This window comes from Hymenobacter montanus (assembly GCF_014699115.1).
Lineage (GTDB): Bacteria > Bacteroidota > Bacteroidia > Cytophagales > Hymenobacteraceae > Hymenobacter > Hymenobacter montanus.
The window spans coordinates 1-57,671 of the sequence record NZ_JACXAD010000031.1 but is presented as its reverse complement, the minus strand read 5'-3'; the positions used below and the strand labels follow the sequence as shown (position 1 = coordinate 57,671).

The 57,671-nt window shown below is 56.8% G+C and carries 51 protein-coding genes (1 of these 51 running past the window's edge); 15 read left to right on the top strand and 36 right to left on the bottom strand.

Annotated features, from left to right (window positions below; translation table 11 throughout):
- Positions 1-405: the 3' portion of a hypothetical protein gene (locus IC235_RS20390; protein WP_191007058.1), read on the top strand. It extends 159 nt beyond the left edge of the window; 405 of the gene's 564 nt are visible here — the last part of the coding sequence; its start codon lies beyond the left edge, outside the window; the stop codon is at positions 403-405.
- 375 nt (positions 406-780) lie between these two features.
- Here IC235_RS20390 and atpG read toward each other — a convergent pair whose 3' ends face one another.
- The 8 genes from atpG to IC235_RS20350 all read right to left on the bottom strand — a co-directional run bounded on the left by atpG (position 781) and on the right by IC235_RS20350 (position 6,939).
- Positions 781-1,665, bottom strand: a complete 885-nt coding sequence (gene atpG, locus IC235_RS20385; protein WP_191007057.1) for an ATP synthase F1 subunit gamma — start codon at positions 1,663-1,665, stop codon at positions 781-783.
- 181 nt (positions 1,666-1,846) lie between these two features.
- A complete protein-coding gene (gene atpA, locus IC235_RS20380; protein WP_191007056.1) occupies positions 1,847-3,427 on the bottom strand; it encodes a F0F1 ATP synthase subunit alpha in 1,581 nt (526 codons plus the stop codon).
- 151 nt (positions 3,428-3,578) lie between these two features.
- Positions 3,579-4,139 (bottom strand): ATP synthase F1 subunit delta, encoded by a 561-nt coding sequence (gene atpH, locus IC235_RS20375; RefSeq protein ID WP_191007055.1) that lies wholly within the window; start codon positions 4,137-4,139, stop codon positions 3,579-3,581.
- A 99-nt stretch (positions 4,140-4,238) separates the two neighbouring features.
- Complete coding sequence (locus IC235_RS20370; protein WP_191007054.1) at positions 4,239-4,733, bottom strand: F0F1 ATP synthase subunit B; 495 nt, start codon at positions 4,731-4,733, stop codon at positions 4,239-4,241.
- 95 nt (positions 4,734-4,828) lie between these two features.
- A complete protein-coding gene (gene atpE / locus IC235_RS20365; RefSeq protein WP_191007053.1) occupies positions 4,829-5,101 on the bottom strand; it encodes an ATP synthase F0 subunit C in 273 nt (90 codons plus the stop codon).
- Between the two features lie 87 nt (positions 5,102-5,188).
- Complete coding sequence (gene atpB / locus IC235_RS20360; RefSeq protein WP_191007052.1) at positions 5,189-6,262, bottom strand: F0F1 ATP synthase subunit A; 1,074 nt, start codon at positions 6,260-6,262, stop codon at positions 5,189-5,191.
- A 47-nt stretch (positions 6,263-6,309) separates the two neighbouring features.
- Positions 6,310-6,705, bottom strand: a complete 396-nt coding sequence (locus IC235_RS20355; protein WP_191007051.1) for a hypothetical protein — start codon at positions 6,703-6,705, stop codon at positions 6,310-6,312.
- 6 nt (positions 6,706-6,711) lie between these two features.
- Positions 6,712-6,939, bottom strand: coding sequence for an AtpZ/AtpI family protein (locus IC235_RS20350; RefSeq protein ID WP_191007050.1), 228 nt, complete (start codon positions 6,937-6,939; stop codon positions 6,712-6,714).
- 221 nt (positions 6,940-7,160) lie between these two features.
- Here IC235_RS20350 and porW point away from each other — a divergent pair, with 221 nt between their 5' ends.
- From porW to uvrC, 3 genes are all read left to right on the top strand, one after another.
- A complete protein-coding gene (porW, locus tag IC235_RS20345) occupies positions 7,161-10,244 on the top strand; it encodes a type IX secretion system periplasmic lipoprotein PorW/SprE (protein ID WP_191007049.1) in 3,084 nt (1,027 codons plus the stop codon).
- 210 nt (positions 10,245-10,454) lie between these two features.
- Positions 10,455-12,707, top strand: coding sequence for a penicillin-binding protein 1A (locus IC235_RS20340; RefSeq protein ID WP_191007064.1), 2,253 nt, complete (start codon positions 10,455-10,457; stop codon positions 12,705-12,707).
- Positions 12,708-13,054: 347 nt separating this feature from the next.
- On the top strand, positions 13,055-14,884 hold the full coding sequence (gene uvrC, locus IC235_RS20335; protein ID WP_191007048.1) for an excinuclease ABC subunit UvrC: 1,830 nt from the start codon (positions 13,055-13,057) through the stop codon (positions 14,882-14,884).
- Between the two features lie 83 nt (positions 14,885-14,967).
- On the opposite strand, the gene porN is transcribed toward uvrC, so the two are convergent.
- From porN to lipB, 10 genes are all read right to left on the bottom strand, one after another.
- Entirely contained in the window at positions 14,968-15,942 is a 975-nt protein-coding gene (gene porN, locus IC235_RS20330) for a type IX secretion system ring subunit PorN/GldN (RefSeq protein ID WP_191007047.1), read from the bottom strand.
- A gap of 58 nt (positions 15,943-16,000) precedes the next feature.
- Positions 16,001-17,581, bottom strand: a complete 1,581-nt coding sequence (gene porM / locus IC235_RS20325) for a type IX secretion system motor protein PorM/GldM (RefSeq protein WP_191007046.1) — start codon at positions 17,579-17,581, stop codon at positions 16,001-16,003.
- A 50-nt stretch (positions 17,582-17,631) separates the two neighbouring features.
- Positions 17,632-18,402, bottom strand: a complete 771-nt coding sequence (porL, locus tag IC235_RS20320) for a type IX secretion system motor protein PorL/GldL (protein WP_191007045.1) — start codon at positions 18,400-18,402, stop codon at positions 17,632-17,634.
- 129 nt (positions 18,403-18,531) lie between these two features.
- Positions 18,532-19,551 (bottom strand): T9SS ring complex lipoprotein PorK/GldK, encoded by a 1,020-nt coding sequence (gene porK / locus IC235_RS20315; RefSeq protein WP_191007044.1) that lies wholly within the window; start codon positions 19,549-19,551, stop codon positions 18,532-18,534.
- A 252-nt stretch (positions 19,552-19,803) separates the two neighbouring features.
- Complete coding sequence (locus tag IC235_RS20310) at positions 19,804-20,799, bottom strand: PorP/SprF family type IX secretion system membrane protein (protein WP_191007043.1); 996 nt, start codon at positions 20,797-20,799, stop codon at positions 19,804-19,806.
- 142 nt (positions 20,800-20,941) lie between these two features.
- Positions 20,942-21,772 (bottom strand): uroporphyrinogen-III synthase, encoded by an 831-nt coding sequence (locus IC235_RS20305; RefSeq protein ID WP_191007042.1) that lies wholly within the window; start codon positions 21,770-21,772, stop codon positions 20,942-20,944.
- Positions 21,773-21,850: 78 nt separating this feature from the next.
- Positions 21,851-23,041, bottom strand: coding sequence for a DUF4271 domain-containing protein (locus IC235_RS20300; RefSeq protein WP_191007041.1), 1,191 nt, complete (start codon positions 23,039-23,041; stop codon positions 21,851-21,853).
- Between the two features lie 10 nt (positions 23,042-23,051).
- A complete protein-coding gene (locus tag IC235_RS20295) occupies positions 23,052-24,149 on the bottom strand; it encodes an MraY family glycosyltransferase (RefSeq protein ID WP_191007040.1) in 1,098 nt (365 codons plus the stop codon).
- 66 nt (positions 24,150-24,215) lie between these two features.
- A complete protein-coding gene (locus IC235_RS20290) occupies positions 24,216-24,632 on the bottom strand; it encodes a hypothetical protein (RefSeq protein ID WP_191007039.1) in 417 nt (138 codons plus the stop codon).
- A 65-nt stretch (positions 24,633-24,697) separates the two neighbouring features.
- Positions 24,698-25,444, bottom strand: a complete 747-nt coding sequence (gene lipB / locus IC235_RS20285; RefSeq protein ID WP_191007063.1) for a lipoyl(octanoyl) transferase LipB — start codon at positions 25,442-25,444, stop codon at positions 24,698-24,700.
- Between the two features lie 260 nt (positions 25,445-25,704).
- Here lipB and IC235_RS20280 point away from each other — a divergent pair, with 260 nt between their 5' ends.
- On the top strand, positions 25,705-26,064 hold the full coding sequence (locus tag IC235_RS20280) for a YraN family protein (RefSeq protein ID WP_191007038.1): 360 nt from the start codon (positions 25,705-25,707) through the stop codon (positions 26,062-26,064).
- 59 nt (positions 26,065-26,123) lie between these two features.
- Here the strand turns inward: IC235_RS20280 and IC235_RS20275 are convergent, their stop codons facing one another.
- Positions 26,124-27,158 carry a toxin-antitoxin system YwqK family antitoxin gene (locus IC235_RS20275; RefSeq protein WP_191007037.1) on the bottom strand — a complete coding sequence of 345 codons (1,035 nt, stop codon included), beginning with the start codon at positions 27,156-27,158 and terminating at the stop codon, positions 26,124-26,126.
- 143 nt (positions 27,159-27,301) lie between these two features.
- A complete protein-coding gene (locus tag IC235_RS20270; RefSeq protein ID WP_191007036.1) occupies positions 27,302-28,135 on the bottom strand; it encodes a cyanophycinase in 834 nt (277 codons plus the stop codon).
- A gap of 175 nt (positions 28,136-28,310) precedes the next feature.
- Here IC235_RS20270 and mgtE point away from each other — a divergent pair, with 175 nt between their 5' ends.
- Complete coding sequence (mgtE, locus tag IC235_RS20265) at positions 28,311-29,687, top strand: magnesium transporter (protein ID WP_191007035.1); 1,377 nt, start codon at positions 28,311-28,313, stop codon at positions 29,685-29,687.
- A gap of 370 nt (positions 29,688-30,057) precedes the next feature.
- Here the strand turns inward: mgtE and arfB are convergent, their stop codons facing one another.
- The 4 genes from arfB to IC235_RS20245 all read right to left on the bottom strand — a co-directional run bounded on the left by arfB (position 30,058) and on the right by IC235_RS20245 (position 34,565).
- Positions 30,058-30,462 carry an alternative ribosome rescue aminoacyl-tRNA hydrolase ArfB gene (arfB, locus tag IC235_RS20260; protein ID WP_191007034.1) on the bottom strand — a complete coding sequence of 135 codons (405 nt, stop codon included), beginning with the start codon at positions 30,460-30,462 and terminating at the stop codon, positions 30,058-30,060.
- A 700-nt stretch (positions 30,463-31,162) separates the two neighbouring features.
- Entirely contained in the window at positions 31,163-32,110 is a 948-nt protein-coding gene (locus IC235_RS20255; protein WP_191007033.1) for a 3-oxoacyl-ACP synthase III family protein, read from the bottom strand.
- 491 nt (positions 32,111-32,601) lie between these two features.
- Positions 32,602-34,002 carry a carbohydrate porin gene (locus IC235_RS20250; protein WP_223847448.1) on the bottom strand — a complete coding sequence of 467 codons (1,401 nt, stop codon included), beginning with the start codon at positions 34,000-34,002 and terminating at the stop codon, positions 32,602-32,604.
- A gap of 158 nt (positions 34,003-34,160) precedes the next feature.
- A complete protein-coding gene (locus tag IC235_RS20245) occupies positions 34,161-34,565 on the bottom strand; it encodes a winged helix-turn-helix transcriptional regulator (RefSeq protein WP_191007032.1) in 405 nt (134 codons plus the stop codon).
- Between the two features lie 144 nt (positions 34,566-34,709).
- Here IC235_RS20245 and IC235_RS20240 point away from each other — a divergent pair, with 144 nt between their 5' ends.
- The 3 genes from IC235_RS20240 to IC235_RS22305 all read left to right on the top strand — a co-directional run bounded on the left by IC235_RS20240 (position 34,710) and on the right by IC235_RS22305 (position 36,968).
- Positions 34,710-35,630 carry an NmrA family NAD(P)-binding protein gene (locus tag IC235_RS20240; RefSeq protein WP_191007031.1) on the top strand — a complete coding sequence of 307 codons (921 nt, stop codon included), beginning with the start codon at positions 34,710-34,712 and terminating at the stop codon, positions 35,628-35,630.
- Positions 35,631-35,972: 342 nt separating this feature from the next.
- Positions 35,973-36,755 carry an alpha/beta fold hydrolase gene (locus IC235_RS20235; RefSeq protein WP_191007030.1) on the top strand — a complete coding sequence of 261 codons (783 nt, stop codon included), beginning with the start codon at positions 35,973-35,975 and terminating at the stop codon, positions 36,753-36,755.
- A gap of 72 nt (positions 36,756-36,827) precedes the next feature.
- Positions 36,828-36,968 carry a hypothetical protein gene (locus tag IC235_RS22305; protein ID WP_223847447.1) on the top strand — a complete coding sequence of 47 codons (141 nt, stop codon included), beginning with the start codon at positions 36,828-36,830 and terminating at the stop codon, positions 36,966-36,968.
- A gap of 574 nt (positions 36,969-37,542) precedes the next feature.
- Here the strand turns inward: IC235_RS22305 and IC235_RS20230 are convergent.
- The 3 genes from IC235_RS20230 to IC235_RS20220 all read right to left on the bottom strand — a co-directional run bounded on the left by IC235_RS20230 (position 37,543) and on the right by IC235_RS20220 (position 40,950).
- Positions 37,543-39,654, bottom strand: coding sequence for a DEAD/DEAH box helicase (locus IC235_RS20230; RefSeq protein ID WP_191007029.1), 2,112 nt, complete (start codon positions 39,652-39,654; stop codon positions 37,543-37,545).
- Positions 39,651-40,502, bottom strand: a complete 852-nt coding sequence (locus IC235_RS20225) for a HamA C-terminal domain-containing protein (protein ID WP_191007028.1) — start codon at positions 40,500-40,502, stop codon at positions 39,651-39,653. Before IC235_RS20225 ends, IC235_RS20230 begins: the two co-directional genes overlap by 4 nt.
- A gap of 157 nt (positions 40,503-40,659) precedes the next feature.
- Positions 40,660-40,950: a helix-turn-helix domain-containing protein gene (locus IC235_RS20220; protein WP_223847446.1), complete on the bottom strand. Its 291-nt coding sequence runs from the start codon at positions 40,948-40,950 to the stop codon at positions 40,660-40,662.
- 521 nt (positions 40,951-41,471) lie between these two features.
- Here IC235_RS20220 and IC235_RS20215 point away from each other — a divergent pair.
- The 6 genes from IC235_RS20215 to IC235_RS20190 all read left to right on the top strand — a co-directional run bounded on the left by IC235_RS20215 (position 41,472) and on the right by IC235_RS20190 (position 45,192).
- Positions 41,472-42,065, top strand: a complete 594-nt coding sequence (locus IC235_RS20215; protein WP_191007026.1) for a Crp/Fnr family transcriptional regulator — start codon at positions 41,472-41,474, stop codon at positions 42,063-42,065.
- Positions 42,066-42,271: 206 nt separating this feature from the next.
- Entirely contained in the window at positions 42,272-42,625 is a 354-nt protein-coding gene (locus IC235_RS20210) for a nuclear transport factor 2 family protein (protein WP_191007025.1), read from the top strand.
- 103 nt (positions 42,626-42,728) lie between these two features.
- Entirely contained in the window at positions 42,729-42,872 is a 144-nt protein-coding gene (locus IC235_RS20205) for a hypothetical protein (RefSeq protein ID WP_191007024.1), read from the top strand.
- Positions 42,873-43,188: 316 nt separating this feature from the next.
- On the top strand, positions 43,189-43,653 hold the full coding sequence (locus tag IC235_RS20200; protein ID WP_191007023.1) for a DoxX family protein: 465 nt from the start codon (positions 43,189-43,191) through the stop codon (positions 43,651-43,653).
- A gap of 336 nt (positions 43,654-43,989) precedes the next feature.
- Entirely contained in the window at positions 43,990-44,700 is a 711-nt protein-coding gene (locus IC235_RS20195) for an SAM-dependent methyltransferase (RefSeq protein ID WP_191007022.1), read from the top strand.
- A 264-nt stretch (positions 44,701-44,964) separates the two neighbouring features.
- Positions 44,965-45,192 carry a hypothetical protein gene (locus IC235_RS20190; protein WP_191007021.1) on the top strand — a complete coding sequence of 76 codons (228 nt, stop codon included), beginning with the start codon at positions 44,965-44,967 and terminating at the stop codon, positions 45,190-45,192.
- A 540-nt stretch (positions 45,193-45,732) separates the two neighbouring features.
- On the opposite strand, the gene IC235_RS20185 is transcribed toward IC235_RS20190, so the two are convergent.
- The 9 genes from IC235_RS20185 to IC235_RS20145 form a co-directional block, all read right to left on the bottom strand.
- Positions 45,733-47,052 carry an ammonium transporter gene (locus IC235_RS20185; protein WP_191007020.1) on the bottom strand — a complete coding sequence of 440 codons (1,320 nt, stop codon included), beginning with the start codon at positions 47,050-47,052 and terminating at the stop codon, positions 45,733-45,735.
- 124 nt (positions 47,053-47,176) lie between these two features.
- Entirely contained in the window at positions 47,177-48,487 is a 1,311-nt protein-coding gene (locus IC235_RS20180; RefSeq protein WP_191007019.1) for a sensor histidine kinase, read from the bottom strand.
- Between the two features lie 117 nt (positions 48,488-48,604).
- Positions 48,605-49,987: a sigma-54-dependent transcriptional regulator gene (locus IC235_RS20175; RefSeq protein ID WP_191007018.1), complete on the bottom strand. Its 1,383-nt coding sequence runs from the start codon at positions 49,985-49,987 to the stop codon at positions 48,605-48,607.
- Positions 49,988-50,190: 203 nt separating this feature from the next.
- Complete coding sequence (locus tag IC235_RS20170; protein WP_191007017.1) at positions 50,191-50,898, bottom strand: head GIN domain-containing protein; 708 nt, start codon at positions 50,896-50,898, stop codon at positions 50,191-50,193.
- A gap of 192 nt (positions 50,899-51,090) precedes the next feature.
- Positions 51,091-52,290 carry an ABC transporter permease gene (locus IC235_RS20165; RefSeq protein ID WP_191007016.1) on the bottom strand — a complete coding sequence of 400 codons (1,200 nt, stop codon included), beginning with the start codon at positions 52,288-52,290 and terminating at the stop codon, positions 51,091-51,093.
- Positions 52,291-52,413: 123 nt separating this feature from the next.
- Positions 52,414-53,673, bottom strand: a complete 1,260-nt coding sequence (locus IC235_RS20160) for an ABC transporter permease (RefSeq protein WP_191007015.1) — start codon at positions 53,671-53,673, stop codon at positions 52,414-52,416.
- A gap of 92 nt (positions 53,674-53,765) precedes the next feature.
- Positions 53,766-54,506, bottom strand: a complete 741-nt coding sequence (locus IC235_RS20155) for an ABC transporter ATP-binding protein (RefSeq protein ID WP_191007014.1) — start codon at positions 54,504-54,506, stop codon at positions 53,766-53,768.
- A 45-nt stretch (positions 54,507-54,551) separates the two neighbouring features.
- Complete coding sequence (locus IC235_RS20150; protein ID WP_191007013.1) at positions 54,552-56,009, bottom strand: TolC family protein; 1,458 nt, start codon at positions 56,007-56,009, stop codon at positions 54,552-54,554.
- Positions 56,010-56,020: 11 nt separating this feature from the next.
- Entirely contained in the window at positions 56,021-57,268 is a 1,248-nt protein-coding gene (locus tag IC235_RS20145; RefSeq protein ID WP_191007012.1) for an efflux RND transporter periplasmic adaptor subunit, read from the bottom strand.
- Between the last annotated feature and the right edge of the window lie 403 nt (positions 57,269-57,671).

Here is a 57,671-nt window from a genome sequence, read left to right as displayed (position 1 = left end):
ACGTTTGCGAGCAAATCATACTGCAAAATATCGGACGTTCTAAAGCCCAGGACGGGACAAGAAATCTACTCGGCTTTATTTGGCGACCCGCAGCACGACTGTGTAAAGGTTATCAACCAGCAAGATCAGGATGTACCCATCATTGATTACGCAATCTGGCTGGAGTTTGAAACATGTCCGGAAGAGCTCCAACGAATTCTATCGCTCCACCACTTCACTTCTAAAAAGGCAGCGACCCAAGGCTGGAATACGCAAGGGCCTTTTACTGATGCAAATTGGTTTAAACCCGAAGCTTTGGGTGACACCGTTTTAGTTTTCGAATACTTAAAAGCTAACGGTAACGGACAAACCATTTATGCCGGACTTGACAGCACCAAAGCCTACTGCATCGACGTGCGGGACTAGTGTCTCTCACTAAAAACTCCCTTCCAAACGCCTGACTACTCATTAAGAGCCTGAGCACGAGCCCAACTAACAACAGAAAACAGGGCAGCGGCAGTGCCAGTTGGTGCCCTATGCATTAACGTAGCCAAGCTAAATAAGGGAATACATACAGTAAGTAGTAGCGACCTCAGCTGAGCGGGAGTACCATTGCGCGTGTACCAGGCCCGCATGCCCCCTTGTTCCACAGAATCCGTTTCCCGCCCGAATGGCCCTCCTGCACGACGAACCCCTCACGCATAGGGTGTTTACCCTTGCCCCTACTCTCCATCGTGTACAATGCACAAAAAAGCCCGCCTCCTGCGGAGACGGGCTCTCTCAGTACTTACGCTTACTTGCTTAGCCAGCGGCCAGCGCTTCGGCACCACCCACAATCTCGAGAATCTCGGTCGTGATGGCTGCCTGACGCGTCCGGTTATAGGTCAGCTTGAGGGCTTTGAGCAATTCACCGGCGTTGTCGGTGGCTTTGTCCATGGCCGTCATGCGAGCGCCGTGCTCCGAAGCATTGCTTTCCAGCACCGCTTTGTAGAGCTGAATCTTGATGGACTGCGGAATCAGCGTCTGCACGATTTCCTCCTTGTTCGGCTCAAACAGATAGTCTACGTTCGCTGTGGGCGTTGCTGATACGGGCGCCGCCGCAGGCACCAGCGGCAACAGTTGCTCGGTGCGGATAATCTGGGTGGCCACGTTGCGGAACTCGTTGTACACCATCACGACCTCGTCGTAGGTGCCATTACGGAAGCCCTCCATGGCGACCTCCGCCGCTTCGCGCACTGTTTCGAACGACAGCTTGGCAAAGACGTGGGTGAAGTTGCCCACCAGGTTGCCGCGCCGCCCGTAGTAGTCGTGCGCCTTCTTGCCAATGGCCAGAAACGAGATGCTAGCCGCCGGCAAGTTCGCGTAACGCTCCGCAATAGCGGCATTTACCCCCTTAAATACGTTCGAGTTGAACGCTCCCGCCAAGCCGCGGTCCGACGTGACGGCAATGACCAACACCCGGCGCACCTCTCGGGCCACCCCGTAATCGCTCACGATGTCGGTGTCGGCCGTGCGCGTCAGGTTCGCCAAAATGGTGTTCAGGCGCTGGGCGTAGGGCCGCATCCGGATAATGTTGTCCTGGGCACGGCGCAGCTTGGCCGCCGCCACCATTTTCATGGCTTTGGTAATCTGCTGGGTACTCGTCACCGACTGAATGCGGCTGCGGACTTCTTTTAAGCTTGCCATATTGTTGAATTAAAAATTAAGAATTAAGAATTAAAAATCAAGAGCTGTTGGTCCTCCACGGCACCAGCAATTCTTCATTTTTAATTCTTAATTTTTAATTATCTAAAAATGAGGAATTAAAGCCTGCCCGCCTCCTGCGGCATCAACCATTTTTAATTCTTCATTTTTAATTTTTAACTGCCTACGAAGCGTAGTTCGCCGCCACATCCTTCGCTACCTCACGAATGGCTTTGGTGGCGGTATCCTCCAGCTTGCCGGCCTTCAGGGCCTTCAGCACGTCCGGATAACGCGAGTTCATCACTTGGCCAAACTCCTTCTCAAACTCCCGCACGCGGTTCACCGGCACGGAGTCGAGCAGGCCGTTGGTCGCGGCGTAGATGATGGCCACTTGGTCTTCCACCTTCACGGGCGAGAACTGGGGCTGCTTCAAGATCTCCAGGTTGCGACGGCCGCGCTCAATGGTCAGCTTGGTCGAGGCATCGAGGTCGGAGCCGAACTTGGCAAACGCTTCCAGCTCGCGGAACTGAGCCTGGTCCAGCTTCAGCGTACCAGCCACTTTCTTCATCGACTTGATCTGGGCGTTACCACCCACGCGACTCACCGAGATACCTACGTTGATAGCGGGCCGCACGCCGGAGTTGAACAAGTTCGTTTCCAGGAAGATCTGGCCGTCGGTGATGGAGATTACGTTGGTCGGGATGTAGGCCGATACGTCACCAGCCTGGGTCTCGATCAAGGGCAAGGCAGTAAGCGAGCCGCCCCCTCTCACCAAGTGCTTGATGCTGTCGGGCAGGTCGTTCATGTTCCGGGCGATTTCGTCGGAAGCGTTGATTTTGGCGGCCCGCTCCAGCAAGCGGCTGTGCAGGTAAAACACGTCGCCGGGGTAAGCCTCGCGGCCGGGCGGGCGGCGGAGCAGCAACGATACCTCGCGGTACGCAACAGCCTGCTTCGACAAGTCGTCGTACACTACCAGGGCCGGGCGGCCCGTGTCGCGGAAGAACTCCCCGATAGCCGCCCCCGTGAAGGGCGCGTAGAATTGCAGCGGCGCGGGGTCGGCGGCCGGAGCGGCCACCACTACGGTGTAGTCCATGGCCCCACCCTTGGTCAGCGCGTTCACTACCTGGGCGATAGTCGAAGCCTTCTGGCCGATGGCGACGTAAATGCAGAATACCGGCTCGCCGCGGTCGTAGAACTCCCGCTGGTTGAGGATAGTATCGATGGCCACGGCCGACTTCCCGGTCTGGCGGTCACCAATAATCAGCTCGCGCTGGCCCCGGCCAATCGGAATCATCGCGTCAATCGACTTGATCCCGGTCTGCATGGGCTCCGTTACCGGCTGCCGGAAAATAACCCCGGGGGCCTTGCGCTCCAGCGGCATTTCGTACAGCTCCCCGGTAATCGGGCCCCGGCCATCGATGGGCTGGCCGAGCGTGTTTACCACGCGGCCCACAATGCCTTCGCCGACTTTAATGGAGGCAATTTTGTTGGTGCGGCGCACGGTAGCGCCTTCCTGAATGCCCGAGTAGTCGCCGAGAAGTACGGCCCCTACGTTGTCTTCTTCGAGGTTGAGCACGAGCCCTTGCAGGCCGGTCTCAAACTCAATCAGCTCGCCCGCCTGGGCTTTGCTCAAGCCGTAGATGCGGGCCACGCCGTCGCCGACTTGCAGCACGGTGCCGACTTCTTCCAGTTCGGCTTCGGACTTGAAATTGGACAGTTGCTGCCGCAGGATTGCGGAGACTTCGTCCGGACGTACTTCTGCCATGGTTTTAGGTGATGAAGAGATGAGGTGATGGCGTGATGAGGGTAGTAAGTAGCGGAGTGCAGGGGTTGTTGGCCGCGGGCGGGCACGGAAGGCCGACCTCGCCCAATAGCCTCATTACCTCGTCATCCCATTGCCTCATCACCGAAAATCATCACATTTTTTGTTGATAAGTAGAGTCTTGCAAAGAGATGCGCATCTTCCGAAGGCTGGTGCGCACGGAGTCATCAATCTGCTGGTCGCCCACCCGCAGCACGAAGCCCCCGATGAGGTCAGGGTTCACTTTTTCGGTGAGCTTGACGTGGGTCAGGCCGGTTTGCTGCTTGACGAGCTTTTCCATCTCGGCCCGCGAGGCGGGAGTCAGCGGCGTGGCCGAAGTAACTTCGGCCATCTGAATGCCCTGCATCGCGTTGTACTGCACCTGGAACTCAGTGCCCATGCTTTCCAGCGCCGCCTCCCGGTTTTTACTCGTGAGGATGGTAAAGAAGCGCATGGTCATGTCCGACACCTTGCCTTTGAAAATGGCATTCAGGATGGCCAGCTTTTTATCGTGCTTCACAATCGGGTTGCGCAGCAACAGCCGCAGCTCGCGGCTTTCGGCCATGGTCTTGCTGAGCAAGTCCATGTCCTCCTTCACGCTTTCCAGCGTGCCCATTTCTTGGCCCAAGTCGAGGAGCGACTTGGCGTAGCGGGCCGCTACTCGTTGGTCAGCCATATGGTTTTTAGTTGTTAGTTGTCGGTTGTTAGTAGTCAGGCCGGTTGGCTGTAGCCGCTTGCACGAGCTAACAACTGACCACTAACAACGAACAACTAGTTAGTTGAGCTTAACGTCTTTCAAATACGAGTCCACCAGCTGCGTTTGGGCGGCGGGGTCGGCCAGCTCGCGGCGCAGGATGCGCTCGGCGATGTCGAGCGAGAGCTGAGCGGCGGTGTTTTTCACCTCAGCCAGCGCCGCGTTTTTCTCTTGTTGGATGGCTTCGCGGGCTTGCAGGATGATGCGGTTGGCTTCTTCCGTAGCGCGGGCCTTTTCGGCCTCGCGGTGCTGGTTGGCCATGGTGGTGGCTTCCTGCATCATGCGGTCCCGCTCCTGGCGGGCGTCAGCGAGCAGCTTTTCGTTGCCGGCCTTCAGTTGCTGCATCTCCAGCTTAGCCTGGTCGGCCATGCGCAGGGCGCTCTCGATGCTGTCCTCCCGCTCCCGCAGCCCAGCCATGATGGGCTTCCAGGCAAACTTGGTCAGGATGAAGAGAAGCAGTAAAAATAAGACCGTCTGCCAGAACAGCAGGCCCAGTTGGGGGGTGATTAAATCCATGTCTTCAGTAGGTTAGCGGAGAAAAGAAAAGCAGCCCGCGCCGCGCCGCGAGGGGCGGACGCGCCAGCGGGCTGCCGAACTTGTAGCGGCTACTTCTACAGTTTGAAGCTCACCAGCAGGCAGACAACCACCGCGAACAGCGCCAGACCTTCGATAAGAGCGGCGGCAATCAGCATTACCGTCTGAATTTTACCCGAAGCATCGGGCTGACGGCCAATGGCGTCCATGGCGCTACCACCAATACGGCCGATACCAACCCCCGCGCCCAGGGCAACGAGGCCAGCACCAATACAGGCACCCATTACAGCGAGGTTATTACCGTTTCCGGCGACAGCGGCAACAGCCTGCAAGAACAAAGAGAGAAGCATAAATTTGGAAAAAGGAAAAAAGAAATTGAAAATCAGCTAATCGCGACTGGGGGGAGGGGCGCCGCGGGTTCGCAGGAAAAGCGCGGATTAGTGGGTAACGTGAGTCGTTTCCGAACCGTCGTCGTAGCCCATCTGGTAGTCGGCATCGTGATGGTCCTCCACGGCGCCGCCGATGTACATGGCCGACAGCAAGGTGAAGATGTACGCCTGCAGCAAGGCGACCAGCAGCTCCAGCATGCTGATGAACAAACCGAACCCGAGCGACAGCGGGCTTACCGCTATCGACTTGAATAGGAAGATCAGGCTGATAAAGCTTAGAATGATGATGTGCCCGGCCGTGATGTTGGCGAAGAGTCGCACCATCAGGGAGATGGGCTTGATGAAGATGCCCACGATTTCGACCGGTACGATAATGGGCAGCAACCACAGCGGCACGCCCGGCGGCCGGAAGATGTGGGCCCAGTAGTACTTGTTCGAGCTAAACAGCGTGATGAGCAGCGTGGCCACGGCCAGCATGAACGTAACCGTGATGTTGCCGCTCAGGTTAGCCGCGCCGGGCGTCAGGCCCAGCAGGTTGTTGAACCAGATGAAAAAGAAGATGGTGAGCAAGTACGGCATGTAGCGCTCGTACTTGGGGCCGATGCTCTTCTTGGCGACTTCGTCGCGAATGAACACCACCACCGGCTCTAAGAATGACTGGGCTCCTTTGGGAGCACTGCCCTGGCGGGTACGGTAGCCCTTGGCCACGGCCCGGAACACCAGAATCAGAATCAGGCAGCTCAGCATGAGCGAGGCCACGTTCTTGGTAATGGAGAAGTCATAGACTTTGCTGCCATCTTCGGCTACCAGGTGGCCTTCTTCGATCTTCAGGCCGTTGTAGGTGCCATCGGCCGAGTGGTGAAACTGGCTCGAGGAGAACACCGACAGGCCTTTGCCGGGCTGGTAGGCGATGATGGGCAAGGGCAGCGTGAGGTGCGTACCGGTGTGCTCGTTGCCCAGCGTGGCGAAGTGCCATTCGTGCTCATCGGCCACGTGCTCCATAATCACTTTACCGGGGTCGAAATTTTCCGACTGGGTGGCTTCGGCAGCACTCGTTTCGTGCTGAACTGCAAATGAAGGCAGTGTGAAGAAAAAACAGAGGGCGAGCAGTAAATGCTTCATTAAGGCGAACTTAGGGGCGGCGGCGGCGGAAGGAGCCGGCGGGCCGATTACCCTGATTTTGAAAACGGGCGCAAGTTACTAAGGATAGCCCAGATTTCAAATCCGGCATATAAAAAGTACAGGAGGAAGAAGGTAATCAGCAGGCTCATCGTGCCGGTATCGCGCACCCCGCCAGCCCGGTATAAATAGAGGCCCAGCACCAGCAAGGACCCTAAAAAACGGACGACTACCCCCCCGAAATACGCCGCGATAAAATAGTCTTTCTTCACTGCCGTAACGCGGGCCGTGAGGTAGTAGGTGCCACCCGTGAGTACCGCCAGCAGCAGCAGCACGCAGCTGGCGTAGGGATGAACCACCGGCGGCCCAAACTGGAGCTTTAACAGGTAGATAAGGGCGGCCAGGCCCAACGTTAGCAAGGCCAGATGCAACAGAAAACGAGCCATACGGAGCTACTTCGTCAACGAGCGGATTACGTGGTATAATGCCACAAACAGGCCCAGCAGCATCAGCCCGACCGTGTACCACGGCGTTTTATTGTGGAAATGAGCGTCGAGCCAGGTGCCCACCCAGGTGCTGAGGCCGATGATGGCCAGCATCGTGAAGGCAATGCCGGAATACTTGGCCAGGTTGCTGGCTTGGTCGGCGGGCGTTTCGGGCTTCGGGGGAGCGGGAGGCATAGCTGAGGAGACAAAGAAACGCAACAAGGCTGGCAAGGTACTGGGCAAAAAGCGGGTAAGCGCGCCAGCCGAGCCCGGGAACGTGTCGAGCGAAATGAAAAAACGTAATTTTACGGTTCTGACTACGTTAACCACCAGCCAACGGCTACCCGAACGAACATTTCAGGTTGCCGCCGGCGTTGCACGGGCGGCCCAGGTCACCTTCACTTTCTGCTTTGACTTTGACACAACATCTGCTGATATACCGCTGGCCCGCCCTTTTTGTCGTCCTGCTCGGGCTGGGAGCAGCCGGGTGCGCGTCGGACAAAAACCTGGTTGCGCACGCGTTCAACAACGTGGCCGCCCGGGACAATGCCTACTTCCTGGCGCGCGAGAAGCTGCACGCCGTCGAGGACAAGCTCTACGCCACCCGCGTGAACGACTACAATCAGCCCTTGCCGCTGTTTCCGACGCTGGACAGTACTTCGGTGCGGGCCAACCGGGCCGACTTAAACGATATTATTAAGAAGGCGTCGATGCCGATTCAGCACCGGCCGGGCTCCGACTGGACCGACGATGCCTACATTCTGGTGGGCTGGTCCCGGTTCTACCAGATGCAGTTCGACGACGCGGCGCTCACGTTTAAGTACGTCAACTCCACCAGCAAGGACCCCAATGCCAAGCACGAGGCCTTGATCGGGCTGATGCGCACTTTCGTGGCCCGCGGCGAATTTGAGAGCGCCAAGGCCGTATCGGATTTGCTGGACAAGGAAGCCGGCCGGCCCGAAGATGCCCGCCAGCTGTTTCTGACCCGGGCCGATTATTACATCCGCACCGACGAGCCGGCCAAGGCCATTCCCCAGCTGGAAAAGGCTATTCCGCTGATTAAACTGAAGAATGAGCGCTCCCGCACCCGCTTTGTGCTGGCGCAGCTGTATCAGGATGCCGGCGAAAACAAGAAGGCCTACGAGCAGCTCGACCAGATCCTGGCTCGCAACCCGCCGTACGAGCTGGATTTCCAGGCCAAGCTGATGCTGGGGCAGGTGTCGGACCTGAGCCCGAAAGACCGGCTGCGGCTGAACAAAACCTTCGCGGACCTGCTGAAAGACCCCAAGAACAAGGACTACCGCGACAAGATCTACTACGAGATGGCGCGGCTGAACTACCGCGAAAAGAACTACCCCGAAGCCTTGAAGCTGCTGCGGCAGTCCATTAAGGCTACTACGAGCAACCAGCTGCAGAAGAGCTATACGTACCTGCTGGCCGGCCGCATCTACTACGAAAACCTGCAGAAGTACCGCCTCGCGGCCGCCTACTACGACAGCACCGTGCAGACCATGGCGAAGGAAGCCAAGACCTACGCCGCCATTAAGGAGCGCAGCGACATTCTGAAGGAGTTTGCCAAGCAGTACACCATCATCGAAACGCAGGACAGCCTGCAGGCCCTGGCCAAGCTCAGCCCCAACGTGTTGGACCAGCAGCTGAACTTGTACGCCGACGCCGAAATTGCCGCCAAGCGGAAAGAGGCTGCTCGCGTGGCAGCGACGCAGAAAGCTTCCGAAAAAGCGGCTGAACTCGCTCAGCGGCAGGCCAACAGTGCCCCGAGCTTCCAGGTCGGAGCAGCCCCGCTCACCGACCTGACGGCTTTTGACCCCACCGCCCCAGCCACGGGGGCCAAGTGGTATTTCGATAACCCGGCAGCCCTGGGAACAGCCCGGGCCGACTTCCGCCGTCGCTGGGGCAACCGGCCCCTGCAGGACAACTGGCGGACCAACAGCCAGGCCACCAGCTCACCCCAATCCCCGGCCAACGGAGGCACGCCTGCGGCTACCGCGGGCAACGGCCCCAACCAGGCGAATAGCAGCCGCGCCGACTCGGTGGCGGCGGTCGATCCCGAGGCCGAAAAACGAGCCTTGGTGGCTCAGTACCGCAGCAAGCTGCCCTTCACTCCGGAGCAGCTTAAAGAATCGGATGCGCAGATAGAAGCGGCCCTCTACGAGTTAGCCGGCATCTACAAAGAGCAGCTGAAGGAACGCGAAAAAGGCTTTGAAACCTACGAGAAGCAGGTAGCCCGGTATGCGCGGGGCAACCACGCACCCGACGCTTATTACTTGCTGTATCTCTACTACAAGGACAAGCCTGACGCCGCTAAAATGGCGCAGTATGCCGCGGCCCTGCAGCGCGAGTTTCCAAACGCTATCTACACCAAGCTCATTGCCGATCCGCAGTACCGCGAGCACCAGCTGGCCCTGCACAACGCGGTTGCCAGCCGCGTAGACTCGGCTTTCACCTATTACAAAGACCAGCGCTTTACCAAGGCTTCGGGCGTACTGGCCCGTACCGAGAAGCTATACCCCAAAAGCGATTTGAGTGACCGGGTGGCTTACTTAAAAATGCTGCTCGTCATCCGCACCCAGCCGCCGCTCACCGCCCGCTCGTCAGTCGAAGCATTCTGTAAGGAGTATCCCGACAGTCCGCTGGTACCCCAGGCCCTGACCCTGGCCGCGACCTACAAGAAGCAGGGGGCTGGGCAAATCGCCGGGGCGCTGGCCACCACGGAGAAGCCCGTCGTGTCGATTTTCAGGCCGGGCGAAGTAGAAAACCGGATGCGTATCTACTACCGCGGCAACGAAACGCCCGCCAAAGCCCTGAACACCGCGCCGGCCACCCCGGACGCTCCGAAAGGGCCTGCTACCCAAAAGAACAAGCCAGAGTCATTACCCGTAAATGAGGCTACCGCTTTAGCTGGGGCTGCCAGCACGGCGCCACAGGCCCGCCCGGTGCCAGAGCTTACGACCAAGCCCGGAGCTGGCGCACCGGGAACACCGGCCTCTGCTGCTCCCAAACCATCCGCGGGAACCGCCCCGGCCGCAACAAGTCCGGGTACCAGTCCGCCCGCAACAAATCCCGGCACCGGCCCGGCTGCTTCGCCGCCAACGGCTCCGGCGGCCCCAACCACTGCTTATCTCACGCAGTTGAGCGGCTCGCACGCGGTGGTGCTCATGTTCCCCAATACGGCCCCCGCCAAGCCTGAGCTGGTTACGCAGTTGGCGGCCTATAACAACCGCTTCTTCCGCACCAACAACCTGCAAGTGGAATCGGCGCCCTTTGGTGCCGACCAGAATCTGCTGGTGATCGGAACCATGGCGGGAGCCAAAATAGCCCAGAGCTATGCCATCAAGCTGCGGGGTCCGCAGTCGCCACTGGCCCGCCTGCGCGGGGCCGGCTACCAAGTCCTGGTCATCAGCACCGAAAACCTGGGGCTGTTAAAAACGACTGGAGATCTGGCCGGGTATTTGAGCTTTTATCAGCGCGTGTACAAATAGAGTTGCCGTTTCCACGCTCCCCGATCGCTAACGAGCCGATCGGAGCCACCCACCCGAAACCCGAAAGCCTCCGGCCCACGCTGGGGGCTTTATTTTTACGGAATCATTTCGCAGTCATTCGTTATGCCTACCTCTTCCCCTGCGCGCCGCCCCCGGCCGACGCCTCCCATCCCAGCCCGCAATGGGCGGTTTACGGCTTTCGTCCGCACCATGTGGCTGCTGTTTATCGTGGGCGTCGTCGGCCTGGGCCTGTTTGCGCTGGCCGTGAGCAGCAACTTTCTGAACTTGTTCGGGCGTATGCCCAACCTGAAAACGCTGGAGAATCCGCGCTCGGAGCTGGCCTCGGAAGTATACTCGGCCGATGGGGTGCTGCTGGGTAAGTATTTCCGCGAAAACCGGACGCCGGTCGAGTTTAAAGACCTGCCCCAAAACTTAATTGATGCCCTTATTGCGACCGAAGACGTGCGCTTCGAACAACACTCGGGCATCGACATGAAGAGCATCTCGCGGGCCATGGTGGGCGTGCTTACGTTCAACCGCAACGGGGGCGGCTCCACCCTCACCCAGCAGGTCGCCAAAGTGCTGTTCCGCACCCGCGACGACCTCAACGACGGTTCGCTCAATGGTACGGGCAAGCTGGGCATGCTCATCACCAAAACCAAAGAATGGATTCTGGCCATTCGCCTGGAGCGGAACTACACCAAGCGCGAAATCCTGCGCATGTACCTCAACACGGTCGAGTACGGCTCGAACTCTTTCGGTATCAATACGGCGGCCAAGACGTTCTTCAACAAAGCCCCTAAAGAGCTAAGCACGCCCGAAGCCGCTACGCTTGTGGGCATCGTGAATGCGCCGGGCCGGTTCAGCCCCGTTAACTATCCGCAGCGCTCGAAGCGGCGCCGCAACTGGGTGCTGCGCCAGATGGCGAAGTCGAATTACATTACCGAGGCCGAGCTGGCGGCGGACACGGCCAAGCCCATCGTACTCCGCTACTCCGTGGAAAACCCGAACAAGGGCCTGGCGCCCTACTTCCGGGCCGAGGTAGCCAAGTCGCTGCTGGCCTGGGCCCGGGAAACCGACCATGACCTGTACGCCGATGGCCTGAAAATTTACACCACCATCGATTCGCGCATGCAGGAGTACGCCGAGAAGTCGGTGGCCGAACACCTGGCTTTGCAGCAGAAGTGGTTCACCGCCCACTGGAAGGGCCAGCTGCCCTGGCGCGACGAAAACGGCAAGGTCATTCCCGACTTTTTGAACATCGCCATGCGCCGCACGCAACGCTACAAGTCGCTGATGGCCATGTATGATGGCAACCGCGACTCGGTGAATTACTACCTGCGCAAAAAGTATAAGATGCCGGTGTTTACGTGGCAGGGCGAAAAGGAAATGTTGATGTCGCCGCTCGACTCGCTGGCCTACTACAAACGCTACCTGCAAGCCGGGTTCATGGCCATGAACCCCCTGAATGGCCAGATTAAGGCGTGGGTAGGCGGGCCCAACTATAAGTTCTTTAAGTTCGACCACGTGCGCCAGGGCAAGCGTCAGCCGGGCTCGACCTTTAAGCCCATTGTGTACACGGCGGCCATCGACCAAGGCTACTCACCATGCTTTCCCCGGCCCGACATCGCCACCACCTTCCCCGGAGTGGCGGGCCGCGCTCCCTACACGCCCCGTAACTTCGAGGGTGGGTTTTCGGGCCGCGTGTTCACCCTGCGGCAGGCCCTGGCCCGGTCCATGAATTCCATCACGGCCTGGCTGGTCATGAAGCTCACGCCCGAAACCATCGTTACCTACGCCAAACGTCTGGGCATCACTTCCCCAATCGACCCCGTGCCCGCAATTGGGTTTGGCGCCTCCGACTGCAGCATTTACGAGCTGTGCGGGGCCTACGGCACCTTCGTCAATAAGGGCATCTGGACTTCCCCCATCATGGTTACCCGCATCGAGGACAAGAATGGCAACGTGCTGCGCGAGTTCGTGCCCCACACCCGGGAAGTCCTCAGCGAGGAAACCGCTTACCTCATGACCTACATGCTGCAAGCCAGCACCACTGAGCCGGGGGGTACCAGCACGATTCTGCACACGGGCTTCAAGTTTCCTTATGAGATAGGGGCCAAAACCGGCACTACCTCCAACTACTCCGATGCCTGGTTCATGGGCATTACTCCCGACCTGGTGTGCGGCATGTGGGTGGGCGGCGAAGACCGCAGCATTCACTTCCGCAGCGGCACCTACGGCCAGGGCGCCCGCCTGGCCCTGCCGCTTTACGGTCTATTTATGCAGAAGGTGTACAAGGATAAGAGCATTGGTATCAGCACAGCCCCCTTCCCCAAGCCCGCGGCTCCGCTCAGCATCGAAATCGACTGCTCGAAGTACTACGGCGGCCAGCGCGACACCATCCCCGACAGCCAGAAACTGGATAGCCGCGAACCCACCGATTTAGATGAAGAGGATATCTAGGGGCACTCCCAGATTGGTGGCCTCACGGGACCCCTCCGGGGCCGGCCCCAGTTCGCTTTATGCGCGAAGCCGGGGGAGAGGGGGCGCCAGCCGAGGGATGCAGTGGTACAGCAACTGCAGGGCTAGGGTAAATTTCCAGGTACCTGCAGGGAGTTGATTCGACCAGCTCTCGTTAGGATATTTGGTGCTCAACCCTTTTTGAAAAATGACCGGCGACTTTTGCTGGTCATTTTTTGTTGCTCATCGGGCGGCACCGCTGGCTCTGCGCCTTCGGGCCCTCCGATTACTTCCGAACCACTCGCCTACATTGGCGTAACCACGGTTACCCTAGCCAAAAACAGTGCTCTATGGCAGCCAAAGACTATTTACAAGCCCAGATCAGTGCCCTGCCTCACAAGCCCGGCGTGTATAAGTATTTCGACGATGAGGGCATCATTTACGTGGGCAAGGCTATCGACCTGCGCAAGCGGGTGAGTAGTTACTTCACCAAGCAGGACCACAATAAGAAAACCCAGCAACTGGTCAAGAACATCAAGCGCATCGAATTCACCATTGTGGACTCTGAATCCGATGCCTTTTTGCTGGAAAACAACCTGATTAAGCAGCACCAGCCCAAGTACAACATTTTGCTCAAGGACGGCAAAACGTACCCTTACCTTTGCCTGACCAACGAGCGGTTCCCCCGCCTCATCCCTACCCGTAATAAGGTTAACGACGGCTCGCGCTACTACGGCCCCTACGCCAATGGCACGGCCCTGAACGTCCTGCTGGAGCTCATCCGGGCCCTGTATCCGCTGCGCACCTGCAATTTCAACCTGAGCCCGCAAAACGTGGCGGCGGGCAAGTTTAAGGTTTGCCTGGAGTACCACCTCGGCAACTGCAAGGGGCCCTGCGAAAACCACGAGGACGAAGCCACCTATAACGGCTACATCCAGCAAATTCGGAACATCCTCAACGGCGACCTGCGCGTGCCTAAGCAGTACTTCCGCGACCAGATGTCGGCTGCGGCCCAGCAAATGCAGTACGAGCTGGCGCACCAGTTCAAGGTTAAGCTCGATAAGCTGGAAGCCTTCCAGGCCAAGAGCACCATCGTCAACGCCGCTCTGACCAACATCGACGTTTTCGCCATTGCCAGCAACGAGAAGTCCGGCTTCATCACCTACCTGAAGGTGATGAACGGCTCCATCATCCTGACGCAGTCGTTGGAAGTGCAGAAAAAGCTGGACGAAGAAGATGCCGAAATTCTGGCCCCGCTCGTGATGCAGATGCGTCAGGAGTTCGAGAGTGAGTCCCGGGAGATTCTCACCAACGTCGCGCTGGCGCTGCCCTTACCCGGGGTTGCCGTTTCGGTGCCCCAGATCGGCGATAAGCGCAAGCTGCTCGAGCTGGCCCTCAAAAACGTGCTTTACGCCCGCAAGGAGAAGGAAAGCATGAACGATCGCAGCAAGGACCTCAACGAGGTGCGCATCATGGAAACCATTAAGAAGGACCTGCGCCTTACCGAGCTGCCCAAGCACATTGAGTGCTTTGATAACTCGAACTTCCAGGGCGACAACCCCGTGGCGGCCATGGTGTGCTTTCGCAATGCCAAGCCCAGCAAGAAGGACTACCGCCACTATCACATCAAAACCGTGGTGGGCCCCAACGATTTTGACTCCATGTACGAAGTGGTATCGCGCCGCTACCGGCGCCTCGTCGACGAAGGAGCCAGCCTGCCGCAGCTCGTCATTGTCGACGGCGGCAAGGGCCAGCTCAGCATGGCCGTCAAGGCCCTGAAGGACCTCAACCTGTGGGGGCAGATTCCCGTCATTGGCATCGCCAAGCGTCTCGAGGAAATCTACGTTCCCAACGACCCGCTCCCGCTTTACATCGATAAGAAGAGCGAGTCCCTGCGCCTGTTCCAACGCATGCGCGACGAAGTGCACCGCTTCGGCATCACTTTTCACCGCTCCCGCCGCGACGCCGCCACCCTTAAAACCGAACTGACCGATGTCAAGGGACTTGGTCCCATCACGGCCGAGAAGCTGCTGAACAAGTTTAAGTCGGTTAAAAAAATCCGGGAGCTCACCGAAGCCGAGCTAATCGCCGAAGTGGGCAAAGCCAAGGCCAAAGTGCTGCAGAACTATTTTGCCGCCAACGACGCGCCCTCCGCGCCGCAGCTCACCGCCCGGTCTTAAATGCAAAAAGCCCCGACCAGCAAGGTGGTCGGGGCTTTTCATTTTTGTCAACGGGTCCGTCGGAAACCGTTAGCTCCGTGGTCTTAGAAGCTCCACAGGTTGTACTCGTACTCAATCAAATCAGCCGCGGTCTGCTGAGCGGCCAGGATGCCCTGCTGCGCCCCACCGTAGATATCGTCGAGCCGGCTATCGCTGGCGTTCGAAACCTTGGTGATGTAGGAGTTAAACAGCCACAGCTCGAACGCATCGGCCAGGTTCTTATGCTGGGCATCGTTCTCCGCGTTGAACCAGATGGCGTTCTGCGGATTATTGCGGAACACCTTCACCAGCTCGCTGTACTTGAACGTACCAATGGGCTTCTCAATGCCCGAAACGTTGGCGGGCAGCGTCGAAGGTACCAGTAGGGTGATGGATTGAATGTCATGATACATTCTCGAACGCTTCTTGTCGAAAATCATATCCTCCTTCAATTCCATCTCATACAAGTCCTTGTAGCGGTACAGGTTAGCCGGCGGCGGAGGCGGGGGCGGGGGGGCCACGGCCACCGTTTCCATAATCACCTTGCCCTTCTTGTCCTTCATGGGCTTGCCGTTCTTGTCCAGCTTGGGCTTCTTCACCGTTTTAGCGGCCGCCCCCTTTTTTGGAGCGGGGGCTCCCCAACCGTCATCGCTGCCACCCAGATCTTTTTCGCTGAAACCGGCCGCCTTCTCGTCATCGCTGAGCTCCATCTTTTGGTCAGCATATGACATATTGCTGGTCACTTCCTGCGGACTGAAGGTGGAAGTCAAGGAGTCGTTTTTGTACGCCTGCAACTCACCACGCTTCACGGCCTCGAGGATGACGCGGCTGATTTCCTTGCCCTCCGAGAACATGGGCTTGTTCTGCTTTTCGCGCAAGTCCAACTGCCGCCAGATGCTCTTGCGAAACATTTGGTCGGAGGGTGGAATTGGCCGGTGCGAGCCCGAGCTGTTAGCCGTAGTGGCTTGCTCCTGAGCCGAAGCCGTCAGCGACAGCGACCAGCACGCCGCAACAGCAGCCAGGGTGTGAATGGGTTTCATAACGGGCAAAAGCAAATTGACGATAAGATAGTTCGCTAACGCGGCAGGGCCGAAAATATTACAGCAGGGGAATATTGAAGGTCCGGGACACGTTAACCGGCTCCACCACGTTCTGGAAGTTTAACCGCTGCACGTCTTTCACTTCAATGAACAAGCGGTCACCATCACGGTAGGCATTCACCACGTCGCTCAGATCGGCTTGAGGGCCATTTACTGTTTTCGGGGCCATGGCCGGGCGCTTGCCCCGCACCAGGGTCACCTCGTAGCGCGAAACGCGGAAGCGAGCGTCTTCGGGCAGGAAGGTGGCAAAACCAGCGTCGGGAATGGCCTTCAGGGTCAGCGAGCGAATAGCGGTGCCGGGGGTGCCCTGCTTATCGTTAACCGGACGCCCGCTGGCAAATGCTTCAATCGTGGGCTTGGGGATGGGGCGGACCTGGAAGGTCTGGGAGCCAATGGGGTTACCACCGCTGCTCACGCTCAAGGTTACTTCTCTCGAGTTGGGGATGAGGGTTACGTCGCCCACTTTAGCACCTGGCAACGCCGAAGCACCCGAAGCGGAGAAGCTCGGCTTGTACTGAGCCCCTAGCGCCGGCACCGACACATTCAGCTTGTTGCCGCACTTGAAGTACAAGGCTTGTACCGACGCCGACTGGATCTGCATTACCGGTTTGGTGATGGTATAGGGAACCTTCACGGTAAAAGTGGTATCACGGCCGTTCTGGTTGAAGCGGATCGTACCCGTCCAGGAGGCCTTGGCGTTGCCAGAAGCGTCGAACGCGCCGGGCCGAGCGGTGAACTCAACCTTGCCTTTGCCGTCGGGGCCTACCGCGAGCGGGCTGCCGTTCAGCGTCATTCGGGGGCTGATGCTCGAGGCGGAGGCAGTCAGGAACAGCTCCGCCTTGTACTTGGTGCCGGCTGCTACCGTATTCGACTCGGCGCTGGCAAAAGCGCCTATTTTGTCGAAGACGATGGTTTTAGCCCCTACTTTTTCCGCTTGCTTTTGCAGGGCTTCGGCTTCCAGCTTCAGGATCTCCGTCTCCTTTTGCGAGATGGTAGCCAGCGCAGCCACGACGGGCGTGTTCTCGAAGTTAAGCTCGGCGAAGTTCTTAGCTTTCTGCCCTTTCTCAGTTACCCGAGGATCTTCCTTGGCGTCAAGAGCCAAGGGGGTTGCCGATGGAATAAACTGCTTTATGTACTCCGCGTACTCGTTCAGCTTGGGCTTCATCGTGGTGTACGCGATGCCATTCCTCTTACCGCCGAGCATGGTTATGGCTACTTTGTCTTCCCCACTCATGTTTTTGATTTCGGTGGGGGTGTTCTCGGTGGCTTTCAGCAATTGTTCCCGTACGCCGCGCAGATAGGCAATAACGTCTTTCGTATGTTGACGAATTTCCTCACTCTGCTGCAGCACGGCTTTATCACGAGCCTGGTTTTGGTTTTTCACCACGGCTGCCTGAATACCTTTGATGGTGCCGTCCGCCGCAACCGAAGTCTTGTCGTTGACGCTCAGTAAGCTGTCATCAATAAACTTGAACTTCAGCAGAATCGCTGAGTTCACTTGAAGCGCCAAAAGAGCCGTTAGCACGAGGTACATCATGCCAATCATCTTCTGCCGCGGGGTTTCTTTTCCGCCTGCCATTATCTGTTTCCTCTAAAATTAAATGAAGAACTGGATTGCTGCCTAGTCAACTAGGCTTGGGCCGGAGCCCGCATGGCGTTCAGCATGTTGCCGTACACACGGTTGAGCGAGGTCAGGTTACCCGTCAAATCAGCAACCTGCTTCTGGAATTGCTCGGTGTCGCGGCCCGCTTGGGTCAGATTATCCATGGCCTTGCTGAGCGTACCATAGAATTGGTTCATGGACTTGAGGTGCGTGTTGGCATCCTGCAGCTCCATTTCGTACACTGCATTCAGCGCGCCCAGGTTTTTGGTCACGTTCTGAACCTGCATATGGTATTCTTTGGCGTCGGAGGTAGCATTCGACATGGCCGAAATCGCTTCAACCGTGTTGCTGTAAGCTACGTTGATTTTATCGAGCGAATCAGCGGCCGACCGCACCTTCTTGGTGTACTCGTCGGTAACATTGGTGGCTTCGCCGAGCTGCGAGAGCTGGGAGGTAGTAGCACTGAGGCGATTGAGTCCCTGGCCCAAGTTGGTCAGCGCCTCGGGAGTTACGTTGGCATTCTTGAGCATGTCGTCCAGCTTCATGGTCAAGCCTTTGGCCGAGCTATCAGCGGCGGAGCCTTTGCCGGTTGAAGGGTCGTAGCCCTCATTCAATTCCGGGTACACCAACGACCAGTCGTGCTCTTTTGCCGGGGGCTGGAAGGCGCTCAGGAAAAAGATAACGGCTTCCGTGCCCAAGCCTACGATAAGCATTGTGTCGGCACCAGCCCAGTGCTCAATTTTAAATAGTGCACCTACGATAACAACGGCTGCACCGATGCCATAGATCTTGGGCATCAACGTATCATAGAGAAAACTTCCTTTAGCTGCCATGAGAACTTAACTGTTTGAAAGGATTAGAGGTGTTGAAAGAGAAAGAGATGTGTAAATATGGCGTGAGCCGCTGGGGATATTGATGGTTGAATATTAGTTAAGCGAGCTATTCGTTCCCATGCCGATTTGAATCATGGAGCAGCGGAAGCCGATGTATGACCGGGCCGAATCCTGGTATTCGAAGTTGCGCGTCCCGGTTTCCAGGAAGTAAGCGATGTCCTTCCACGAACCACCCCGGACCACTTTGCGCGGCTCGCTGTCGTCGGGGTTAGTGGGGTTCAGGTCCCACACCACTGGCACCGAAGCCTCCATGTAAGCATCGTCGCACCATTCCGACACGTTACCGGCCATATCGTAAAGGCCGAAATCGTTGGGGAAGAAAGAGCCGACTTCCGAGGTGTAAGCAAAGCCGTCCGAAGCATAGTCGCCGCGGCCGGGCTTAAAGTTAGCTAGCATGCACCCTTTGGTGTTGCGCAGATAAGGCCCCCCCCAGGGGTAGGTAGCCAATTCCCGGCCGCCCCGGGCGGCATACTCCCATTCAGCCTCCGAAGGCAGGCGGAAGTTAGGGTCGTTGGCATAACCGGATTCCTCCCGGGCCGCGTTCCGGAACTTCGTGCGCCAGTTGCAGAAATACTTGGCCGCAAACCAGTCTACCCCAACCACCGGGTACTCGTCGAAGGCGGGGTGCGTGTAGTAATACTCCAAAAGCGGGTCGCCCATGTGATAGGTAAAATCACGGACCCAAACAGTGGTATCGGGATAGAGTTCCGTCATCACGTATTCTTCGCCTAGCACATCCAGAGAATCCTGCTTGATGGCGTCCATGAACTGACGGTATTCGTTGTTGGTGATTTCCGTTTCATCCATGTAGAAGCCCGCAATGGTCACTTGCTTATTCATGTTGACCATGGAAGCAGAAATGTCTTGATCGGTCTGGCCCATGTGAAAAGTGCCGCCGGGGCAAGGAACCATGCCCAAAGGCACTTCCTGGGGGTTGTAGATCGGACGGTCGTCCGATCCGACCAATTCACCCTGTGGCCCTTTTCCGAACCCACACCCACCTAAGAATGCTCCGGAAATAGCGAAAAGGGAGATTGCTAGAAGCTTGTTCATGAGAGTTGAAATCTGTCGTTTGAGTGCCGATGCCGCCAAAGTGCATTCAGATGGGCTCGCAAATCTACACTGTTTTAGGATGATGTGCAATAGTTAACTTTTTCCGCACCCGGTTAAACTGCGGGTAAAGCCGCTGAATAGCGCAAATAACTCGGTTAATCTCTTTTTTGGTTTTAGTGGGCTCCTAAAATTTGTCCTAACTCAAGAGCATAAGAGCAATCCAATAAGGGGTATATGGTAATAGCAAAAAAATCAGAAGCTGTAGCGCGGAGTACGAATAGCCGGGCGGATGAGCAGGCCGGGCTTAGGCAAGCGATACGCAAGCATAATCTCGTGCGAGCTGAATGCCCGGGCCTCCTGGTTGAAAGCGATAAAGTCGAACGCGTAACCGACTCGCAACGCATTGTCCTTCGCAAAGCTCAAGCCAAGAAGACCCGAAAAGGATTCCTGATGGCGATAGTTCACTCCGACCCAATATTTATCGTCGATAGTGCCCCGAACACCACCTTCAAAAGAGTAGTTCTTCGAGTTGTTGAATTTGTTGCTACTAGAGAACTCACCGGGCAAAACGCTTTTTACTAGGACCATTGGGGTGACAATAACGGTGGAAGAGGCCTCAATATTGTAGCCAGCCGTCAGATACGCATGATTTTCGTTGATATAGGAGGAGATTCTGGCGCCGTCCTTGTTAGCGAATTGATACCGCGAGCGCGCCAAATTGTTCATGCTAATGCCCGCGTAAAACTTAGGCGACTCATACCAAATGCCGGCACCAGCGTCGAATTTCTGGTCGTTGTCGTTGAGTGGGATGAACGGGTCGGTCATGTCGTTGGCCCGGTACTGCCCCTTGCCCAAGCGGGTGAACGTACCTTGAATGCCGATTCCCAATTTACCCGAGCCCAGCGTGATGTGTTGGGAGTACGACAACGCCGCGTTGGTCATGCGCTGCTCACCCACTTGGTCGTAATACACGGCTAAGCCCACGCCGCCGCTAAGGGGCAGAATTGGCAATGAGACGCTAACCATGCCCGTACGAGGACTGCCGTTGGCATCGCCCTGAGTATTCCCGAGATTGAGATACTGGTACCGGCCAATGAGATTTACTTCGCCCTGGCCCTTAATACCGGCATAAGCAGGGTTCAGGTACATGCCGTTGAAGCCGTAATGCGTGAACTGAGGTTGCTGCTGAGCAAACGCTGAATTTACTGCAGCTGCCAATAGTAAAGTGGTAAAGAGAGTTGCCTTCATAGCCTCGGAATGGGTAACGAGCAGGAATGGGTAGAGATGGAACAGGGAATGGCCTCCAAATGTAGGCTAAAACTATCTTCAAAAATTCAAAAAAAAACGGCGCAAGGAATAGGTTGCGCCGTTTTCACTTCATTTAAATGAGCTAGACGTTGGGCTTTTCGTTTTTAGTGCTGAGCTTTTCCACATCTGGTTGGGAATGCCGACGAATATACGCTTCGATAGCTCCCGTCATTGAGGGGGCGTTTGGCTGAGGGGCTTCGATATCCAGAATCAAGCCGGCATCGACCACTGCTTTCGCAGTAGTGGGCCCAAAGGCTGCAATGCGGGTGCCGTCCTGCACGAAGTCGGGGAAGTTAATGAAGAGCGAGCTAATCCCCGACGGGCTAAAGAAGGCAATGCAATCATACTTTACGTCCGACAAGTCCGACAAGTCGCTTGCTACGGTACGGTAGATTACGGCCTCCGAGAATTTGAGGTTATTAGCGCGCATGAAAACCGGCAGGTCGTCCTTGCGGATGTCTGAGCACGGATACAGGAACTTCTCTCCCTTATGCTTCTTAATAACGTCGAACAAGTCCGCCGCGGTGCGCTCGCCAACAAACAGCTTACGCTTGCGCAACACGATGTACTTCTGTAAGTAATTGGCCGTCTGCTCGGAAATACAGAAATACTTCATTTCTGCGGGCATCTCCAGCTTGGCTTCCTGACAAATGCGGAAAAAGTGGTCAACCGCGTTCCGGCTAGTAAAGATAACGGCCGTATATTCTACTATATTTATCTTTTCGCGCCTGAAGTCCTTATAGGGGACGGGCTGCACCTCGATGAACTCTCGAAAGTCTACCTGGATGCCGTATTTCTCGGCGATAGTAGAATACGGAGAAATGTCATTGGTAGGCTTAGGCTGGGTAACCAGGATACTACTGATACGCTTGGCATGCCGGCCTGTACCCGGCTTATCTGCACTCTCGGCCATACAGGAAAAAAAGAAGGGTAATGCTGGAACAGTAGCAAATAATGTATGAATTAACGCGAGCAGGGCGGCGAAAGCCAGTCAATACGTAAAGACGATGAGCTTAAGTAAAACCAGTAAGGGCAATACTTCAGTAGCACAAAGATACGCAAACAAATGTAGATTCAGGAGGGAAGCGTAGTGGTGCAACGTGCGGGCAACGCGCAGAACGGTACCGATCAGCACAAAGCCGATGGCCGCACTGGCAGCCCAGGCTACTGCACCCGGAAAGCTACCGTTGAGGCTCAGATAGAACAGCAGGACCAAGGGCAGGCCCAGACCCGCCAGCAGGGTAGTGCGCAAAAACTCGCGGTACTGGACGTTGGTGAGGGATTGCAAGCTGAACGTGTACCCGAGAATGCCCACGTATAAGTACTTACCAAAAACAGATAATGTAATAATAACCGTGTATAGTATAACCCTAGCCACGATGGCGGTTTGGGGCACGTTGAAGAAGCGGCGCAACAACGGCAGGTTTTGCAAGTCGGTGTGAACGGCTGTGAGCAACAAGGCAAATGACAGCGCGAACAAAATGACCAGCAGCAGATTGAGTAATGAGAAAGCCGGCTTCGTTAGGAAGGCCTGCTGGTCGCTACCCCGGCCAAACAGCTCCCCAATCTGAAAAATACGGGCCAGGCCAGACTGGTACGTGCTGCGCACGGCCCCGTAGCTGAGGCCCAGCACTAACAGAAAGCCCAGGTAAACGTTTTGCCCCTGGGGCCGCGGCAGCCGGGGTTGCGCTTGACTGATTTGGGCTACTGGCTGACCGACCGCGTTGTTATTGGCGATTACGCCCGAAAACGATGCTAAAGCCGGCGTTCCATCGGGCTGCCACACGGCCAACAAATGAGGGCCGCCCCGCAGCTGCGCGGGTAGGAGCCGCGCCAGGTCGAGCGTATAGGTAGTAGCGGTATGAGCAGTGAAGAGGAGTTGATTATCAAGAAACAGGCTCAAGCCGGGCTGAGCGGCAAAGGACAGCGGGAACGCCTGGCCGTGACGGACCCGCACCCATTGATAGTAAACGTGAGCCGGCTGATGATAGCCGGGCAGGTAAAAAATCAAGCGGTTGCGCGCCGCATCGTGGATGAGCCAATCTTTCGATAAGGCGGTGGGCGAAGCGGCCGGGAGCTGACGGTAGTCGATAGCCCGAGCCCGGTGCGAGCCGGCCACCATCACTACCAGCAAGCTCCACGTGAGCAGCCAGGAAATACGTAGTGAGCTCCGGAGCGCCATAGGTAGTCAGCTAATTGGTCGTTTCGGTCACCAACGCTTTCGACGCCAGCAGCTGACGGCGGGAAATGCGGCTCTGAGACACTCCCAAAAAAATGCTCAGCAGCGCCGAAAAGCCGGCTAAGGCCCCGATAAGCAAGGTATTGCCAATGGCCGCAAACCGAATCACGAACAGCGTAACCAGCAGATTAAGCAAACCCAGCAGGAGTACAGTGCTGATCTGCTGAAAGCCCATGGCCAGGATGCGGTGATGAATGTGATTTTTATCGGGGGAGAACGGGGAGCGGCCCGCCAGCATCCGCACCGAGAAAACGCGCAGGGTATCGAACAAGGGAACGAACAGAATGCCAACGGCTACCGACGGCGACGAAGAAGCAAACGGCTGGCCCACCCGCAGGCCCATCTCGATGAACTGGATGGCCAGCACCGACACAATAAAGCCGCAGACCAGGGAGCCGGTGTCGCCCATGAAAATAGGCGCCCGGTGAAAATTATAACGCAGGAACCCCAGCAGGCCCCCAATGAGGCAAACGGCCACGAAGGCGTAGTTGCCGTAGCCGGGGCCGCCGTACACATAGAAATAGTAGCCAAAAGTGCCGCAGATAATCAGGACGATGGTACCAGCCAGGCCGTCGAGACCATCGATAAGATTGATCGCGTTGGTGATGCCCACGATGACGCCCAAGGTGAAAGCATAGCTAATACCGATGGGCAAGGTGCCAACGCCCAGGATGCCCTGGAAGCTGGTGATGCGAACATCCGCCATAATCATCACGATGCCGGTGGCCAGTAGCTGCCCCACGAATTTCTTGGCCACTGACATCCCCACCAGGTCATCCTTCAAGCCCACGAAAAACAAGATGATGCAGCCCGCCAGCAGCTCTTTCACCCCATTTTGAAGCGGCGCGAAGATGGTGAGGGCCGACATAAAGCCCGCGAATACTGCCACGCCGCCCAGGCGGGGAGTTAACGACTGGTGCACGGTGCGCCCGTTGGGCGTGTCGAGCATATTTTTAAGATGGGCAATGTAGATAATGGACGGCACGGCGAATAAGGAGACCAGCATCGCCCACATCCAGGCCAAGCTTAATGGAATAGCGAAAGAATTCATATGCAATACATAAAGGCCGGTAGAAAGCCCGCTCGAGCAGCGGGGCCAGTGAAAAGAAGGAGGGTTTTAGCCATGTAGTACCCCCATCCGGTTGAGCAGCGCGATGTGGGTGAAGTTGTCGGCGACAATGGAGTCGGGCACGAAAATGAACTTCTTGTCAAATATCTGCGGGCCGCGGTAATAGCTGACCCAGTATTGGTTATTGAGGTGGAACAGCGCCGCTTCGATTGGCTCGACGGGCACGGCGGTGTGAGGGGGAACCTCCTCGAATAAGTAACGCAAGGTGGAAGTGCGAACCTTCTCCCCACCGGGCTGCTCGCCGTAGCCGTTGGCGTTTACAATAACGTTTTGCAGCGGGAAGGCATTGTGATTAAGCAGATATACTTGCCAAACCGGTTGCCCGGCGGGCGTGAGGGCTTCCTCATCGGGGACTACGGCAATGGAAACGCCTTCTACTGGGTCGAAAGAAATGTCTTGCTTCACGGGACCGCAGATTTGATGAGTTTAAACGGGTTGTGAGAAATCAGTGGGAAGGCTAGCAATGGTATTCAAACGAGTTGGGCGCCGAGCAAACGGGCCAAGTGAGACACCAGCCGCTCTTGCACGCCGGCCACCGAAACAGACGCGGGGTCTTCCAACTCTTGTGCCAGGGAAGTTACCGCTTTGTCGCTAATGCCGCAGGGCACAATGTGGCCAAAGTAGGTGAGATCAGGGTTGACATTCAGGGCAAAGCCGTGGAGGGTGACCCAGCGGCTGCATTTCACGCCGAGGGCACAGATCTTTCGCGGGTTGGGCGCATTGGTTTCCCAGTCGAGCCATACGCCCGTGAGACCGGTAATGCGCCCGGCGTTCAGGCCGTATTCGGCCAGCGTGAGGATGACGGCTTCCTCCAGCGTACGTAAGTACCAATGGATGTCGGGCCGAAAGTTGTCGAGGTCGAGAATTGGATAGCCCACCAGCTGGCCCGGCCCGTGGTAGGTGATGTCGCCGCCGCGGTTGATGCGGTGGAAGCTGGCGCCGTGAGCGGCTAAGCCTTCCTCGTTGAGCAGCAGGTGCTCGGGTTTGCCACTTTTGCCTAGGGTATAAGTATGCGGGTGCTCGCAGAGCAACAGGTGGTTGGGCGTAACGGCGGGCGCGGCACCGGTCGTTTCGGCGGCGCGGTTTTGGGTTTTAATGGCGAGGGTGGCCGCCATCAGCTCTTCCTGAAGCTGCCACGTGGGAGCGTACTGAACCAACCCCAGGCGGTGGACGCGCACCGCCCGGGCCGGCAAAGCAGTGCTGGCTCCGGAGGGCATGGCGGCGAGCAGCGGCGGGGAGAACGGTTCTGCGAGGGCGGCCATGAGCGGATGTTTATGACAATTGGACACAAAGGTACTAACCACCGTAAGCTTTAGCGGCCGGCTCCCGCGGCCGGGCGCCGGCTGTGGGGCGGCGGGCCGATATGGTGCACTTTCTGCCGGCCGGTGGCTTCTGGTATGAAAACCAGCGCTTAGCTTGCCGGCTCTTATCGAGTAAATTCACCTCCTGGCGGTCCTAGCCGCTGGCATTGTACTGTATGGCTCACGCTCCTCACGAACTTGGCCAAGCGGGCGAAACGGCGGCGGCCGACTACTTCCGAAGCCAAGGCTACGAGATACTGGCCCGGGGTTACCGCCACGGGCGGGCCGAAGTAGATTTGGTGTTGCGGCGCGCGGCTGAGCTACTGGTTTTCGTGGAAGTCAAGACCCGCTCCTCCGGCCAGTACGGGCCACCGGAGACGTTTGTCTCGGTCCGAAAGAAGGAGCTGTTTCGCCGGGCGGCAACGCATTTACAGGAGGAAATAGACTGGACCGGTGATATCCGGTTCGACATCGTCGCCCTCACTCTATTGCGGCAGGGGTTTCGAATCGAGCACTTTGAAGATGCGTTTTTTTAACCTGGGCGGGAGAAACCTACAGCCATTGCCTCGCTTCGCTTACCCAGAGGCAGGCGCTGCTATTTAGCCCGCTTCGGGGTCGCTTTCGGGGCGGCGCGGGGCACGGGCCGGTGTTGGCCCGGCCGGTCTACGGCTTCGGCCTGGCCGCGCTTATCGATGTTCTTTTCCTTGTCGTAGATGATGGTAGCGTTGCGGTTGTACTCGCGGATGAGCTCAGGTTCGGTTACCTCCGGGTCGTAGCCCGATTCGCCGTACTGGTACTCGTAGCGGCGGCGGCCTCGGAAGCCCCAGTACTTGGTCCAGACCCCTACCCGGCGGCCGTTTTCGAACTGACCCCGCCAATCAGGCTGCCCATTGATGAGAAACTTGGCGTAATCGCCTTCGAGCTTGCCATTCACGTAAGGAACCACTTCGTTGATGAGGCTACGGTCTTCGCCGTAGTAGCTCACGTTGGCGTCGCGCGGGAAGCCCATCTCGTAGTGGGTTTTGGCGAGCAGCACGCCATTTTTATCGAACCGCTCCCAGCGCAGGTGGCGGGTGCCGAGGTAGTAGTACCCCGTTTCGAGCACCTTGTTGTTTTGGAGCTTCTTATAAGGGCCGTGCAGGACTTTGAGCGTGGGAACATCGTCTTCCAATGCGGCCATTTTCAGCACTTTGCGCTTCTTGGTGTCGTAGTAATAATGGGCCGGGGCGTAGGCATTGAGCGTTTTGGGGTCTTTCAAGAAGTAGAAGACCTCAATGATCTGGTTGCGCCCTTTCGGACCGGACTTGGCAAAGGCGCGCTTGATTCTCTCCCCCAGAAAAACGTTCTTCTTTTTCTTCTTGGTCTTGCGCTGGGCGTCCTTTTCAGCGTTCTTGGCGAGGCGCTCCTGCTCTTTGGTGAGCACGACTTTGCGGGCGGTACTGAGCGAAGGCTTGCCGTTAACCGAGTCGCGAGTGAGGACGAGGGTGTCAGCCAGCCCGGTAAGGGGCTGGTCGGGGTTGCTGTTGAAGGATATCGTTTTGCGGGTACACCCCCACGCCAGCAGCGTGAACAGCACCAACGCAAGGCCCAAAGAACGCAGCGGCCGCAGCCCCAGACGGAAAATACGCATGAATAGCACGGAATTATTTCGCGGCATCAACGCAAAGGTATACCGGTTTGGTGCCCTCCCGCTCAGGCAACAAGCTGAAGCGCTGGTAAGCGAGCCGTTTCGGCGGCTCCCGCTCGGCCGCAAGGCCTTGTTTTCGCACCCGGTTATTTCATCACTTCACTGTTTACCTTCCGGCTAGCTACGTCGAGCTGCTGGCCCGGCACCAGCAGATGTAGCTGCAAACCATGGCCGCTAATGAACTGCCCCTCGCTGGTGTTCGGCAAACTGTTGTGGGTGGCCTGCGCCGCATCCACCACCACCACTACTCCGTCGCCGAACACCTCGGCCGTCTGGTTGGGACGAATGACGAGGCCCGTTTCCTCGCTTAGCCCGATGCCGAGCAGCCGGGGCTGGGCCAGCACCGCGTGTAACAGGCGCGGGTAGCGGGCCCGCTCGGCAAAATGCTGGTCGAGCAGCACTCCTCGCAACAGGCCCAGGCCGGGCTGCACTTCGATGCGGCCGCCGAGTAAGCTGCGCCAGCCATAGCCATCCACCAGCATAAACTCCGCCATAGCTGCGGCTCCGGCGCTGGTACCGGCCACAATGAAGTTGGCCTCGTGCTGGTACTTGTCTTTGAGCACGGCTAAAAACTCGGTATTCCGCAAGAAGTCGGTGATGCGCTCCTGGTCGCCACCGCTCAGGAAGACGAGCGTGGCGTTGCGCAGACGGGCCAGCGTGGCGGGGTCGTCGGCGGGGTGAGTTTCATCTACCCGCAGGTGCCGGACGTTCGGGCAATTCAACTGGTGCAAGGAGTGGGCATAGGCGGCGGCGGTGCGGGCGGGCTGGCGGCGAGTTGCCGTAGTGAGCACCTCAATGCTCGCCGATTGGTCGAGCAGCAAACCAGCCAGCAAGGTCAGCATGGGGTCGTCGTCGCCGCCCCCCAGTAGCACGAGGGTACCGCGGGGCGCGATAGTGGAAGAGGCAGCAGCAACGGGCATCGGCACGGAATAGAGGTGTAAGAGGAAAAGCTGGACCGCGGCGCGGCCGGGGCCCCGCTGGTCCTAACGGGAATTTTTGGCCCGAAGCTATGCTTTCGTTCTACTTTTGTGTTACGGTTACCCATTCTGTCCTTCAACCTGCTTGCCTAGCGAAGCACCCTCCGCCCCTCTTTTCATGCCGCCGCAGACCCTGGAAACCATCACGTCCCTGATTCAGGAGGGGGAATTTTTCAAGCTAAAGCAGGTGCTCCGCGACTTTCAGCCGTCGGAGCTGGTAGCCCTTATTGAGGAAGAGGAGGAGCGGGAGCAGCTCATTATTTTTCGGCTGCTACCGCTGAAGCTGGCTACGGAGGTGTTCGAATACCTCGACCTGGAAGTACAGCGGCACTTTCTCGCCAACCTGGCCCAGGATAAGATGGCCGACATCCTCAACGAGATGTCGCCGGACGACCGGACCACCCTGCTGGAGTTTCTGCCCGCCAACTTCGTGGCCGAGCTCGTGCAAAGCCTTTCCGAGGAAGAGCGCAAGGTAACCTTGCAGCTGCTGGGCTACCCCGAGTACTCGGTCGGCCGCCTGATGACGCCGGACTACATTGCCATCCGCGAGAACTGGACGGTGCAACAGGTGCTCGACTACATTCGCCAACACGGGGGGCAGTCCGAAACGCTGAGCATGCTCTACGTCACCGACACACACGGCGTGCTGATTGACGACATCCGCATCCGCGAGTTTCTGCTGGCAGCCCCTACCGCCCGGGTGCGCGACCTCATGGACCGCCGCTTCGTGCAGCTTAATGCCGACCAGGACCAGGAAGATGCCATCGACGTGTTCCGGCGCAACGACCGCAATGCCCTGCCCGTGGTCAGCGACCAGGGCATTCTGCTCGGCATCGTGACCATCGACGACATCCTGAGCATTCGCGAGCAGGAAGACACCGAGGACATGCAGAAGCTCGGGGGCTCCGAAGCCCTCGACGAGCCGTACCTGGCCACGCCCCTCCTGCGCATGGTGCAGAAGCGTGCCGGCTGGCTGGTGGTGCTGTTTTTGGGCGAGCTGCTCACGGCTTCGGCCATGCAGTTTTTTGAGGGAGAGCTGCAAAAGGCCATCGTGTTGGTGCAGTTCATCCCGCTCATCATCAGCTCGGGCGGCAACTCGGGCTCGCAGGCCACCTCACTCATCATTCGGGCCATGGCGCTGGGCGAATTCACGCTCAGCGAATGGTGGCGGGTGCTGCGGCGCGAGCTGCTGTCGGGACTGGCCCTGGGCGTCATTCTGGGGATTGTCGGTTTCGCGCGCATCGCCGTGTGGCAAACCATCACGCCCATTTATGGCCCGCACTGGCTGATGGTAGCTCTTACGGTAGGCATTGCGCTGGTGGGCATCGTGCTGTGGGGCTCGTTGGCCGGCTCCATGCTGCCACTGCTGCTCAAGAAGCTGGGCCTGGACCCGGCTACCTCCTCCGCCCCTTTCGTGGCCACGCTCGTGGACGTGACCGGGCTGATTATCTATTTCACGGTGGCGCTGGTGATGCTGCACGGCACGCTGCTGTAGCCTACTAGCTGTCAGGAGGCGCTGAGGAGGTAAAGCAAGTGGTGGAATGTTTCGCTTCTTGCCACTCCATAGAACATGCGCTGCACGTAGATGGGCGTCACCTGCTGTACCTACTTAACGATGTAAACAAGGCCACCGACGCGCGGGCTCGGGTCATCAAATGGGTAGGTCAACCTGATCCTGGACGTGCTGACAACCTGCTGGATGCATGGGCTGCCTCCGTCATTAAGCACTACTCAGCTGATGTCGTGCTCCTCGGCAGCTTGGGAAGCAGTCCCTTGGAAATAATGAGTTTAGCTATGACCCGTTGCACACACTACTGCAAAAGACTTCAGCGCGCCAAAAACATAAACTACTCTTACCTTCGCGCCTATTCCAGCTTGCGGCGGCTGGCCTTCTTCTCACCCTGGATTTTCTTGCTTTCCAAGCGTTTGCGTACGGCGGCTTTGCTAGGCTTGGTAGCCTTACGGGGTTTGGGCCGACGCAGGCTCTTTTGCAAGAGCTCGTAGAAGCGGGCGAGCGCAATTTCCTTGTTGCGCACCTGGCTCCGGTCGGTTTGGGACGTTACCAGGAGCAGTCCTTCGGCGGTAAGCCGATTACCCAGCTTCTCCAGAATCAGGACCTTCTGGCTGTCGGTCAGCACTTGGGATTCGCGTAACGGAAAGCGCAGCTCTACGCGGGATTCAACCTTGTTCACGCTCTGTCCGCCGGGCCCACTGGCGCGGCTGGTCTGGAAGGTAATTTCGGGCAGGAAAGCGGCGACGGGGGCGAGCATGGGAAGCTCCAGCCAGTAGCTGGAGAGTGGTGGTATGGTAAAAAATCCTCTATCCTGATCTTGATCAACGATCTATTCGTTCCTTCTATTTCTGTTTAAGTTACTTGCTGTTCATTATTCGTTATTTCTCTCCCGTCTTTCGATTTACACATGTTTATCATAAAATATATTATCATGAAAACCATAAAACACCAACTAGTTATTTGAAATTTTAGAGGAAATGGTTCCTGATTGATTAAATCAGGGTATTTATAATAGCGGAGGCCCTCATCTATACTTTTTACTTTTACTATGTAGTTCATCCTGATTACAGTGTAAATCAATAATATTGTTTGCGCGACAACAATAAATAAGCGTTGATATACATTTTTTAAATGATTATCTACTATTATGACTGCTAGAATAAGAGTCGATAATGTTAATAAAAGATATTTATAAGAATTAGCTTCTCCTCCCCATAGCAGATTATCAGTATCTATAAACCCAAAACACTCTTTCTGAAGGATCAGTAATAGAATTAGTAATGCTATAAGAAATATATGTGCGAGCAATTTCTTCATTCCGCCTGATCAGAAGATTGCTTCAAAGCATTTACATATTGAGCATTCCCCACCTTTATACTCCGGCAATTTATCCGAACTTTTTAATCGGTAGGATGAAGCAAACGGCGCGGGCCGCGCTCGGATTATGAAGGTTGCCGCTACTTCTCCAATAGCATAGCTCCGTAGGAGTACCCGCCGCCAAAAACCGTGATAATCACCTTGTCGCCGCCCCGAAGCTTGTGCCAAACCTCGGCCAGGCCGATGGCCGCGCCGGCGCAGCCGGTGTTGCCGAGCCGCTCAATGTTGCTCACGGCCCGGGCCGGGTCGATGCCGAGCTGCTTGGTTACATTTTTAGAGATGCGCAGATTGGCCTGGTGCGGGATGAGGTACGTGAGCTCGGGGGCCGGGATGCGGTGCTTGTCGAGCAGCGTTTGGGTTACCCGGGCCATATAGATGCAGGCCTGTTGAAACACGTCGCGGCCAAAGGGCATCACAATGCCTCGCTCTACTGGCTTGAGGGTCACCGATTCGTCGGCCTTGCTTACCGGGGCGGCGCCGCCGGTGATGACCTCGGCAATACGCAGGTCGTCGGGGGTAAGGCGCTCCTTGGAGATGAGCAGGGCCGCGGCCCCGTCGCCCCACAGGTGGCCGGCCATGGTGTCTTCCTCGTTGTTATAGGCCGTGTTGTGTTCGCTCACCACCACTACGGCGTGAGTGGCCTTGCCCATGGCGAAATAGCCTTCCACGATTTCTACCGCATTCAGAAGCGACGAGCAGGCCGAGGAGATGGAGACCGTTGGGATTTCATTTACCCCTAAGTCGCGCTGGACGGCGTGGGCCGCCGTAAAAATAGTGTCGTGGGGCGTGTAAGTGCCCACCACAATAAGATCGACCTGCTCCGGGGCGAAGGCGGGCGTGGCGGCCAGCGCGGCGCGGCTGGCGGCCACGGCCATGGTATTGGTATTTTCGCCAGGAGCGGCTTTGCGACGCTCCTGAATGCCGGTTCGCTCAATTATCCACTCACTGGCCAAGCCATTAAGGCGGGTGAAGTGAGCATTGGTAACAACTGCTTCCGGAAGGTAAGCAGCCACATGGTGAAGATACACAGGGTGTTGTTGGGTGGGAGATTCTAGCCTGCCTTTTAGCGGAACAAAGGTACGGCCCCCAGCCCGCGGCGGTCAGACCCGTGCGATGTTATGCCCGAATTTTACACCATCGCTGTTCACACGGCGGAGCCCAAAGCAGCGGCCCCGTCCAGCGATAAGTCGGGCAAGCTCCAACAAGAAATGGGAAAGGCTCGTGGAAGCTACCCACGGGTGGGCTCGCCTTACACCACCGTCTGGATAGCTAGCGACCATCGGCTAATGAGGCAACCAAGGCCGCTAAAATTAGCCAACCTGTGGAATTACGCCGGCCCTATTTCACTCCTCGCCAGCAGATAGCTCGGTAAGGGGCGCGCCGGAATGAGCCCAGGCGTAAAATATCAGAGGCAGCAAAACGAGCGGCAATTAAAGTTAAGTAGCGAAAACACAGCACATAACCCATTGTCTTCAATAGTCTTACGCGCATCCAGGAACACGCCGTCGGCCGCCCTAGCCTAGAACTCGACGTGCAGGCGCACTGCCACCACGTGCACTGGTCCACTACGGTCGCGGTTGTATGCCGGGTTGACCACAAGCTGGTAATCGGGGCTGATGGCCGCGTGATATTTCGGCAGACCGATGCTGTAATACACCTCGCCGATGCGTTCGGGGCCATAGTAGTTGAGCGCACCATCGCCCACGATGAACCCATAGCCACCGGCTGCTAAGTAAGCGCGATGCTCGGGGCTGATGCCGTTCACGACCACGGCCGCGCCGAAGCGGTCGTCGGGCCGTTGCCAGCGGGCCCCGGTGCTCACCGCCCCCAGGCAAGCACTACGGTCTATTTCGGTGAAGGCCCAGGTTTCATTTTTGCCGTCGTTGTAGCTAATGCGGGCGAATAGGGTTACCTCCTTGGTGACTTCCTGCTCCGCGTTCAGCGCAAAGCCGACTTTGGTGTGGCCATCGCGGTGCACGCTGGTCACATCGGGCCGCTCGCCGGAGCCCTGGCCCACCGCCACGGCCGTGCGGTAGGAACCCATGGCCGCAACGTTGCGGAAGCCCAATGCCCGCACCGTACCCTGGTGGCCGCCCAGGTTATAGACCTTGGTGAACTCCAGCGTTTCGGCGTGCGCCGTGCCGTAGTGCCAGTCCAGCACCGGGCCGTTCGCCAGGGTGGGCACCAGGGTGGAAGCGAAGCGCAGGGCAAAACTCGGGGTTACGTATTCGAGCACGCCGCCCACGGTGTAGCCGCGGGTATTAGCCGCGTAGTCCCAGGCCCCGGCGCTCATCAGGCTCCAGTTCAGAAACTGGGTGCGCGGGTCGTGCGAGCAACTGTTTTGGTCGAAGAAATCGGCGACACTGAACTTGCCTAAATTCACGGCGAGATAGTGCGTGGGGCGCGGACCAGCCAACTGGTTAAGGTCATCCTCCTCGGCCTCGGTGTCGGGGCCGAGGGCAAAGGTTTGCCGCAGGTACAGCCGCGCCAGGTACAGGCTCGGGGCGGGGTCGCCGATGCGGAAGGTTTCGCCATTAACGAAGCCCGCAATGCCCCGGGCCCCGCTCAAGCCGCTCCCGCCGGCCACCTCGGGGTTGAAGTAAAGAGCCCCTCCTTGCCACAGCCGCCGGCCGATAAACAACGTCGACGTGAACGAGAGCTTGGCCGATTCGCGGTCGGCGAGGCTATAATCGCCCGAATAGGACGTGTTCAGGTCATTATGCCACTGATTAACGAGGGTTTGCTGGAAGTGCAGGCTCCAGTTGGGGGCAGGCGCCAGGGGGCCATTAGGCAGACGCATGGGTTCCTGAGCGGGCGCGGCGTTGGGGGGCGTGGCAGGAGTGGCAGTACCGGACGGCACCACCTGGGCCAGGACAGCCCCGGGCAATGCCGACAGGAGTAGCAGTAGGGTTAAGCGCAAAACAAAGATGAAGATTTAGTGAGGTTTATAACCAGTAAATAAAATTCTTACTGCCGTTTTCAATGCGTCGGCAAAGGAAAGCAGTAAATATTTTGCTGAGCGACAAGCCAGGCAAAGGCAGCCCCGGGCGCAGACTCAGGCTCGGCAGCTTCCGGCTTTTAATTCATCGGCTCGGCTCTCGCGGGTGAGGGGCCCCCTTCGCGGCATAAATACTGAATGCCCCAGCCCAGCAGCTCGGTGAATACCGAGCGCACTCGCTGCCCTTGTTCGGTGAGGCTGTAGTCGACGCGTGGCGGCACCACTTGGTGAATGGTGCGGGCCACGATGCCGTCGGTCTCCAATTCGCGCAGTTCTTGAATGAGCATCTTCTCAGTGATTTCGGGCATCAGGCGACGCAGTTCGCCGTAACGGCGGGGCTCGTCGAGGAGATAAGACAGAATCAGCAGCTTCCACTTGCCACCCAGCACGTTGAGGGTGGTGCGCACGGGGCAAACCAAGTCGCGCTTGGCGCGAATGGCGGTCCAATGAGCTTCGGCTTGCTGCTGTTTGGTGAGCTTAGCCATAAATTTATGAGCTTGATTGTTAACAATTCTACCCTTAGAGTAAGTACCCTACTTTTTAGTTGGTACTTGCTAAAAGCGAAAGTAAGCATCAACCTTTGCCGAGCCGGAGAGCAACTCCGCTTCCGCTCAACTTCTCGATTTTATATGTCCAAGAAAATCACCGTGCTCGGCGCCACTGGCAATATCGGTACCGCCCTCACTCACCGCTTGCTGGAACAAGGCCACCAGGTTACGGCCGTGGCCCGACCCAGCGCTCGCCTGGAGGCCTTGCAAGCGGCCGGTGCCGCTATCAAAGCCGGCAATGCACACGACGTAGCATTCCTCACCGAGGCCCTGCGCGGGGCCGATGCGGCTTTTTTAATGATTCCGCCCAACCTAGCCGCGCCCGATGCGCTGGCTCATATGCACCAAATTGGCGAAGCTACGGCCACGGCGGTGCGCGCTGCCGGCCTGCCCGCCGCCGTGCACCTGAGCAGCATTGGGGCTGATGAACCAGCCGGCACCGGCCCAGTAGTGGGCCTGTACCACCAGGAGGCGCGCCTCAACGCCATTGAGGGCTTGGCCGTAACGCACCTGCGCCCGGCCTACTTCATGGAAAATCTGCTGGCCAACATCGGCCTGATTCAGCACCTGGGCATTGTTGGTTCGGCCATGCGGCCCGACCTGCGCTTTCCCATGGTTGCCACCCGCGACATTGCGGCCCGGGCCGCTGAGCTGCTGGCCGGCAGCCTCGAAAACCGCCGCGTCGAGTACTTGCTCGGTCCCCAAAACTACTCGCAGCAAGACGCCGCCACCGCCATCGGCACCGCCATTGGCCGGCCCGAGTTGTCCTACGTACAGTTTTCGTACGACGACGCCAAGCAGGGCATGCGGCAGGTCGGGTTGAGCGAAAGCATGGCTAACCTGTACGACGAGATGACCCGCAACATCAACGAGGAAAAGGTAATGGTGGCCGCCCCGCGCGACGCTCGTAGCACCACGCCCACCACGCTGCAAGAATTTGCTCAAACGGTGTTTGCCCCGGCATTCAAAGCGGCTACGGCCGGCGCGCCCGCCACGGCCTAAGCCAGCAGTAAGTCAGGTTCTTGACTAGTGTCAAGTCGTAAAAATGAGGTAACCAGCTCTTATTGCAGTTCTCACCTAGGAGGAAGGAATTAAAAATTAAAAATGAAGAATTAAAAATTGACCAGCCGATTTTTAATTCTTCATTTTTAATTTTTAATTCCTAAAAAACCGCCCCCTGACTGGAGAACCGCTCTCAAATGCCGGGCGCAGGCAAGCCATTTGGTTGAGCGGCTCGGCCGGACGGGCCAGCCTCGCGCGACGGGAATAGGGTAACTGCCGAACAGATTTTGCGTTTCCAAAGCCTCCCCGCTCAGCCGGGGAGGCTTTCGCTATTTTTGCCTCATGCCTTTGCTTCATCACCTCGACCAAGGTCAGGGCGCGCCCCTGGTTATCCTCCACGGCCTGTTTGGCACCCTCGACAATTGGCAGACCCTGGCCCGACGCTGGGCTACCGAAGCCGGCCTGCGCGTGGTGAGCGTCGATTTGCGCAACCATGGCCGCTCGTTCCATAGCCCCGAGCACTCCTATTCCCTCATGGTGGAAGACGTACTGGCGCTGTTCAACCACCTGCAGTTAGGTAGCGACCTCACCCTACTCGGCCACAGCATGGGAGGCAAAGTAGCCATGCGGTTGGCCCTGGACTATCCCGAACAGCTGGCCCGGCTCATTGTCATCGACGTTGCCCCGCGCTTTTCCGACATGCACCACCAGGACAGCATCCTGGCTGGCCTGCACGCCGTGAACCTTGCCACCATTAGCAACCGGCAGGAAGCCGATGCGGCGCTGGCGCCGCACGTGCCGACTTTGGGCACCCGGCAGTTTTTACTGAAGAATCTTTATCGCAGGGAAGACAACTCCTTTGCCTGGCGCATCAACCTTGACGTGCTGGCCGCGCAATTGCCGGCCATTGGCGAGGCGATAGAGAGCCCCGTCCCCTTTGTCAAGCCGGCCCTGTTCATCCGGGGTGGCAAATCGGACTACATATCGACGGAAGATAAGCTGTACGGCATCCCATCCCTGTTTCCCAACTCAGAAGTGGCCACGGTGCCGGACGCCGGCCACTGGGTGCACGCCGAGCAGCCGGAGGTGGTATTTCAGTTGGTGCAGGCCTTTACGCAACAGTAGCTTGCCGCATTGGCCTAATCATAGTTCTAAGGCCATACTCAATCCACTATCAACACCCAGGTGGCACAGCGGTTGCCCGTTCTCTTTGAATCGGCGGCCGCTGACACCAAGGTGCAGGCTACCCACAAGAACCAGGCAGTCCTGGGTATTGCCGAACTGAAGCTCGTGCAGGAAATTTCGCAGCCGCCCAGGCACCAGGAAGCGTTATCCTAAAGCGCACCACATACAAAACGCTATTATACCAGTTTTTAAAGACTGGTAATAGAGAAACGGCAGCGACACTACGGTACTTCCGAAACAGTAATACGCCACCCAAAAACGATAACTGGGATGATATAACTACCCGCTATGCTCAGCAATTCCGAGGCATTCCAACGGCTGAAAGTAAAGAGCGTATAGCACAAATCCATTCGTACACAAAACCAACTATTAAGTATGATTTACCCTACGAAACGAAATCAATCCAAATATCAAACCAATAAGCCGTTACACGCTAAAATAGTATAAGGAAGCTGCTTTTGCTGCGAATTACAACAAAGGACGTAAGGTGCCTAACTATTATCTGTTCCGAAAAGCCCTGTTACTGTACCCCACCCCCTCCGCCCCTGATGGGATGGCTCCCCTTAGGTCCAGCAGTCTCACTGTGTATCCGACCTCAGATGTATGACCAAGCAACCAGACAAAAAAACGTGGGCACCACAGCCGTAAAATTTTTACAAAACTTTTTTAGGGAGGGGGAGCATTTATAATCAAAAGCCAGTTCCATCAATATTAAGACATGAGCTTATTAAAGATACCTTTTTGCATCAGTTATAATCTCTAATTCAAAATCAGTTAATTCATACTTGCTTTCATCAAAGTCTTTCAAATTTGCTAATACATCGTCCAGGTTACCATTTGGCTTTAGCCCACCCTGGATTTTTTGTGCTAACTGAAAGGGGATTCCATATTCGTCAAGTGCTACTAAAGTAGGGTCAGCAAAGAGGCACTCTAACTGACTTGCAAAAGTTAAATAATCCCCTGGCTCAAGGCCAAGGTTACTAAAAATCTCTTTTTGTATCGCATGAAGCGCTCTAAGGTACTTGGGAAAGTTATGTGTTGCCCAAAGCCGAACAAAGTTGAGTTCATCATCGATTTTATCGCTTATTTGCTCATTGCTATCGCTATATAGCACCCTTGCTCTGATAATCCTTTGCAAGGATTTGTGTTGCACAACCCGATTTACTCTGTAGGCTAAACTTTTGCCTGACATGACACTTCTAGTGCCTCTTGCCTTATGCAGGTGTTTCCAAATTAATAAGCAAGCTTGTAACAGTTGGTCATAGGTAGGTTTATCCTGCCAATTCAGTGCGTAATAATATTCCCCAATATTATCAATAATATCTTGCGCTAAAGCCAATTGAGATTCCGGAGCTATATTATGGTTACTTTTTATAAGTTCTATAGAAAGCAAGCTCTGCTCTTTTAGGAAAGCTAACTTATATTCAGAGTTTAAGCTTAAATCTTCCGAATTGATTTGAATCAAAAGTTTAGATGGCACATCGTTAGCCTGATTTAAAATTGGGAAATCTACAAATAGCTCATTCGGCAGTGGACGGTCATGAAACAAAAATATTCGGCCTACAAAATGTTGATACATACGGCCTGAGCGACCGCATATATTATTAAATGTAAAGAAATCTAATCTCCTTTGAGCAACTATATTATCGTAGATAACGACGTTTTTAGCTTTAGTATTGACGCCTTCAATCAAAGTTGATGTACAGATAAGCGTATGGATTTTTCCTTCATTAAAAAGCTTAACTATTATCTGTGAAACCGATCGAGGCATTTTACCATGATGAACTCCTACTCCTTTGGATATGATGAAAGGCAGGTTCCACGAAGGATGAAAGTTTTCCTCAAGCCACCCAACAAAACCTTGGTTAGAATTTTCGGAATTTGACTCACGCGCAATTCTCAAAGCGACCTTATTTGCGCTTTGAGGTGAGGCACAATACACTAAAGTAGGTTCGCCGTTTAGATTTCGACATAAATTCACAAGTACGTCCAGGTTCTGCCCCTTTGGAACTGGGACCCTAATGAATTCTGATATAACTGTTTTAAACAATAACTTTTTGAAAGTATAATGAATCGTTTCAGGTAAAACCACCCCTTCTATAGCTGGACCAAGTAGATAAAATTGAGCGTTAGTTTTATAAAGCTTATAGAAAGCATGATTAAGCACATAGCTTCTATCTTGGTCAATCGCAGTGGGGCTTAACTTATAAAATTCATCTATAATGAATAGGTCGATTGGAGAATTCAAAAATTCAACTACTCTCTCTTGAGTAAGAACGAACAGATTTTTCTCAGACTTACTTTGAGAAGCGTGAGTAATAATTTTATAGTCTTTGTAAGAAGATAACCGCTTTCTAGTTTCATCTATCAGAGCAATCGTTGGCAAAATAATAGCGATATTGTTATATTTTCTAGAAGCAACTAGGGCATCGATAATTAAGCTCTTACCAAAAGATGTTGGCGCACTTAAAATAACATTTTCACCTTCAAGAATGGAATAGAAAACCTCCGCTTGAGGTCTGTGAAAAACTATCTCATCATTAGCTAAACCTTCTGGCTTGAAAAAGAAGTAAGCAAATGTCTCAGCATAAGAAGCTTCTTCCAAGTTCATATATGGGAAGAGGCCCACCTTGCGAGCAAGTGCATTAATTAGTTTTTTCGCCTCTACTATAGGGAAACTTTCTTTTTTTTCAAGCAAACGCAATACAACATCTTGAGCGTACTCACTCTGAGCATCATTTACAATATTGTTAGCTTCCTTCAGAATCTCATACTGGTTAGTCAGCATGATATCTGTAGTAGATAATTGCGCCATAATGGATTCATAAATTTCTTTCATCTTTGATTACCTTTTAAAATCTCGTCAAACTCAGTTAATAAGCTTTGTTTATCTTTCATAGGGAACAAGAACAAGAGCACCTTAACCTTTATCTCTTTGTTCTTTTCTTCAAACTTTACCCTGATTTTATTTACTTCATTAATAAATGCTTGCTTATAGTCTTGGTCAACAGCGCTGAAACTTGAGAATAGCTCTGACTCATAAGCAAGCAGAACAGGAATACAGATTGAGTCGAACACTTCATCTAATGAAGTATTGCGGTGAAGAAGCTTCTTTAACTTTTCTGCATGCGGCCAATTAGGGTCGATTTTATTATTAATTGCTATAAATTCACCTTCCAGGTATTCATCGGATAGATGAGTTACTAACTCCTGCGAAACGTCGTATATCGCCCTGGTAATATCCTCATATAATTTGACTTCTCCTATCCACAACTCCAAATTATCCCCTGAATCAACTACGTGTACCACATCGAACCCTTTCACGGTATCGTTCGGGCTATCCTTATAAAACATTTTACTAATTGCCGGCAAGGTCCCAAAGGTTTGCCTTATGATAGCATGTAAAAGCAGTTCTCCAATTTCTCCCCTCTTTTCGTACTTATCGGATTTGTAAAAGTTCCTGGCCGCTTGCCTAGCTCTTGCCATCATGTTATGAGGGCCAATGCTGGTTAGTTCGGTCCAATCCAGAGAAAATTCTGGAAGCCACTCCATTAAATGAGATGCCAACCCCTTATGGCGCCAGTCTCCCCTTGAAAACCCCGCGCACAGACCCAAAACCCCGCGTAAATCATTTAAGTCTTGTATCCTCACCTCTAAGAAAGGGTCAGGAGTAGGTAGAAGTGGCATAGTAGATATACTTTTAAATGAATCAATTGGAAAGATACTTTCCAGCAACCATAGTGCTACCCTTATCCAATCACAAACCTTAACATCTCTATTTTATCCTATAAAATGACAAAATTTGGTAACCATAAGACTACCGGGTTTCCCTTCCTGGCTGATACTATCGCTGGCCGTGGGCAAGCAGCAACTTCTTCAAATCCGTGTTCGTGACCCGCCAACGTGGGCGCTTATCGGAGCCATAGTTAGTGGCAACCAGCAGCCCGCTTTCTATTCGACTCAAAACCGTCTTTTTACATAGCTTTAACCGCTTGGCGCAATCTTCAACCGTCATCAATGCATCAGCATCATGTGTTGGTTTAGTAGCTGTGTAAAGCTTGGTTAAGCGACGTTCAATTATATCTGCTAAGCGAGTAGCCATCTCATCATAAAAAGCAATTGTCAAGACAATCATATCAATCAATTTTTAAATACTTAAAGACTTAACTTATACGAAAGTAATTTGGCGGCTGTTAGTGGACCCTAAGAACTTTTCACTTGCTCCTTCCTAATCTGGACAAGATTCCCGGCTATTGCCTTTCAACATCCAGAGAAATCCAGAATCCTAGCCTCAGTCAGCTTCAACAGAATCTAGACACAACAAGGCATCGCGGGAAACCTTTCACCGCTCTTACATACTTATCACATACTAGAACAAACAAAAAGCCCGTTTCCAGATTGGAAACGGGCTTTTTTGTGGCCCCGTTAGGACCATCACATCGTGATTTTGGCTCTGGCTAACAATATGGTTCAACAGGTAACTGCGCCTTCCCCCTCGGCTACTAGGGTCCTAGCGAGCGTGCTGAGCTCGTTTCTAGGGTCCCGCGGGGCCAAAAGACACGGATGGCCGGCCCCAACCATTAGAGTAACAGCTAGGTTATGAGAAGCCGGTCGACGTTAGCGGGCCGTCGGGCCCATTCTGCGGATTAGAAAAATATGGATTATGCCTTGCTATTGGCCAACATCGGCCGGCACATTGAGCTTACCAAGGCTGAGCAGGCCGTATTTACGGCTCTACTGCGCCCGCGTGCCGTACGGCGGCGCCAGTATGTAGTGCAGGCCGGCGAGCCGTGTCAGTATGAGACCTTTGTGGTGCGCGGTTGTCTGCGGGCGTATTACGTCGACGCCAACGGGTTCGAGCACAACCTGATGTTTGCCGTAGAAGACTGGTGGACCGGCGACCTATTGAGCTTCCTGACGGGGGCACCGGCTTCGTTGAACGTGGAGGCTCTGGAAGACAGCGAGGTGCTGCAGCTCGACAAGTCAGCTTTGGAGCAGTTGTACGCGCAGGTACCTAAGTTCGAGCGCTACTTCCGGCTCATGATTCAAAACGCGTTTGTGGCCCAACAGCAGCGTATCGTTTCGGCGCTGAGCGCCTCGGCCGAGGAGCGATACCACGCCTTCCGCCGCCGTTACCCAGCTTTGGAGCAGCGCCTACCCCAGCGTCATATCGCCTCTTACTTGGGCATCACCCCCGAATTCTTAAGCAAGCTGCGCAAGCAGGTGCTGCACGATAAAAGGAAGCCCTAGCCCTGTTAACGCATCTGCAGCCAGCTTCCCTTTACAGGCAGCGCACTACGCCGGTTATCCATCACGGCCTTTCTACAGCCGGCCCGGTTAGCGACTAACGATTAGCGCCTAAGCCTTAATCTAGATTAAGGCCTTTTCTTAATCTAGATTATTCCGCCCTGGCACTACCCCGACGGAGCTTTGCCTTACACAAAAAAACCAACGTAATGCAAACGCTACAACAAAAAATTGAGGACTTGAACGCCCTCGTCCTCGACGGCAGAGCCTTGGAGGCCTTCGAGCTTTACTACCACCCGGACGTGGTAATGCAGGAAAATGAGTTAGCGCCGACCGTCGGCAAAGACGCCAATCGCCAGCGGGAGCAGGACTTCTTCGGCCGAATCACCGATTTCCGCGGCGCTGAGGTGCGCGGCGTAGCCGTTGGCGAAGACCTGACGGCCGTCGTCTGGCACTACGATTACACCCATCAGGACTGGGGCGTGCGCAACTATACACAAGCGTCGGTGCAGCACTGGCAGGACGGACTCATCATTCGCGAGCAGTTTTTCTATGGCAGCTGATGCGCCCGCAGTGGTGGTGTACCACCGCCCCCAAGGCCACACCCGACTCATAGCCGAAGCCATTGCCTAAGGCGCCGGGTCGGCGGGTGCGCGGGTCTTGCTCGTGCCCGTAGCTAAGGCCGAAACCCACCTTGACAAGTTGCACGTGGCCGATGCCCTGGTCTTCGGCTGCCCCACGTACCTGGGCGGACGGTCAACTGATTGCGAGCAGGTTATGGAGTTGACTGGCCGATTCTGGTATCAGTAGCCTTGGAAAAACAAGCTGGCTGCCGACTTCACCAACTCCTCGCCGTCCAGCGGCGCCAAGCTCAATACTCTTACCTGTTTGGCCTTGTTTACCACCCAGCAAAGCATGCCGTGGTTGCCCCTGGGCATCCTGCCGGTTTTCGAGCCGGGCCAGGTCCGGTCCGAGCCGAACGGCCTTGGCAGCTTCCTGGGGCTGATGACTCTCTCGTCCAACAGCCGCCGCTTGCCAGCGCTGCCTTCCGAATTAGCTGCGGCGGCCTTGTTTGAGCGCCGCAGGCCCACCACACTTTACCGTTTTTTCTCTTCCCTCATATTCAATGACTACTGGTTTTTCTTCCGCTCGCCTGGATATCGGCAGCCTCACGGCCCGCCTGGTACTTGCCTTTGTGTTGTTTCCGCACGGGGCGCAGAAGATGTTGGGGTGGTTCGGCGGCTACGGCTTCGATGGCACCATGGGCTTCTTTACCAGCACGGTGCACCTGCCTTACATCGTCGGGCTAGCCGTTATCCTGATTGAGTTCTTCGCTCCGCTGCTGCTCGTATTAGGCCTAGCCACCCGCTTCTGTGCCCTGGCCATCATCAGCCTGATGCTGGGAATCGTCGTGACGTCGCACCTGGCCAACGGGTTTTTCATGAACTGGTTCGGTAACCAACCCGGCGAAGGCTACGAGTACCACCTGCTCTTTATCGGGCTGGCAGTGGCGTTGCTCGTGCTCGGCCCCGGCAGGTATTCCGTCGACGCCTGGTTGGCGCGCCGCCGGGCCCAACTCGCCCTGGCCTGAAAATCGGACATTGATGCGCAGCTGGTAGGCTTGCCTTGGCGGTGACCAAGGCGAGCCTACCAGCTGCGCATCAATTTATCCAGGCGGTGAGGCCAGTTTTAAAGCCTGGGGCTTGGTAGCGGGAAGATTGCCAGGTGTTTAGGTATGCAAGTAGTACCTCAGGAGGCCATTTCCTGGGATTTCTGTATGCGGGAACTCAACCTTTACAAATTCTCGAACTCGCGTGCCAGTGGCTGGGCAAGCAGGACTGATGCACTTGGCTTTAGCGAACGGCCAGGCGTCCGAGCCGACAACCCGCCGGCCGGTTCGTTCCTTTGCGCGTCCTTATCTCCGCTCATGCCCGCAACGCTGTTTCTGCTTCCCACCCCATTGGCCGAAGACACGGCGCCGCAGGTACTACCGCCGCAGGTAGTAGCGGCCGTGGCTGCCCTCCCCTACTTCCTGGCAGAAAATGCCCGCACGGCTCGCCGCTTCGTGAAGAGCGTGGCCCCGCAGCGTGTAATCGAGAACATCCGCTTCACGGTTATCGACAAAGACAGCCCCGACGCGGCGGTGCGGGCCGCTTTAGTGCCCTTGGTAAAAGAAGGGATTGATGGGGGTATCCTCAGCGAAGCCGGCTGCCCCGGCATTGCCGACCCTGGCGCGGCGCTGGTGCGCGAGGCACACCGGCTGGGTATCAAGGTAGTGCCGCTGGTGGGCCCCTCGTCGTTGTTGCTGGCCCTCATGGCTTCGGGGCTGAACGGGCAGCAGTTTGCGTTTCACGGGTACCTGCCCATTGAAAAGGCTCTGCGAGTGGCAGCCCTCAAGGCACTGGAGAAGGAAGCCCAGCAGCGGCAGCAGTCGCAGCTATTTATTGAGACGCCGTACCGCAACGGCGCGCTGTTTGCCGATTTACTAGCTCACTTGCAGCCGGGTACTCGCTTGTGCGTGGCAGCCGACATTACCGGAGCCGGGGAATTTATCCGGACGTTACCAGTGGCCGACTGGCGCCGCCTGCCAGTCCCGGAATTGCACAAGATTCCGACAGTGTTTGTGCTGGGGGCTTAGCGCGGCTTCGGAGTTAGTGTGCCGAGCCCCATACCCTTCAAAATCTCAGCCGTGCTCGCTACTTAGCGATCTCAACCGCAGGGCGGGCTAAGCCGTCTATTACGCGGCCGTTAAAATACTGGTGACAGAATATATTTTCGGGTAGGTAGATGCCCCTACCCTCAGCCATCGATTGGGACTGCGCTAGGGCAAAGACTGCGGCAGCTAGCGCTTAGGTAATTATTTCAGCTTTATTATATTTGTTCAATCATTTTTCTAATTATTATGCCTTCCAAGAATAAACCAATTTCGCCAGATGCCTTAATGATGGCAACTACCGCCACCGTCCATCACAACACAGCCCTCCTTCACACCCTATTAAGAATACAAGCTCGCATCCTAGCCAGGGTTGAAGGCATAACACTAGAGGAGGCCAATAATATTATTGATGAGGCTTTTAAGATGAACGCGGCAAGAGTTGAAAGAAACACCACTACTATTTTAGCCGTTTAGGCTTATAGCCTCTGTAGCGTAGAAAAGCCACTCTACAGATAGCTTTTCTATGCTACAAAGGCTATTCCATTTGTTGATTCCTAACGCTATAATTCAATTATCTGGCAACGAACTTAACACTCTGGCTGGCAGGTGGCTCAATATTTTTTGTCTTAGCGCACTCTGTAGGAGTAATCTTATTACCACTATTCAAACAACCTGCTCTTAATACCAGCCGCCCAATAAAATAGGGAAGTACTATACTTATTGCAGATTAAGCGAGTGGTGAAAATCAGCCTATTTTCGGAGGTTTGTACACCATTACAGGTATTTCACCGACGAGGTATTGTGCTTGGCTCGACCGTTTTTATAACTCTGCGCATAAAGCAGATGCAGGGTTGTACCCAGTAGAGCCTGGCCCGTGGGGGCCACGTAAGGTCGACACGGAGGGCAGGGCCCATAGTCCATCAAACCACTCTAAGACGCTTAAAAGCAGCCTCAGTATCTGCTTCCGCGTAAGTTGGTCCCTCAGCCCCGGGGCTACGCGCAAGGCTGGAGCAGCTAACCGGCCAGGGCTAATACTGTTTCGCCGTGCTGGCTGACGTCGAGGCCGTCGGCTTCGTGGCGGGCGTTCACGCGAATGGGGATCAGCAGGTTGGTGAGCTTGTAGAGTAGAAAAGAGCCGCCGAAGGTATACACTGAGATAAAAGCCAGCGCCCCCAGGTGATGCCAGAGCAGGGTGGTGGAGCCCGTTATCAGACCGCCGTCCTTGGCGAAAACGGCGGTTAGAATCATGCCTACGATGCCACCAACGCCGTGGCAGGGGAATACGTCGAGCGTGTCGTCCAGGGTGGTGCGGTTTTTTAAGTCGACGGCACCGGCACTGATAGCTGCGGCCACCACGCCGATAAACAGCGCGGGGCCGTAGCTCACGTAGCCCGCCGCCGGAGTGATAGCCACCAGCCCTACCACCGCGCCAATGGCCGCCCCGGCCGCTGAGGGACGCTGCCCGCGCACCGCTTCAATCATCATCCAGGTGAGCATGGCGGCGGCCGAGGCCATGTGCGTGGTGAAGAAGGCTTGCACGGCTACCGGGTTGGCCGCCAGCGCCGAGCCGGCGTTGAAGCCGAACCAGCCAAACCACAGCAAACCGGTACCCATGAGAATGAACGGGACGTTGGGTGGCACGTGGGTGTGGCCTTTTTTGTGCACGTGGCGGCGGCCCAGGGCCAGCGCGCCAGCTAGCGCCGCGAAGCCGGCCGAGATGTGAACCACCGTGCCGCCCGCGAAGTCGAGCACGCCCCAGTTCAGTAAAAATCCGTCGGGGTGCCAGGTCCAGTGAGCTAAGGGGCAGTAGATCAGCAGGCTGAACAAGCACATAAACAGCAGGTAACCCCAAAAGCGAATCCGCTCAGCAAAGGCACCGCTGATCAGGGCGGGAGTGATGATGGCAAACTTCAGCTGGAAAGCTGCATAGAGCACCAAAGGCAGGTTGGGTGCCAGTCGCGGGTGCGGGGCGGTGCCGACGTGGTTGAACAGGAAAAACGTGAGTGGGTTACCGACCACGCCCCCGATGCTATCGCCGAAAGCCAACGAGAAGCCCACCACGTACCACAGCATTGAAATCACCCCCAAAGCAATGAAGCTCTGTAACATGGTGGAAATCACGTTTCGCTTGCTGACCATGCCGCCGTAGAAAAACGCCAGTCCGGGCGTCATCAACAGCACTAGGCCAGACGCGGAAAGCATCCATGCCAGATCAGCCGGGTTGAACACTCCCGGCCTGGCCTCGGGATGATCTTGAGGTAGAAATGCGGCAACGGCCGCCAGTGCCAGTAGCACGGCGAGGCAGGCAGTAGCGATATATTGTTTGCGAGTCATCATTGGGTAAATTTAAGGCCCAATGAAGCAATAAGTCGCACTTTTTATCAAATCTCCCCTTATTTTTTAGGCATGATTAGCTTAAAAGAGTTTATTATTTGGATTTACCCCCTCCTATTGCAACCTATTTTCCAGACTTAAGGCTAATGGAGAATACCGTGCGACCACTAGCCTCGGTTTGTAGTTGGAAGGCAAACCCGTGCGCCAGTAGAATGTCCCGGACCAGGGTAAGGCCGATACCCTGACCATCGCGCTTAGTGCTGAAGAAAGGAGTGAACAACTGTTGGCTCACCTCGGGAGCGAGGCCAGGGCCGTCGTTCTCAATAACCAGGCTGGGCGGCTCGGCGGTGGTGCGCACCCACACATTACCATCGTGGCCAATGGCTTCGAGGGCATTTTTGGCAATGTTCAGCAGCACCTGCTCCAGCTGTTGGCCGTCGAAGCTGAGCACCAGCGGTGTAGCGGGAAAATCCAGGTGCCAATGAATGCGGCACTCCTCGCTCCGGGGCTGGAGCAGCCGGCAGATACCGCGTAGCAGCCCGTGCAGGTCGGTAGGCTGCACCGTGGGCGGGGGCAGCCGAACCAGATGAGCGAAGTTGGCCATGAAGTTGGCCAGCTGGGTATTGCGGGCAATGCTAACATCCAACGCTTGCGTATAGTCGGGCCGGTCGGTGGGCTCCAGTTGGGGCGCGTAGTGGTAAAAGCTGTGCAGAATGGAGTTAATGGCGCCAATGGAGTTATTGATTTCGTGCGACATCATTCGAATCAGCTTGCCGTAGGCGTGCTTTTCCTGCTGAATAAGCTCCTGGGTCAACTCCTCAACCACGATGAAGCGGCGAGTGAAGCCGCGGTCGAGGAAGTGGGCGGCGTGAGCCCGGAAAGTTTGCAAGCCCGACAGGTGCAGGGCCTGCGGCTGGTCTGGGGTGAGTGCGGCCAGGGCCGGGCCCCAGGCGCCGGGCAACTCGGCCGGTAGCCGGCCCAGCAGCGAGGTAGCCGGCTGGGCCAGAAACCGCGTGGCGGCCGGGTTTACGCTCTCCAGCCGGCCTTCAAAATCCAGCAGGAGCACACCGGCCGGCGACGCCTGAATGAGACGTTCGAGCAGGAAGCTTTTTTCGTGCTGGCTGACCCGCTCGTGCCGAAGCTCGTCGATCATCCGGTTGTATACGGCAATGAGCTGGTCCATCTCGTGCTGGCCCACGGGCACGAACTTCATGGAGAAGTCCTTGGCCTGAATGGCCGCCGTGCCCGCCGCGATGAGCTGAAATGGCCGCACAAATCCCTGGTACAGCTGGGCCGTCAGGGCGATGCTAACCAGCAGCAACCCTTCGGAGGCCACGAACAGCACCGGGTTGGTGGCGCGCAGCTGCGCAGCCAGCGCGATAAGCACCGCGTGAATGATGACGACGAACAGCAGGAATTTGGTACGAAGCGTCATTTGATAATCCCCAGCCTAAGGTGCGGGGCTTTCAACTTAGCGTGAAGAGAACGACCGAATAGCGAGATACCTAATATAAGCTCGTCCTGCTTCGGCGGCGCGGCCTCCAATGCACAGCTACTCATCGTACGGAATACCGTGCTTTTCAAGTCTTCTGTATAGGGCGCCCCGGCTCAGGCCCAGCGCCTTGGCCACGCGGCTGATGTTGCCGTCGTAATGCGCCAGGCTTTGCCGAATCATTTGGCTCTCAAGCTCGTCCAGCGTTATGGTACCGGGCGTAGGCAGCTCGCCGGGGATGGGCGAACGGACGGGCAGCCGTTGCGCATTGGCCTGGAAATCGTCGGGCCCCAGCTCGTCCTTACCGCTGACGAGGACGGCGCGCTCCACCAGGTTTTTCAGTTCGCGAATGTTGCCGGGCAGCGGCTGGTTGCGCAACCAATGCAGGGCCGGCGTGCTGACCTTGAGGGCCGGGCGCTGGTAAGTGGCGCGCAGCTGGCTAACGAAGTGCTGGGTGAGCAAGGCGATGTCGTGAGGCCGCTCCCGTAGGGCGGGCAGCCGCACGGTGATCAGGTTGATGCGGTAGAACAGGTCTTCGCGAAAGCGGCCCTGGCTCACCATCTCGGCGAGGTTACGGTTGGTGGCGGCAATAACCCGGATATCGAGGCGACGGGGCTTGCTGTCGCCCAGCACTTCGTAGGTCCGGTCCTGCAGTACGCGCAGCAGCTTTACCTGGCTGGCCAGCTCTAGCTCGCCGATTTCATCGAGGAAAATGGTGCCGCCGTTGGCCAGCTCGAAGCGCCCCACGCGGTCGGCCTTGGCATCGGTAAAGGCTCCGCGCCGGTGGCCGAACATCTCGCTTTCGAACAGGGAGGAGGAGATACCGCCCAGATTCACTTTCACGAAGGGCTGGTGTCGACGTTGGCTGTTGCGGTGAATGGCCTCGGCAATAAGCTCCTTGCCCGTGCCGCTTTCGCCCTCGATCAGTACCGAGGCGTCGGTGGCGGCCACCTGGCCCACGCTGCGCAGCACGTGCAGGAGCTGGGCATCCTGCCCGATGATTTCGGCAAAATGGTACTGCCGGTCAAGCTGACGGCGGCTGGCGGTGGGGCTGTCGGCTTCGGCCGCCGGGCTTTCGTGGAGGCTGAGCACCGTACGGATGGTTTGCAGCAGGGCGTCGTTGTGCCAGGGCTTGGTCACGAATTCGGCCGCGCCGGCTTTCATGCCTTCCACCGCCAAGCCAATGGACCCCCAACCGGTAATGAGAATAACCGGGACTTGCGGAGCCAGCTGCTTCACCTCGCGGAGCAGAGCCAGGCCGTCGTCGCCGGAAGTAGCCAGCGAGAAGTTCATATCCATCAATACCAGTCGAGGCGGGACTTCCCGCACCACCGCCAGGCACTCAGTGGGCGTAGCTACAGCCTGCGCGGAGTAGCCGGCCTGCTTCAGCAGCAGCTTGAGTGAGGTACGGACGGCAAGATCATCATCGACGATGAGGAACATGGATAAGAAGCTGTTAATGTTGGTCGTTCTGGTCAGGAGCCTACTCCCCTCGCCAGGGATAGGGAGCGGCCTGACTGCGCGGGTCTTCCGGTTATGGTTCGGGAATCGGGAAATCTATTGCCTGAACTCACTCCTTTTAAATGATTATGGTATTCCCCCACGCTCTTAAGGGAAGGCCGAAGGACTAGCCCACCCCAGAAGGCCTAGCGGCTCTTGACACTGCCACCGCTGCTGGTGTGCTTGGTTAGCTTAGGGGCTCCCGTATAGCGCACGTCGCCACCGCTGGAAGCATCGGCGGTCAGGGTTTCTTGCACGGCTACGGCTACGTTGCCGCCGCTCGAGGCCGAGGCATCGCAGGTAGTAGCTTGCAAGTTATCGCCCTTGAATACCCCGCCGCTCGACGCCTGCACGTCGAGGCGCTGAATTTTACCGCCCAGCTTGGCTACCCCGCCGCTGCTCACGCGAGCCTGCAGTTCCTTGGCCGTGAAGTCGGGGGCGCTGAGCGTGGCCCCGGAGGATAGATCCAGCCGGAAGTTGTCGGGGGCATAAGCTCCTTTCACTGCTACCGTGGCCCCACTGCTGGCTTTCAGGCTGGTAAGGGGAGCAGCCGTCACGCTCACCCGCAGGTTGCGGACGAAGTTTTTCCGGCCCCAAACCTCATCTGCCTTACGGTCGAAGGTGATTTTCAGCACCCCATCGCTAACCTCGGTTTTGAGACGGGCGCGTAGCTCAGGGGTGTCGGCGCTAGCCTCCACCCGCTGGGCGGCGCCGGCCGTCAGGCTCACCTCAATACCGCTGGAAACCTCCAGCGCGTGGAAAGCAGCTACGGAACGCACTTCCGGAGCGGTTTGGGCGAGGGCGGGCACCAGGGCCAACAGCCAGAACAGAGCAGGTACTACCAGATTTTTCATGAGAAAGAGAAAAGAAGATTATGTAAAGAAACAGCCCGACGAATCAGGTTGAAAGAGTCGAACCGAGTATCCGACTAAGGCCCCATTCGTTACAGCGCTTGGTAAATAATTTCGGTACGCAGCCCCGGTTTTCCTTAATTGGCTCTCCTATCCTCCGAGAGGGGGGCTAGGGGGTAAGGCCCTAATCGCCGGCTATTCTTCTCGCAGCGCCACCGCCGGCTGAATGCCCGCGGCCAGTTGGCTGGGCTGCCACGCGCACAGCGCCGTGATGAGGTAAACCGCGCCCGCCGCCCCGCCAATGGCCAGTAGATAAGGATGGGCGGGCAGGTCGAAGGCGTTGAGCAGCGGAAACTGCGCCGCCAGCAGGCTTCCTAAACTGACGCCGAAGGTGGTCACGACCATCATCTCGCCCAAGAACTGCCAGCCGATGCCCGCGCCCGTGGCCCCCATGGCCCGGCGCAGGCCAATCTCGGCCCGGCGCTGGCTGATGTTGTACCACAACACGCCAAACAACCCCAACGCCACATTAATGATGAGAAACAAGCCCACGATGGACAGCCCCACCACCGGCACCAGCGTGTAGCGGCGACGGTTGAGGCGGTCGTCGTTTACCACGCGCACCTCGGTGGTCCACTGGCGCGTCACGCCGGCCACGGTGCGCGCTATCTTTTCTTGCAGGGCGCCCCCCTCGCCGGGAGCCACGCGCACCAGCACGTTGGCCGTTTCCCAGTGAGTGGTATCAAAGGGAATCAGGCGATTCCAAACGCTGGGCTCGGCGGCATTGAAGTCGCTCGACATCCGCACGTTGTCGACCACGCCCATCACTAGGAACTGATGTTCGGGCTTGGGGTCTTTGCCCGGGTTGAGGTAAGTAAAAACTTTGCCCACGGCCGGCCCGTTGCCAAACAGGCTCTGGCGTAGGTCTTGGCTGATGACGACGGGGCGATGGTTGCTGCCATCCTCGGCGGGGCCAAACCAGCGGCCTTCGCGCAGGTGCAACTGCATGGCTTCGAGGTAGTGGTCGTCGGCGTCGTAGACATTGGTAACCGGCGACTTTTTGCCCTGGTAGCTGAATTCCGAATTGTTGGTGCTGAAAACAAACGGTACGTTGCCACTGGTGAGGGCCACGGTGCGCACGCCCGGCAAGGCTTTTACGTGGCGCAGCACTTCGTCGAGTTCGGCGCGGGGCATTTTCAGGCCCTGGCCGGCCCGTACCTGCAGCCGCCACACCTCGTTGTAGTTGAACCCGTGGGGCGTCAAGTAATTCTCGGCCGTGGTGATGAGTACTACGCCCACTACAAACAGCACCACAAACGAGAAAAAGATTTCGGAAATAAGCAGCAGGTTGGCCCGCTTGCGGTTCCAGATGAGGGTGAACAGATGGCGAAGCATGGAACGACTAATTATGAATTAGAAATTGTGAAGGATGAATTAGAGGCTGGTTCAATGAGCATGAATCAGGAGCCGGCTCGTTGCCAGCTCATGCTTTCTAATTCATCATTCTATTATCACTTATCACTTCTGCTCGCCGCCGCGCAGGGCCGCCACGGGGTTCAGGCGCGACATTTTCCAGGCCGGGTACACGCCGCTCATCAACCCGAAAATTAGGGTGAGCACCATGCCCCAGCCAAACACGCGCCAGCTCAGCGCAAAGTGGGCGTAGGCCACCGTATGCGCCTGGTTGACCAGCGCCAGCGCCCCGGCGGCCAGCACCAGGCCCAGCAGCCCACCCACCAGGGCCAGCACCACGTTCTCGACCAGAAACTGGCCCACCAAGTCGTGGCCTGCTGCTCCGAATGCTTTGCGCACCCCAATCTCACCCGAGCGCTCCAGGATGCGCGTCACGTTCAGGTTTATTAAGTTCAGCGCTGGCAAGAGCATGAACAGCAGCGCCAGCGCGCTTACTATCAAGTAAAAAGAGCCAACCTTGTCGTCGTCCACGGTTTGGTCGTTCGTGCCGAGCAAGCCCCGCGTCATGCCCGCTAGCATGGGGTCGGCGTAGGAGAAAAGGGCCTGCACTTCCTTGGGATTGGGAACTTCCACGCGCTTCATCATTTGCCGGTATTCATCTCGCACGTCCGGTACTGCAGCAGCCGAAGGAGCCAGCAGCACGATCAAAAATTCTCCGTTGATGCGGTTATCCTTAAAATACTGCGGGCTCAGGGTGTAGGGCACCCACACGTCGGCGTAGGCATACACGTGCGCGGCCGACACGTTGCGCACCACGCCCGCCACGCGATAGCGCTTCAAGTCGATTTCGATGGTGCGGCCCACCACGTCGGAGGTGCCAAAGTAGTTGCGGGCGGTGGCTTCGTTAAGCACGCACACGGGCTGGGCCGCCCGCACTTCGTCGGCAGTGAAACCCCGGCCGCTCAGAAAATCAAAGTCCATGATTTGCCAGAAGTTGCCGTCGGTGTACGACCGGTCGAGCGGCAGCAGCTTGCTTTGGGTGAAAGCCGTGGCGTTGCTTGGGGTGGTGGTGATGCCCACTTTCTCCGGCGTTTTCAGTTTGCGCACGTACTCGTCGACGAAGTGAATGCTGGCCGGCATGTTCATCCAGCCGCGCCCGTCCACCATCTGGCTCCGGATAACGTTCACAAACAGCATCCGGTCGATGCGCTTAGTGGGCGTGGTGGGCCCCACCAGTTGGTCGAATATGGCCATCACCACCAGCAAAATCATCAGCGTAAAACTCACGCCAAACAGGTTGATGAAGGTGAAGAACTTCCGGCGCATGAGCACCTTCCAGGCGATTTTTAAGTAAGAGAGAAGCATAACTTATTCGGTAAAAAAGAATTGAAGAAAGGATTTTCGGCATCACGCCTTGCGCCAGCTCTTCGTTTCTTGATTTGGCATTCTTACAGTAATTACCCCACCTGGCTGCCGTCGAAGAAGCGAATAACCCGCTCGGTCTTCAGCGCCTGCTGTTCGTCGTGGGTCACCATCACGATGGTCACGCCGTCTTGCCGGTTCAGGCCCAGCAGCAGGTCCATAATCTCTTCCCCCATCACCGAATCGAGGTTTCCGGTGGGCTCGTCGGCCAGAATGATTTCCGGGGCGCCGGCCAGCGCCCGCGCAATGGCCACCCGCTGCCGCTGCCCACCCGAAAGCTGGCTGGGGAAGTGCCCGGTGCGGGCGCCCAGCCCAACCTTGTCGAGCACCGCCAGGGCCCGCTGGCGGCGGTCTTTGCCGCTCATGCCGGGCCGGTACAGCAGCGGCAACTCCACGTTGTCCACCACCGATAGGTCGTTGATCAGGTGGTAACTCTGAAAGACGAAGCCAATTTTGAGGTTGCGCAACCCCGCCAGCTCCCGGTCAGAGTACGACTGCACGGGCCGGCCGTCCACCTCAATCGTGCCGCGGGTGGGCTCGTCGAGCAAGCCCATCAGGCTTAGCAGCGTGGATTTGCCGCAGCCGCTGGGCCCCATGATGGACACGAACTCGCCCCGGTTGATGACGAGGTTCACCTGGTTCAGCGCCACCGTTTCGATGGTGCTGGTTTGGTACACCTTTTCGATGTTGGTGAGCCGGAGTACCGGAGTACCGGCGGCGCCAGCCAGCGGCGCGGCCTGGGAATAGCTGGTGGGGTTGGCAAGCAGATTTTCCATGAGAGAAAAGGTGAGAAAAGCGCGTAAAATAGAATGGGCTCAGGGTTAGCGGGTGGCGATGATGGGAGCCTTTTTTTCAAAGTCGTACAAGGTCAGGGCCCGCAGGCGGAAGTGGGCTACCCAGCACGAGCGCAACGCGAAAATGTAGTCGCGCTTGGCCCCGTCCTTGGCATTCGAGGCCAGGCTTAAGTCCGTTAGGCTGATGCGGCCCAGCAAGTAGGTAGCGCGGGCAATGTCGTAGCGCCGCTGGGCCAGCGAGTCGGCCCGGCCGGCCAGGCGCAGCTGCTCGGCCAGGGCGGCGAACTGGCTCGCTTGCGTGAGCACCGTTTGCTCGAAGCTGCGCTCTTCCTGCGCTACCGCCTGCTGCACCTGGTCGCGGTTCAGCTCGGCGGTTTTGACGGTGGCCTTCTGGCGGCCCCAGTCCACCAGCGGCAGCGAGAACGCCAGGCTCACCTGCTGCTGGTTTTGCAGGTTGGCGTAAGTCGCGCTAAAGTTTTCGGCCTGGTTTACGTAGCCCAGGTTAGCCGTGAGCGTGGCCCGAAACCCCGTGGTGCCCCGGGCCTGGGCCAGGTCGCGCTCCGCTTGCAGTAGCCGGCGCCGGAATGCCAGCGTGGCGCTACGGTGCTGCCGGGCCTGCTCCAAGGCCAGGGCCGGGGCCACGGCCGGCTGGGGCGCCGAGGTCGGCACCGCCAGTATGAGGGCCGGCTCCAGGCCGGTGTACGCCTGCAAGCTCAACCGCGCGTTCTCGGCGCTGAGCTGGGCCTGCGTCTGGGCTTGGCGGGCATTTAGCTGGTTCAGCTCCAGCTGCAGCAGGTCGCTCTGCGAGAGCCGGCCCAGCGTGTAGCGTTCCCGCCCGATGCGCAACAGCTCGGTCGTAGCCTCGGTATTTTGCCGAGCCACTTCGGCATTCACCTGCTGCAACAGCACATCGAAATACAGCTCCGTAACGCGCTGGGCAATGGTTTCGCGCTCCTCCACGTACTGGCGCTGGCTTTCCTGATACCGTAGCGGCTCAATGCGCCGGGCCCAGCGCAGGGCGTTGAACTGGCCCAGCGGCTGCGTCAGGCCCAGGGTGAGCGGCTGGTTGTTGTAGCGCCGCAACGAGCCGTTGAAGTCATCGAACCGCTGCACCTGCGACCCCACGAACACCTGCCCACCGGTCAAGCCAATGTTCTGGCTCAGGGTCAGCCCCAAATCCGAGTTGTTGATGCGCACGGGCTGAAAGCTGGTGGTGCCATCGGGCTGCACCACCGGCGCGATGGCCCGGCTAAAGTTGAGCAGCGTGCCCTGCAAGCCCAGCTGCGGGCGGTAGCTGGCCTGGTAGCCGCGCCAGCTCCAATAGCTGGTTTCGCGGTTGGTAAACACCTGCTGGCCAACCGCCGAATGGTCGAGCGCCAAGGTGATAACCTGGTCCAGCGTGAGCCCCCCACCCGGCGGCTGCGCGCCCACCGGCTGGCATAGGCGAATCAGCAGTACCAGAACGAAAAGAAAACGGGTCTTCATCGTGGTGGGTCCTATTCGGTGACGGTTAACTCCGGCGTATTCAGGTGGTCCTTCATATCCGAAATCACGATTTCCTCACCCGGCCGCAAGCCGCCGAGGATCTGCACGAAGTCGAAGTTGCTGTCGCCGAATCGCACGATGCGGCGCACCGCCCGCCCGCCGGCCACCACGAACACGGGTTGCTCCTTGCCTCCCTGGTAAAAAGGGCCATTTTTCACGCGCAGCACCCCGTGGTGAGCCCGGGTCACCACCGAAACGTCGGCCCGCAGGTTGGCCCGTAGCGCCGGATGGTGGGGCTGGTCGAGCTGGGCGTAAAACGTCACCACCCCCTTTTCCACGCTCGGGCTGATGGCCGTAATGGCGCCCCGCAAGTCGGTGTCGTTGATACGTACCACCACGGGATCACCCTGGTGCAGGGCGTCGGCATAGGTATCCGAAATCGTGGCTCGCACTCGGAAGCTGCTCAAGTCCGCTACCCGGGCCAAGGGGTCACCGGCCTGCACCGTGGTTCCGATGCCCTCATTAACCCAGGTCAGCACGCCGGGCTGCTGGCTGCTGACGGTGGCCTGCCGCAGCTTGGTGGCCAGCTCCGCAATGCTACGCTGCTGCATCGAGACGGTATAGCCCAGCTCGCGCACATCGGCGGCGTTCGAGCGCTGCTGGGTCTGAATCTGGCGCGCCAGGCGCTGGGCTTCCAGCTCCGCCACGGCCAGGCTCAACTCGGCTTGCCGCACGTTTTCGGCGGTGCCGCCCCCGATTTGCAGCAGTTGCTGCTCGTCGCGCAGAGCCGACTGCAAGCTGCGCACCTTCACGGCCTGCACTTGCGCCTGCGCCCGCAAATCGTTCAGGCTGCGCTCCAACGTGAGCTGCAGCTGAGAATTTTTGTTTTGATTGCGAAGCTGCTCGTCGTCGAGCTTGGCCAGGGCCGAGCGGGCCAGCTCTTTGTCCAGCTCCAGGATGATCTGGCCCGGCTTCACCCGGGCACCCACTTCCAATGCTACCCGACGAATGGTGCTCTGGATGGGGCTGGTAATTACCGCTTCGCGGCCTGGAATCACCGTGCCCGCTGCTGTCAACGAGGCTTCTACCTCACCCGTCCCCACCGTCGCCATCAACAAATCGGTGCGGCGGATGCTGGGCTTCAGCACGGAACGGAATGCCAGCACGGTTCCCAACAAGAGTACTACGGCGGCCCCTCCGAGCAGCCAGCGCCGACGCCGTCGTTGGTTTTGAGTAGCCGGGGTAATAGCTCTGTCCATTTTCGTGCAGAAATGAGAGTGGTTCCTACACTTATCACCAACCGGCGTACCATTTTATTAATCATCTGTTTTTCAAATACATATTATACTTGTCAACGTGAACTCACCCAAAAAACATGTCCATTTTCGGACACGCTGTTTCTAAATGGACACTTGATTTATACAAGGGGTAGGCTATGGCTGGCAGTAGAACAACTGAGTCGGATGGCGACGGACTACCGCAGAAGGAATTAAAAATTAAAAATGAAGAATTAAAAATGTGATGGTCAATTTTTAATTCTTCATTTTTAATTCCTAAGAAAACGATATACTGAGTTGAGAACCGCTCTAGGTTGTACGGACAATTAACGAAGCCATAACAGGGCTGAGACGAAATGCACCATTCCCAAGAAGCTGGTGGCCG

What these genes read in the sequence shown, in the direction of transcription:
- atpG (WP_191007057.1), bottom strand. Translation starts at nt 1,665, where the DNA reads ATGGCAAGCTTAAAAGAAGTCCGCAGCCGCATTCAGTCGGTGACGAGT.
- atpA (WP_191007056.1), bottom strand. Translation starts at nt 3,427, where the DNA reads ATGGCAGAAGTACGTCCGGACGAAGTCTCCGCAATCCTGCGGCAGCAA.
- atpH (WP_191007055.1), bottom strand. Translation starts at nt 4,139, where the DNA reads ATGGCTGACCAACGAGTAGCGGCCCGCTACGCCAAGTCGCTCCTCGAC.
- IC235_RS20370 (WP_191007054.1), bottom strand. Translation starts at nt 4,733, where the DNA reads ATGGATTTAATCACCCCCCAACTGGGCCTGCTGTTCTGGCAGACGGTC.
- atpE (WP_191007053.1), bottom strand. Translation starts at nt 5,101, where the DNA reads ATGCTTCTCTCTTTGTTCTTGCAGGCTGTTGCCGCTGTCGCCGGAAAC.
- atpB (WP_191007052.1), bottom strand. Translation starts at nt 6,262, where the DNA reads ATGAAGCATTTACTGCTCGCCCTCTGTTTTTTCTTCACACTGCCTTCA.
- IC235_RS20355 (WP_191007051.1), bottom strand. Translation starts at nt 6,705, where the DNA reads ATGGCTCGTTTTCTGTTGCATCTGGCCTTGCTAACGTTGGGCCTGGCC.
- IC235_RS20350 (WP_191007050.1), bottom strand. Translation starts at nt 6,939, where the DNA reads ATGCCTCCCGCTCCCCCGAAGCCCGAAACGCCCGCCGACCAAGCCAGC.
- IC235_RS20340 (WP_191007064.1), top strand. Translation starts at nt 10,455, where the DNA reads ATGTGGCTGCTGTTTATCGTGGGCGTCGTCGGCCTGGGCCTGTTTGCG.
- uvrC (WP_191007048.1), top strand. Translation starts at nt 13,055, where the DNA reads ATGGCAGCCAAAGACTATTTACAAGCCCAGATCAGTGCCCTGCCTCAC.
- porN (WP_191007047.1), bottom strand. Translation starts at nt 15,942, where the DNA reads ATGAAACCCATTCACACCCTGGCTGCTGTTGCGGCGTGCTGGTCGCTG.
- porM (WP_191007046.1), bottom strand. Translation starts at nt 17,581, where the DNA reads ATGGCAGGCGGAAAAGAAACCCCGCGGCAGAAGATGATTGGCATGATG.
- porL (WP_191007045.1), bottom strand. Translation starts at nt 18,402, where the DNA reads ATGCCCAAGATCTATGGCATCGGTGCAGCCGTTGTTATCGTAGGTGCA.
- porK (WP_191007044.1), bottom strand. Translation starts at nt 19,551, where the DNA reads ATGAACAAGCTTCTAGCAATCTCCCTTTTCGCTATTTCCGGAGCATTC.
- IC235_RS20310 (WP_191007043.1), bottom strand. Translation starts at nt 20,799, where the DNA reads ATGAAGGCAACTCTCTTTACCACTTTACTATTGGCAGCTGCAGTAAAT.
- IC235_RS20305 (WP_191007042.1), bottom strand. Translation starts at nt 21,772, where the DNA reads ATGGCCGAGAGTGCAGATAAGCCGGGTACAGGCCGGCATGCCAAGCGT.
- IC235_RS20300 (WP_191007041.1), bottom strand. Translation starts at nt 23,041, where the DNA reads ATGGCGCTCCGGAGCTCACTACGTATTTCCTGGCTGCTCACGTGGAGC.
- IC235_RS20295 (WP_191007040.1), bottom strand. Translation starts at nt 24,149, where the DNA reads ATGAATTCTTTCGCTATTCCATTAAGCTTGGCCTGGATGTGGGCGATG.
- lipB (WP_191007063.1), bottom strand. Translation starts at nt 25,444, where the DNA reads ATGCCCTCCGGAGCCAGCACTGCTTTGCCGGCCCGGGCGGTGCGCGTC.
- IC235_RS20280 (WP_191007038.1), top strand. Translation starts at nt 25,705, where the DNA reads ATGGCTCACGCTCCTCACGAACTTGGCCAAGCGGGCGAAACGGCGGCG.
- IC235_RS20275 (WP_191007037.1), bottom strand. Translation starts at nt 27,158, where the DNA reads ATGCGTATTTTCCGTCTGGGGCTGCGGCCGCTGCGTTCTTTGGGCCTT.
- IC235_RS20270 (WP_191007036.1), bottom strand. Translation starts at nt 28,135, where the DNA reads ATGCCCGTTGCTGCTGCCTCTTCCACTATCGCGCCCCGCGGTACCCTC.
- mgtE (WP_191007035.1), top strand. Translation starts at nt 28,311, where the DNA reads ATGCCGCCGCAGACCCTGGAAACCATCACGTCCCTGATTCAGGAGGGG.
- arfB (WP_191007034.1), bottom strand. Translation starts at nt 30,462, where the DNA reads ATGCTCGCCCCCGTCGCCGCTTTCCTGCCCGAAATTACCTTCCAGACC.
- IC235_RS20245 (WP_191007032.1), bottom strand. Translation starts at nt 34,565, where the DNA reads ATGGCTAAGCTCACCAAACAGCAGCAAGCCGAAGCTCATTGGACCGCC.
- IC235_RS20240 (WP_191007031.1), top strand. Translation starts at nt 34,710, where the DNA reads ATGTCCAAGAAAATCACCGTGCTCGGCGCCACTGGCAATATCGGTACC.
- IC235_RS20235 (WP_191007030.1), top strand. Translation starts at nt 35,973, where the DNA reads ATGCCTTTGCTTCATCACCTCGACCAAGGTCAGGGCGCGCCCCTGGTT.
- IC235_RS20230 (WP_191007029.1), bottom strand. Translation starts at nt 39,654, where the DNA reads ATGAAAGAAATTTATGAATCCATTATGGCGCAATTATCTACTACAGAT.
- IC235_RS20225 (WP_191007028.1), bottom strand. Translation starts at nt 40,502, where the DNA reads ATGCCACTTCTACCTACTCCTGACCCTTTCTTAGAGGTGAGGATACAA.
- IC235_RS20220 (WP_223847446.1), bottom strand. Translation starts at nt 40,950, where the DNA reads ATGATTGTCTTGACAATTGCTTTTTATGATGAGATGGCTACTCGCTTA.
- IC235_RS20215 (WP_191007026.1), top strand. Translation starts at nt 41,472, where the DNA reads ATGGATTATGCCTTGCTATTGGCCAACATCGGCCGGCACATTGAGCTT.
- IC235_RS20210 (WP_191007025.1), top strand. Translation starts at nt 42,272, where the DNA reads ATGCAAACGCTACAACAAAAAATTGAGGACTTGAACGCCCTCGTCCTC.
- IC235_RS20200 (WP_191007023.1), top strand. Translation starts at nt 43,189, where the DNA reads ATGACTACTGGTTTTTCTTCCGCTCGCCTGGATATCGGCAGCCTCACG.
- IC235_RS20195 (WP_191007022.1), top strand. Translation starts at nt 43,990, where the DNA reads ATGCCCGCAACGCTGTTTCTGCTTCCCACCCCATTGGCCGAAGACACG.
- IC235_RS20190 (WP_191007021.1), top strand. Translation starts at nt 44,965, where the DNA reads ATGCCTTCCAAGAATAAACCAATTTCGCCAGATGCCTTAATGATGGCA.
- IC235_RS20185 (WP_191007020.1), bottom strand. Translation starts at nt 47,052, where the DNA reads ATGACTCGCAAACAATATATCGCTACTGCCTGCCTCGCCGTGCTACTG.
- IC235_RS20180 (WP_191007019.1), bottom strand. Translation starts at nt 48,487, where the DNA reads ATGACGCTTCGTACCAAATTCCTGCTGTTCGTCGTCATCATTCACGCG.
- IC235_RS20175 (WP_191007018.1), bottom strand. Translation starts at nt 49,987, where the DNA reads ATGTTCCTCATCGTCGATGATGATCTTGCCGTCCGTACCTCACTCAAG.
- IC235_RS20170 (WP_191007017.1), bottom strand. Translation starts at nt 50,898, where the DNA reads ATGAAAAATCTGGTAGTACCTGCTCTGTTCTGGCTGTTGGCCCTGGTG.
- IC235_RS20165 (WP_191007016.1), bottom strand. Translation starts at nt 52,290, where the DNA reads ATGCTTCGCCATCTGTTCACCCTCATCTGGAACCGCAAGCGGGCCAAC.
- IC235_RS20160 (WP_191007015.1), bottom strand. Translation starts at nt 53,673, where the DNA reads ATGCTTCTCTCTTACTTAAAAATCGCCTGGAAGGTGCTCATGCGCCGG.
- IC235_RS20155 (WP_191007014.1), bottom strand. Translation starts at nt 54,506, where the DNA reads ATGGAAAATCTGCTTGCCAACCCCACCAGCTATTCCCAGGCCGCGCCG.
- IC235_RS20150 (WP_191007013.1), bottom strand. Translation starts at nt 56,009, where the DNA reads ATGAAGACCCGTTTTCTTTTCGTTCTGGTACTGCTGATTCGCCTATGC.
- IC235_RS20145 (WP_191007012.1), bottom strand. Translation starts at nt 57,268, where the DNA reads ATGGACAGAGCTATTACCCCGGCTACTCAAAACCAACGACGGCGTCGG.